Below are 57,671 nucleotides of genomic sequence, written 5' to 3'. Positions count from 1 at the left end.
AAGTAGAAGCAGCTCCTTTTCCTCCATCATCTCAGTTTTGGTTTGGAAGTGACAGTAAAGGAAGAGATTTATTTCAATTAATAATAGAAGGGGCAAAATGGACAATTGGTGCGAGTTTAATTGTTGCGATTTTGCGGGTTATCATTGGAGGAGGGCTAGGTTTACTTCTTGGTATGTATAGTAAACGTTCTTTTCCAGCTATTTCTGCATTTTTTGATCCATTTAGTATTGTTCCCATGATTATGATTTCGTATTTTATGTTAAGAGAAGTTTTATTCTTTGAAAATGGTACGCTTCCAGTTCCTTTCGCAATGCGAGTTCTGTTTCAAATTAGTATTCTCACATGTTTGGCTGTGCCGACTGTTATGCTGTATACAGCGCAAGAGGTACAGCGTGTAAAAAGAGAAGAGTTTATGATGGCAGCAACTGTTCTTGGAGGCAGTAAGTGGCATCGATTATGTCGCCATGTTTGGCCTCATCTTGTACCATCTTTTTTCTTACTTGTTGCCCAGCAATTTGTTAGCATGTTGCTGTTACTTATGCATCTTGGCTTACTCCAGTTATTCTTTGGAGGAACTATATTATTTAGCGGTGAAGCAGATAGTGTGACGAAGGAATGGACAGGATTAATTGGACAAAATTTCCGCCATTTGACCACACATACTTGGATCGTTCTTATACCGATGTTTTTCTATAGCTTGACTATTTTGGCAGGAAATCTTATTAGTAATAGTCTGCAAGGGTCGATTGGAATAGGAAATCTGAGAAGAAGGAAAGTAGGAAAGAAAGAAGAGAAAGTCGAGAAACAGGTGAAAAGTGAAAGAGAAGATTTTTCTTTCCATCAAGAAGTATCAAAATAAAAAAGATAGATGAGAACAATCTGTTTTCATCTATCTTTTTTCGATTTTACAAAGGTGGTAAATCAATTTTTCCTTCTTCAAATAACTCTTTTAACATATGTTTCGTATAGCCTGCTGCTTGCCCAAATGTAATTTTAGCAGGCATGGGTGCTTCATTTACATCTACTACTACATCAATAATGCATGGTTTATCTTGCTTAACAGCACTTTCAAAAGCAGGAAGCAATTCACCGATATGTTCAACACGGTAACCAACTCCGCCGCATATTTCTGCATATTTTGCAAAATTAGGGTTTGTTAAGTCTGTACCAAATTCAACATTTCCCATTACTTCTTGTTCGAATTTAATCATAGCGATTTTATGGTTATTTAATACAACAACGATAATTGGTAGTTTATACTTAACGGCGGTGACAAAATCATTCATCGTCATTCCAAATCCACCATCACCGCAAATTGCAAAGACTTGTTTATCTGGATAAGTAAGTTGCCCAGCAATTGCTCCAGGAAGGCCACATCCAAGTGTTGCGAGCCAACTAGAGATGATGAATTGTTGATTCGTCATCCGAAAATGGCGGGCAGCCCATACTGTGACATTCCCAACATCTACTGATAAAATTGCATCATCATGAGCGACACGTTGCAAAGCGTGCATCACTCTTTGTGGTTTAATTGGAGTAGAAGAATCTTCTTCTTGGTTATGCAATTTCTCTTCCCATTTTTTCATCAGTTCTTGATGATGTTCTAGGAATGAATGATCCGTATGCTTCTCTACATTTTCTAAAAACCATTTCAATGTTTTATCTGCATCACCAGCTAATCCAATATCTGTCGCATAACGTTTCCCAATTTGCGCAGGGTCCGTATCAATGTGAAGCGTTTTGGCTTTTTCAGGTAAAAAGCCAGTAAAAGGATAAGAAGTACCAACCATAATTAATGTATCCGCATTCTTCATTGCTTCGTAAGACGGTTTTGTCCCAATTAATCCTAATCCACCTATACAAAGAGGATGTTCATCAGGAATAATCCCTTTTGCTGGAAGTGTTAAAACGATTGGGGCACCAATATGTTCTGCAAATGCAAGTAAAGATTCCTTCGCATATTTTGCTCCTTTTCCGGCTAAAATAACAGGTTTTTTCGCTTCATTTAGTGCTAGTTTTGCCAATTTTAGATCCTCTTCTTGCGGAAAAAGTTCAGGCAATGTAAAAGAAGAACTTGTTATACGTGCACCAGCTTCCACCTCAAACTTCGGAACATCATCTGGTATGGTAAGAACAGATACACCTTTCTTTGTATATGCCATACGAATCGCTTGGTTTACAACTGCAGGGAGTTGTTCAGCTGACATAATTCGTTGATTATAAACAGCCACATCATCAAACATTCTTTCTAAGTTTACTTCTTGGAAAAACCCAGTTCCAAGTAAATCTGATTCAACTTGCCCTGTAATTGCGAGTACCGGTGCTTGGTCTAGTTTCGCGTCATATAATCCATTTAATAAATGAATCGCCCCAGGTCCAGCAATCGCCATACAAACGCCGAGTTTACCAGTTAATTTTGCATAGGAAGCGGCCGCCAAAGCACCTGCTTCTTCATGACGAACTTGAATGAATTTAATTTTGTCCTGTTTTTTTCGAAGCGGTTCAATAATTGAATTGATTGAATCCCCAGGCATACCATAAATGTGGTCAACGCCCCATTCGATAAGCAAATCAACAAGTGCTTCACCCGCTGTTTTACGAAACATAATAGATCCTCCTTGTGCATTGAGATACTATTATATTTTGGATAAATAGGTAAAATATACAAAATATGAGTCCTTTTTTTAATGATGGTCAGCGAAAAGAGTAAAAACAGTTATGAGTAAAAATCCACTAATAGCCCAAGTAAGGAAGGGAAAAGGAGAAAGGTGTTTCTTAGCTTTCCATAACATCTCATGCATTGTGACATATCCTAAAGAACCAATGGCACTCCCCATTATCAGTCCTTGTAAGTGAATTGCTTTCCCGTTCATCATAATCCCAAAGAGTGTACCAGTGCCGAGGATAATTGATAATAGCAGAATTGTTAATAAAAATGAGAGATATTTATGCTGCGTGAATAGAAAAGGAATGATTAAAGCTAATCCTTCTGGAATATGGTGTATGACAATCGCAAATAAGAATGGAATTGCCGTTTCATTATGGTTTGTAAAAGCAGTCCCTAATGCAAACCCACTCGGCATATTGTGAATAAAAATAGCGAAGGAGAGAAATAAAAAAGTTTGCCATGCTTGCTGGTCTTTTTTATGTATCATAGGGTGATGGCAATAATTATCTAGTAAACTCATAATTAATATACCAAGGGTAATCCCGAGCATAGGACCGATGATTTCAAAGTTTGAAAAAGTTTCTGGAATGATTTCTAGCGATAATAATCCAAATAATATGCCGCCACATAGCGCATATAAACGGTGCATTTTCTCTTCAATCAGTTGCCGCGTTGCAAGTCCAACAGCTCCCCCTAATAGTAATCCTCCAAAAGAAAAAAGCGTAACGATCATCGGAAGCCATAACCGTTCCATAGCATCACACTCCATTATTGTAACCTTCATTTTCAGCTTACTGTGTGAAAGGATAGATTAGTCCAAATTATTTGGAAGTAATTCTAGAGAAAGTGAAAAGATATCTGTTTATTTGTTATAATCTGTATATTAGCTTTAGTTGAAAAAAGAAAAGAGGTATTAGTTTGCAAGCGAAGTGGAATTTATCAGAATATGAAAATCCGAAACGATATGATGTAGAAAATACAAGTTTGTCAGATTTTCCGCTTTTATTATCTTGGTCCAAAAAACTTGGAATCCAAAATGAATGGATTTTAGATATAGCATGTGGTACGGGAAGAGTAACCATCCCTTTAGCAGAAGACAGAAATATTTTAAGAAATTCATCCAATAATGGTGAATATAAAGTATATACATTTAATATGAACTCGTGATAAAAATGCTTATTGAAACAGTGTATTTTTTGTTTAAGGTTAACGTATATCGTATAGTAGGTAATAGAGATTATGGCTCTAATACTTACAGATTTTATTTTTAACAAATCTTTATGAAGAGGTGAATGATTTGGTGAAAACAAGAGAATTAGCCTTCTAAAATACAAAACATAATTTTAGGAGGCTAATAAAATGAGGTTTCATGTAATTAATAGAGAAAATTGGAATAGAAACCAGTATTTTGAGCATTATTTAAAACTAAAATGTACATTTAGCATGACAGCAAATATAGACATCACGGAATTATTGGAACAATTTCACAATAAAGGAATTAAATTATATCCTACTTTTATTTATATGGTCAGTAGAACAGTCAATGCCCATAAAGAATTTCGGACTTGTTTTAATGATGAAGGTGTTTTAGGATACTGGGATAAAATGATACCAAGTTATACAATATTTCATAATGATAACAAATCTTTTTCGAGTATATGGACTGAGTTCTCTAACGAATTCAGTGTTTTTTATAAAAACTATCAAGATGATATAAAACAATACGCTAATATTCATGGTTTATTCACAAAAGAAAATATACCCCAAAATTCTTTTCCTATATCTAGTATTCCTTGGGCTAGTTTTACAGGATTTAACCTAAATATAAATAATGATGACAACTTTTTATTACCTATCATTACAGGGGGAAGATATTTTAATCAGGGAGATAAAATATTGTTACCTATTTCGTTACAAGTGCATCATGCTGTTTGTGATGGATATCATGCAAGTAAATTTATAGTAGAGTTACAAGAGCTATCTAATAATTTCCATGAGTGGCTTGGATAAAATTATAAGTTATTTAAATATGTAATACCGGAAAAAACGGACTCACCCCTTTATATATATAGGGCATTGAGTCCGTTTTTTTGTTAATTGTAAACATACTTTTCCGAATATATATTTCGCAAAGTTGTGAACAACTCCTTCTTATAAGTTTGGCAGAACCGGAAAATTTCTAAAAATAAAAGTACATACTTGAAAATAGATACTCACTTTTATGACAATTTTGTAATCTTCTTGTAAGGAAAATAGATATTTAGAATCTTCTGTTTATTGTAGAGTGAAAGAGCACGGAGTTAAATTTATTGTTGTGCACAATTAAATTTATAAAGGAGAATGTTTATATATTAAAAGAAAGGTTTGATGTTGAATGTACTAATTATTATATTGACGATTGTTGTAACAATGATAAAGGTCATAACGGCAAATGCGGAACATAAGAATTTATTTCTGTGGGCAGCTAAAATAGACCGAGAAAAAACATATTATTGTCAGCACACCTACCTGAATATACGTATGTTGTCATTAGGATTGTGGCAGGTATATAAATTGATAATAAATTGTTTAATTATTACATATGAAAATAAAAAATTATAGTGTTAGAAATCATCGATGCTCCGACATACGGCAATCTGATTTTCGTAGATGCTACTTAGGTAACAGTAGAATCATGAGAGATATATGAAACACCTTGACATCAGGATCTATTGAGGATTTTCAAAATTTCTATCAAGTTCTTCTATATATTACCTTATATTAGTTGGACCTTTGCTAAGCGAAGTTTTGAAGATGTAAGAAAAAAACATTTGAGATTGTATTACAAAATTAAAGGAGAAGACGTTGTTGATGAATACGAACAGAAGAATTATCGAGAATGTGTATAAAAAAGTATGCGGGATCCTGATCATCATAATTGTAATTACAAGTAATTTTATAGGGACAGAAGTTAAAGCTGAAACAACTTTTGATGTGAAGAAAGTTGATCAATTTATGGATACTGCAATGAAACGATTCAAAATTCCTGGTGCTTCGTTAGGGATTGTAAAGGGAGATAAAATTGTTTATCTTAACGGCTATGGAATAGCAGGACCGAACCATCAACCGGTTACTCCGCAGACTCCATTTGTCCTTGGTTCTACCAGCAAATCTTTTACAGCACTGGCTATCATGCAGTTAGTCGACAAAGGAATGATTGATCTTGAGGCTCCAGTACAGCGTTATTTACCATGGTTTCGGGTAGCTGATGAAGAAGCGTCTAAGAAAATTTTAGTCAAAGATTTATTACATCAAACAAGTGGGCTTTCTACTTATGATGGTCGTGTTAGCCTGACTCACGGTAATAAGTCTATAGAAGAACATATACGAAGCCTAAAAAATACAGCACTTACCAAACCTGTAGGATCCGTGTTCCAATATTCGAATTTAAACTATGATATCCTTAGTGGGATCGTTCAAGCAGTATCTCAGGAATCTTATACACAATATGTGAGAAATCACATATTCGAGCCAATTAACATGAACCACAGTTACGGTAATTCGAAAGAGGCTAAAAACGATGGTTTGGCAACTGGTTATCAACCTTTGTTTGGATTTATGGTACCGACAAAGCAATTAAACCACGAGGCCACGGTTGCGTCAGGTTATTTAATTTCCACTGCAGAAGATATGTCAAATTATTTAATTACACAAATGAACCGCGGCCGTTTTAAAAACAGTGTTATATTGTCCGAAGAAAGTACCAAGCGAATGCATAAGCCTTCCTCATCAATGAGAGGTGGTCCATCTTACGCTATGGGATGGAGTGTTAACAAGAACGTGATTTTTCATGATGGTTTAACTGAAAATACGTATTCGTTTATGGCGATGGAAGGGGAATACGGATTCATTCTTCTTACAAATGCACAGGATCCCCTCATATCCTATGATAGCATCATTGCAGGGATTAACGGGATTGTCCACGGTCAAGATCGTTCGCAAGCTGACATGCCAGATTATACTAAGATATACTTGATTGTTGATTTGGTCGCATTAGTAGTTCTCGCATTAGTCACTCGTTCCATCTATAGTTTATTTAAATGGAGAAAAAAACATAAGACTACACCAGCACGTACTGTCATAAATGTCTTGTTTATCTTGATTTTTAATATTTTATCCTCTTTGGCGGTGCTGTTCCTTTTACCTAAAATAACTTCGGTTCCATGGTCGGCTATAACTTTATTTATGCCGGGGGTGGGACATCTTCTCTATTACCTATCCATATTATTGCTTTGTGTAGGTGTGTTAAAAATGGTTCTGATAATTCGGGTCCATATAACAAAAAATAAAACAAAAGGACTTATACATATGGAGTGAGAGGTATAATGAATTGGTTTGATTATAGAAACCATTAGATGGTAATAGCATTTTGATAAAGAGATAAAGTAAAGAATTAAATAATATTAGTAAATTTCTTTTCGTTATGGATGAATATCTAGAGGATTAGGTTTGAGCTTAATATTTTTAGGAAAGTGAATTTCTAATGACTGAGAGAGGGAAGTATAAACATATTTTTTACTGGAAAGCATTAGAAGAAATTAAAATCTAAATTTATATCCATTGTTTTCAAAAGAGCGAATTTTGAATTTACCTAACAGTCTTGAGCGCATAGTGGAAAATAAATTATAAGATTAGTAATGTTATGCTTCTATATTCACAATACAAAAGAGAAAAATAAATAAAACGTGTTGTTTTAATATTCTTTATTTTATAATTATTTATAAATATAGTAACTACTATAATTTTTTATTTAGGAGGGGATTTGTAGTGAATATAGTACCAATACAGAAAGATGAAACTTTAGTTAAAAATATAGCAAAACTGTACTGCATGGTGTATGAAGGAAAAGACTTTGATGAAATGGTAGAAAGAATTACGAGACATATGGATTATAAAAAATTCAAGGGTATAGTAGCTATAAGTGATGCAAAGGAAATAATCGGTTTCGCTTATGGATATCAATCTTTAGAAGGACAGTACTATAATCATGTATTGAGAGAAGCATTAAGTTCGGAACAAGCAAATCAATGGTTACAGGATTGTTTTGAATTTGTTGAATTAGCGGTCCATTCCAATTATCGAAAAAACGGATTAGGAACTGTATTACATAATCATTTATTAGATGGAATATTCAATAAAACTAGCGTTTTAACGACTCAAGTAAGTAACCATAATGCGCGTTCATTATATGAGAAGTTAGAATGGATTAATATAATGGAACCATTTCATCCAAGTAAAGATGATGTCCCTTATGTGATAATGGGAAAAGATTTAAGTACTATATAATTGTTAGTATCTCATATTTCTAAGAAACTAAACAACAAAAAAGAAGACCTTATTAAAAGGTCTTCTTTTTTGTTGGAATCCTAAAGATTTAGTCTAAATGCACCGTGCAATTATATAATTCTGAATCCCATCCATTCTCTAATTTTATAATTTTAGTTATTGATGTATTTTTAGGGGATTCTAACATACTTAAATGGGGTACTAATTCTTTAAGAAGATGCTTAATGAATGACCCATGACTAACGATAAGTATATTTTTGTTAGGATGTTTATATGTAATTTCTTCAATAAACGGTATGGCTCTTGCTTTAACACTATCAGCGCTTTCAATTCCTAAATCAAGTTTTCTCCAATTATTTCCCCATTTCGAAATTCGTTCTTCTTCAGTCGTTCCTTCAATTTGTCCACCGCTTACTTCACGAAGTCTAGGTTCTAAATGGATTTCTATATTTTCAATGCTTTTTCCTATTGCTTCAGCAGTTTGCTTTGCTCTTAGCAAATCGCTAGAATAGATCAAATCCCAATTTTCTGTAGCTAACCGTTTTGCTAGTTTATAAGCATCAGATAATCCGTCTTGATCAAGTGGAATATTTGAATTACCTTGAGCTCTTCCTTCTTTATTCCAGTGTGTACTGCCGTGGCGGATAATACCGAGTGTTGTCATACTAAAACCTCCAAACTATAGTATTTTAGAGAAATTATTCCATTATTATATAATAATTCAAAAAATGAGAAAAAGAAACTTTAAATTTGTTATACGAACATTTTTGAAAAATGTTGTCATTCAATCGAATGAATTGTTTGGATGTTAAATATAAAATAAATTCAAGTAGGAGTTTTGTGTAGTATAAAGAATCTATATTGTATTAGTTGGAAAGGAGGTAATGTAATGGAAGTTACGATTCGTGCAGTAGAAATACAAGATGCTAGAGCGATTCATCGTATATGCATACAAAATGATGTTTTACCTTATATGGTTTTCTTGCCTAGTATAAGAGTAGATGCAATGGAAAATAGAATTCGAAACTTAGCACCTAATCAATTTGGATTTGTTGCGGAGTATGACGGGAAAGTAGTTGGGTTTGTTGGTTTAACGCAAGGGCAAGGAAGAAGGTCACATTCAGGAGATTTATTTATTGGTGTAGATAGTGAATATCATAATAAAGGGATTGGAAAAGCTTTGCTTACAAAAATGTTAGATCTTGCAGACAATTGGTTAATGCTGGAGAGAGTAGAACTAGGTGTTTTGGAAATAAATCCTCGCGCAAAAGCACTATATGAAAAATTTGGATTCAGGGAAGAAGGTATTAAAAAAGGGAATTTAAAAGCGCGCGGTAAGTTCATTGATGAAATCATGATGAGTCGTTTTCGCCCAAACGGACTTCTTGTAGATACGTGACTATTGTAAGAAATATACATAATGCAATTTGAACTTAAACCAACAAATAGACTAATATGTTATTAGTCTATTTGTTGGTTTATTAATGTTTTATTTACAAGTTCCAAATCGGATACTGTGTACGTTTTAACTTACTATATATATGCCTCTATATCATATTTTTTTAATAGATGTAAGATTGACTTAAAAATGACGCTTTTACTTATTATGTAAATACTTTATACTAGAGTACATACATTTTAAATTGGAGCGATTAAATACGGTATGGAGCTGAGAAAATTAGAGCAAATCATTGAAGCGAAAAAAGAAGAATTATTCACACTAGTTTCAAATTATGGATTTCAACATGAAAAAGTGCTTGCAGTAAGCCAGGAACTAGACAAATTAATTAATTGCATAATGTTATTAAAATAAGATGCTTTTCACCATTTGTAGAAAATGTCATTTTTCTCATATTAACATCAACGTTATGAACCTCATGTTATCATATATTAAAGTGTATTCACCTCATAATACGAAAATATGAAGAAAGTATGGATTGATACAATTTATTAAATTCTTGTCTTTCATAAGGATAATATTCACTCAAACAGTTATTTAAAAAGATTGAGGATCTTCTTACTATTTCTTATGAAATGATTGCCTATATAAAAGTAAATGTTAAAATCGAAAAACTGATTCAAACATTCAAAGAATATTATTAGGTCTAATAAAAGTTGTTTGAATCTATGTAATGAAATTAAAAATGACACTCTTAAGCTTAAAACTGAAAGTATAGTTAGAAATAGTGCTCTTTACACACAAGGCGAATCTGTACTGTTGAATATGGCCTGAAATTCATATTGCTGCGATTCCTTTTTCGAATCATTTAGTCCATAATGATCAACCTGAAATGTATTTACGTACATTGTATACCTTTGAAAGAACTTTGTAATCTGCTAGTCGGGAAAGCTGACTTTTGGGTATAATAATAAAGGAATTTATTAATTTATAGTATCGGTTAGGAGCGCAGTAGATATGAAAACAGTTGTTGTCATAGGTGGAGGAATCACCGGACTTTCTACTATGTATTATTTAGAAAGATTAAAAAAGGATTATGAAATAGATTTGGAATTAATCCTTGTAGAAAAAAATGAATATTTAGGCGGGAAAATTCACAGTGTGAAAGAAAATGATTTTATTATGGAAACAGGAGCCGATTCAATCGTTGCTCGAAATGAAAATGTTTTGCCACTTGTAAAAGAACTGAATATAGAGGATGAAATGGTATACAACGAAACTGGTATTTCTTATATTTACTCAAACGACACGTTACATCCGATTCCTGCTGACACAGTATTTGGTATACCAATGAGTGTAGAGTCGTTATTTAGTAGTACGTTAGTTTCAACGAAGGGGAAAATTATTGCGCTAAAAGACTTCATTACAAAAAATAAAGGTTTTACGAAAGATACATCGCTCGCTGTCTTTTTAGAAAGTTTTTTAGGAGAAGAGTTAGTTGAAAAACAAATTTCTCCCGTTCTTTCAGGGGTGTACTCTGGTAAATTGAATGAGCTTACAATGGCGTCTACACTACCGTATTTACTTGATTACAAAAATACATATGGCAGTATTATTAAAGGATTTGAAGTGAATAAAAAGCAATTTCAAGCTGCTGGGAATAAAAAGTTTTTATCGTTTAAAGGTGGACTTTCCACTATTATCAATCGATTAGAAGAGGAATTAGCTGGGACGGTGATACGAAAAGGGTTAGAAACGACAAGGGTAAGTAAAGACGGTGATAGATATGACGTTTCTTTTTCGACTCATGAAACATTAAAAGCTGATTACGTTATTTTAGCTACCCCTCATGATGTTGCACAAACATTATTACATTCTAATGAATTAGATGATGATTTCAACAAGCTAAAAAATTCCTCTCTTATTAGCATTTACTTAGGGTTTGAAATACCGGATGAGCAATTACCAGCAGATGGAACTGGTTTTATTGTTTCGGAAAATAGCGATTTACTTTGTGATGCATGTACATGGACAAGTAGGAAATGGAAGCATACATCAGATAAGCAAAATTTATTGGTGAGAATGTTTTATAAGAGTTCGAATCCTGCTTATGAAAAAATGAAACATAAAAATAAGGAAGAATTGATTCAAGTTGCCTTATCTGACATTGAGAAAAGCCTTGGAATTAAGGGAGAACCGCAAACTGTTGAAGTTACGGACTGGAAAGATTTAATGCCAAATTATCATTTAGAACATAATCACGCAGTTCAATCATTAAATGAGAAATTATCAGCTGCGTTTCCAAATATTTATCTAGCTGGAGCTTCATACTATGGTGTAGGGATTGGGGCTTGTATAGGAAATGGAAAGAAAACGGCAGAGAAGATTAAAAAAGCGTTGAATAATCACTTTGAATAATGTAATCTTTGTATTTTTGACGAAATCCCTCTCTAGTATAAGAGTGGGATTTCGTTCGTTGTTACTAAAAATTGTACCTATCGTTTATTATTTAACTTTGATTAGAGTTTCTGCACGTATAGTTTAACATAAATATCCAATTGAATATTGTGTATAAACCGAATAAATTAAGAAAACTATTGAGGAGGTCTGTTTCGCGTATTATGAAAACAAACTTTTATTTATGAGGAATCCTCCAATACGAGAAGGTATTTCTGATATAATAAACCAGTAGAAAGAAAAGGAGGATTTTAATGGCATTTCCTGTTTTAGAAACAGAACGCTTACGTTTAGTTGAAATTGATCAATCTTATTGTCAAAAAATATATGAAATCTTTTCGCTTGAGGAAGTAACGTGTTATTATGGAATGAATTCTTTTACAGAATTTGGTCAGGCTTCGCGTATGATTGAATCTTTTTCAAAAAAATATTTTGAAAAACGTGCAATTCGATGGGGAATTGCATTGAAGGAAACAGGTGCGTTAATTGGCACAATTGGATTAAATAATTTACAACTTTGGAGTAAACGTTCTGAGATTGGTTATGATTTACATCCTTCTTACTGGAGAAAGGGTTATGCAACGGAAGCTGCGCAACAAATTATCACGTATAGTTTTCAAGAGTTAGGGATATTCAGAATTGGTGCAATTACATATCCTGAAAATGTAGCATCTTGTAAGATGTTGTCCAAAATAGGATTTCAGAAAGAAGGATTATTAAGAGGATATATTCATCAAGGAGATCGACAACGAGATGTATATATATATTCTATTATACGAACAGATTTAGAAAAGAACCATGAGATATAACATCCATGGTTTTTCTTTTTTAGACTTGGAATGTTAGCGCAATAGTAATGAAAATAAAGACCCCCTCTTGCCAAAAGACAAGAGGGGGAATGCAAGCATTAACCTAATTTAGGTAATAAACGTTCTCCGCTTTTCATGTTACTTTTACATAAAGGGCATTTTGGCTCTTCTTCAAATGAAAAGTTCTTTCTCATCCATCCTAAACAATCCTCTGATTCACATTCCCAAACAGGGGTTTGTTCTGGTGGTACTTCTGCTACATCGTTCTTTCGATTGCGATACATATGACCACTCCTTTTATGTAAAAATTTTTTAATTATATATTAAAAAGGTTGTTAACCGTGCGATGGTAACAACCTTTTTATTGTTTAAATTATAGCTTTACAACGTTTTTAGCTTGAGGTCCACGGTTGCCTTCTTCAACTTCGAAGCTAACTTCTTGACCTTCGTCAAGAGATTTGAAACCTTCGCCAGTGATAGCTGAGAAGTGAACGAATACATCGTTACCGTCTTCAACTTCGATGAAACCGAAACCTTTTTCGCTGTTAAACCATTTTACTTTACCTGTTAATGTCATGGTAAGTGCCTCCTAAAAATAAGAAAAATAAATTACAATATGATCCGTCTTATTTCAACGAAAATAAAAATTCACATATTATCAAAAACCCATTAGGAACACTTAGTATTCGTAATAGATGCTTGATAATATGTAAAGTGAAACTTTTATGAATTTGACCTTAAGACCTATCTTACAACAAATGGTGAGAAATAGCAAGTGTTGGAAAAATTAGGTTTTTTGACATGGTTGATTCTTTAAGAAAATAATCCAAATGCAGGTTGAAAATTATATTTAGTTAGTTGAACTTTATATACGTATTCAGTAATTGGAAATTTTTTTTGTAAAAACTTATCCTGAATAAAAAGCAATCGTTAAAGTAGGAGGGGAATTATAAATGTTGAATATGTCGTATTAATATGAGTGTTAGTTTATGGTGAAAATAATATGAGCAATTTTGAATTTTCTATAGTAGAGAATACTGTTTAAAGATGTAAATTGAGTCTGTTACTAATCATTATTTTAAGTAAGGAGAGCTGATATGTAGAAGATAGCGGTGGCAATTATACATGGAATTGGAAATCAAGATCATGATTTTGCAAAAGAAATGGAAAGAGCATTACGGGAGAATTTCGTAGAGAAGATACGAGGTAAGACAATAGATCCTTCTGTACAATTAGTTATTGCTCCAGTTTATTGGACGGATGTATTTGAAGAACGAGAAGAGAGGTTAATCGAGTGTCTTGTATTAAATGAGGAGCTTCGATATAAAAAAATTCTATTTCAGATGGAATTGTAAGAGTTTGGAGAAATGTAAATGAAGTGTAAAATAAGAAATGAATGACTTAGGAGGAAGGATTTGAATAATAATCGATTTGAAACAATAGAAGCTGCACGAAAAGGGAAAAGAAAAGTACACCCTATATTAGCTGTTATATTAGCTATATTATTTTTGTCACTTAGTGAGGTTTTTAGTTTATTCATGTTGTTATTGCCAAAAGCAGAAACGACATTTATGAAAGGCATTTATGATAACTTAAGGATGTTATTAACATTTGGTGGAGCAATTTTATTTGTATTTTTATGGATTCGTTTTGTAGAAAAACGTTTATTTTCAACAATTGGTTTTTGGAAAGATAATGCTTTGAAAAAATACTTACACGGAGCATTCATTGGGCTTATATTTATAACAATACCAGTTTTCATTTTAGTTTTAAGTGGTTTTGTTACATTACATATACAACAGATTTCAAGTACAGTCATATTGGGGATATTAGGTTCTTTAATAGCGTTTTTAGTACAAGGTGCCACAGAAGAAATTGTTGTGCGTGGTTGGTTATTTCCAGTTATTTCAGCTAGAAGTCGGATATGGATTGGGGTTGTTGTTACCTCATTTTTATTCGGATTGCTCCATCTATTTAACCCAGGTATTACAATTCTTTCTATGTCAAATATCATATTAGTTGGTGTATTTGCCGCGTTTTATGTGTTAAAAGAAAATAGTCTTTGGGGTATATGTGCTTGGCATTCTATATGGAACTGGGCTCAATATAATATATATGGTTTTGCGGTAAGTGGTATAACAATTTACTCTACACCTTTGTTTAAATCAACAACAAGCGGTCCAAAATCATTACATGGAGGAGCTTTTGGAATTGAAGGAAGTGTAATTACGACAATTATGCTTGCAGTTGCCTCAATTGTATTATGGAGACAACTGTGGGGAAGACGGTCGAAACAGCATAATATTGGATAATTTATGAGGGGAGTTACATCATGGCTATAATTTGTTTAGAAGGGCCAAGCGCGGTTGGGAAAACTACAACATGCCAGCAGTTAGAAAAAGAGTATGATGCGTATATTATTCCTGAAGTTAATCTTTTATTTGAACGTCCTAAAAATGAACACAAAACGTGGTATTTAGAGAGACAAGTAGAACGATGGCATATAGCAGTGCAACAATCAAAGAATTATGAATTCGTTGTACTTGATGGAGATGTTTTTCAACCGCTTAGTTATAATTGGTGTTTTCATTTTGAAGTATTTGATCAGTCGTTATCTTTTCTAGAAGAATTTTATAAAAACAGCATACGGAAACGAGAAATTGGGTTTCCAGACCAATATTTTTATTTGTATACGTCGGAATGTGAATTAAGAAAACGAAAAGGTTTTGATTATACAAGAAAAAGAAGGAATTTCGAAAAACATATACATATTGCTAAACCTCATAAAAGGTATTATCAACATTTAAATAATATTATACAAGAATATTGTAAGTTAATTGAAGCAAAAAGTGTGGAAAACAATGTGAAAGAAATAATGGAACATGTATTTATTAGGAAAACAAATACAGCACAAAGATACGATGTCACTAATTTGGGAGATGTCGCGAATTGGCTAAAACTAAATCGTGCATAAATATAAAAAGCGAGTGCTAACCTAGTCGGTGCACTCGCTTTTATGTTTGTTTTTATATATGACTGTACTGTTTGGGGATTTGTAAAATGCTCTCTAAGATTTGGATATTTGCTGTTTTATTTTTTGTAATGGCTTCTTGATATTCTGGTAAAAACATTTCAGTTGGTGAGGATGAAATTTCACCGCAAATATCGATGCCGTGAACGGATTTTTTGTTTTTTATTGAACGAACATACTGTAATAATTTTGATAAATCCATATGTCCTTGATCCCAATTTGTAATAGCGTCACGAGGTTCTAATATATCTTTATCGATGCTCATATAAACTGTATTTGTTTCTATATGTGACAAAATTGTATTCACAGAGACTGCATGTGTAGATTTTATTGGGAACACCTTCACTTTTGATGATATCAAAGAATGTATTTGAAAAGAAGGTGGTCCAATGATAATTGCTTTTTGCAGCATAGGATTGTTTCGAAGGGCAAACGATACCCATGATCCGCAAGAAATCATTGTTCTTCTTTGGGAGGATGATAACTCCATATCAGAGTGATGATCGAAAAGAATAAGTTTTATGTAATAAACTCATATTCAGTCATCTCCCTTACATACTAACCTAGCACAAATTTAAATGATTTTAAAATAAAAGACTTTCTTCATTTAACTAATTTCAAAGTGTATAGTTTTGAATAAAGCTAATCACATTTTGCCGAAAAGAGATGGAGTGTGGAAAAATTCTTATTTGAATGTTAGAAAATCATAATCTTTTGACAGAATAATCTTGCAATATAAAGCTGAATAGAAATAAAATAAAAGGAAACATAGGAAAGGGACTAATAAAATAATACTTTTGGGGGAGAATTTTTATGAAAAAAGCATCTTCAATGAATCACTTATAACGAGTTGTTAAAAAACGAAATAAGTAGAAAGAAAATGAGTGATGGAATGTTGGGGGGGAAATGTGTTCAATGAAAACATTATTAAAAATATTAGGGATAATTGTTGGTATGGCAGTAATCGGTGTGGCACTTACTTATGGAATCTTATATTATCTTAATTCTAGTAAACCCACCGCTAAAAAAACACCAACTGCAGCTCCGGCAGTAGAAGTGTTAGCTGATAGCAAAGTAAAAGCAGAGAATGCGAAGCTGTTAGAGAATGGAAATTATTCATTGCCAAATAGTGATTTTAATAAAGGCTTTAAGTGGACTGATGAAAAAGTACAAATTGCATTACATGAAATGGCACATCAAAAAGTGAAAGCAGATCAAAAATGGGGTTATATTTTTATAACACAAGAACGAATTGAAAGTTTAATAGAGATTGTTAAGAATGGTGATTTAAATCAAAAAGGTGCATATATAGATATTCTAGAAAGATGGAAACAAGGGGAATACAAGAAAGTTGATGCAGATCATAATACGATTTGGAAATTACAAAGCGGTAATCTTGGGGAAGGTAAGGGTGTAATGTCACAAGATGAGCAGAAAGAGTTGGTTAACAAACTCTTCATGCAAAAAGAGACATTTTCAGGAAGCACGTTAATAGCAAGTGGTGAACAAGCTAAAAAATAACTTATAGAATATACATAATCATGTTAAAAAGTTTAGATTGTTGTTGACCTTGTCTTGGTGGATAGATGAGAAAAAATCCCATTGAGACAAGGTTATTTTATTTGACATATGAAATAAATGGAAATAAGATTCATATATGAAATAAAAAAGGAAGGCTTTTTCGAATGGATATGAAAAAAAGAGGGTTATATGGAAATATTCGAGATGTCTATCATCAGTTGCAAAGAAATTTGGATAAAGCGATAGAAGAGCACGATATAAGTTATGTCCAATTTGGTGTGATACAAGTACTTGCGAAATCCGGAAAGGTATCGATGTCTAAGTTGATTGAAAACATGGGGTGTGTTCCAAGCAATATGACCACCATGATTCAACGGATGAAGAGGGACGGATATGTTGCAACGGAAAAAAATCCAAACGATCAACGTGAAACGCTTGTGTTTTTAACTGAAAAAGGAGAAATAGCTTGGGAAAAAGTCGATGTAAAATATGCAGGTTTTTTACAAGAAAATTGTAGCTGTTTTACTGATGAAGAAGAACAGAAACTGCAAGAGCTATTATTAAAATGGAAGCATCATTTAATTTAATTGTGATATATAAGAAAAAGTGTAACATTCTGTTACATTTTTCTTATATAAATAATTCATATATGAAATAAAAAGAGAGGAATGCAAGATGCAACCAAAATCAATGTTACCTATTTATCTTCAGACTTTTTTCAAGAATTGGTTACAGTAATTGACTTTGTTCTGCACATTTTTTAATGTAGTTACCTAGAAGATCAATGTTATCTATGGGCGAAAGTGAATGAGCGTAAGTCATACATATAGCAAAAAACATCAAGAATAAAAAATATTCATTTGATATGCTTTAGATAGGTGGAATTACAAGGGGGCTATCAAATTGTATACAGTAAAGGGATATTTTGCATCGCTAAGTGGAAATCATTATGAAATCGGGAGAAAGCAGGGTGAATTTGTTCGAAATAATTTACATCTTTTATCTCAATTTATTCAGCAAGAAAAATTTATAGCGGACGAGCAGTGGAAAGAATCTAGAAATATTTTGGAACAGTATTGTCCAGGGATAAACGAAGAAATTGAAGGTTTTTGTGATGTGTTAAAAATATTTCCTAGACAAATCATGTATTATTATAAAACGTTATTAAAAGCAGGGTGTAGTCACTGTGCATTATTACCTCATAAGACAGATTTAAAACATACGTATGTTTTAAGAAACTATGATCTATCACCACAAATTGATGATATGCGCTTTTGTTCGACTCATGTAACAGGTTCATATTATCATAGCGGGTTTTCTACTCAATTTTTCGGGAGAACTGAAGGTATGAATGAACATGGATTATCTATTACCTTTTCTGCATGTGGTCAACCTGTTGGGGATATTGAAGGAATGAAGAAGCCAAGGGTAAATGGTTTGCAGTGTTTTGCTGTAATTCGTGTTTTATTAGAAAAATGTAAAAGTGTGCAGGAAGCAATTTTGTTGATAGAAGAAATGCCAATTGCGGCTAATATAAACGTAATTATATCTGATTGTTTTGAGGCAGCACAGATTGAAATATTTGATGGTCATAAATATGTAACAAGAATAGAAGAAGATACCCAAGATTTTATCGTATCAACCAATCACGCAGCTAGTTCTACAATTAAAAAGATAAATAACAGAAAATTAGAACATTCTTCCAATCGATTTCATGTTTTGCATGATTGCTTGGTTCAAAATGAATACATAAGTATGGAAGCGTTAAAAAAATTAGTAGAGCGTGAATATCCTGCTGGCTTAACAGTTCATAACTATCAAGAATGGTTTGGAACCTTACACTCATTACTATTTGATTTACACGAACGAACAATTGATGTTTGTTTCGGGTCGCCACTTTTAAATAAATGGTACTCATTGAAAGTGGGGGAAGAGCTTCCGTTTTCTGAAGTCGATGTGAATTTTGTAAATCAACTATACGCTGATTTTTGGAGAGTAGAAGATAATTGAGCAATAAAAAATATAATGAATCAATATGTTTTGAAATCAAATAAATTTAAACAATTATTAAATGAAATGATTCTGCAGCTTAAACTTTAACTATTAGGATAAAGATTACTGTGAAGTAATTGAAGAGATAGCAAAGAAGTTAGGTGGGAGGTCAACAAGCCCGATTGGTGAAGGCTAATATTGGTGTACGGGTTTAATTTTGTAGGGATGTTCACTTGGCTATCGTCAATGATTTTACTGTTAGTTGGTGCTTATTTTACAAAATATATTCCTAAATTTAAGAAAGTCCATTAATAAAAGTAGAAAAAGTTATGCATAAAAAGGCCGCTCTAAAAATTGTCATGTAACGATTTTTTAGAGCGGCCTCTTTTTACTTAATTGATTAAATGACGTTTTTGTAAGTTTCATTCCTAAATTGTAAGGGAAATCGATGTGAAAAAATGAAAATGAACTTTAAAATTCAGGTAGAAGATGTAGGAAGTTGAGGTGAAATGAGTGAATCAAATAAATTTTTCAACCAATTCCATTATTCTTTTTGATGGAGTTTGTAATTTATGTAACTCTTGGGTGCAGTTTGTTATTCAAAGAGATCCGGAAGCAGTATTTAAGTTTGCTTCGTTACAATCAGAAATAGCAAAAAGTTTAATCATGAAATATGAAAGGGAATATAAAGGAGGCGACTCTATCATTTTATTTGAGGAAGGAAACCTCTATACAAAATCCACAGCAGTTTTAAAAATTCTTCGGAAATTGAGAGGACCAATCAAAATATTAACCATCTTGATTTTTATTCCTAAATTTGCGCGAGATAAAATATATGATATGGTTGCTCGAAATAGGTATCGTTGGTTTGGGAAACAAACTTCTTGTATGATTCCAACAAAGGATGTACGAGATAGATTTTTGGAAGAGGGTATCTAAAAGAAAGAAGGGATTTTAATGAAAAAAAGGATTATAAGAATAAAGCTGAAAAAGAGTGTGATTACATCTTTTAGGTGTTTTTTAGCGATTATGTTTATCATATATGGCGTAGCAAAAATTTATCCAGGTCAATTCTCAACTGGAGATTTTATTTTTGATTCAACAAAAGATTCACCGATGAAATTAGCATGGTATTTTTTCGGTTACTCTGATTTTTATAATCTGTTTATTGCTTTTGGTGAGTTGACAGCTGCAATATTATTACTTATCCCGCGTACAGCAACAGTAGGGAATATTATATACTTACCGATTACTGTCAATATTACAGTTTTAGATTACTGTTTTGATATTCCAGCACTTCCTATTAGTATTCTGTTAACGACATTAAGTGTTTTTTTACTTTTACTGGAGTATTCAAAATTGAAAAGAGTGTTTTTTGAAAATGGAGTTATAGATAAGCAGAGAGATACAGAAGAAAGGTGGATGAATGTAAAGTGACTATCTTTAATATCATTCTTTTACTTATTATTTTTGCTATTTCTTGCTGTTATTATTTTTTTATAGATAAGAAAAGTGAATAATAAAAAAATAAAGAGAGTTATAAATATACTCTCTTTATTTTTTTCAGGCTGTGGAGAAAGTTTGCTCCACAGCCTATTTTTGTGTCTGAACCCTTTTTTATCTGTCAACAATGATAAAAAGAGGAAAAGGAGCGATTTATTATGATGGGTGCATTGAAAAATCATCGCGATGAGCGTGTATCAGTTTCTGTTGAAGAGTTAGTTCCACAAGATCATTTTCTTCGTGCAATTGAAGCGACTATTAATTTTGATTTTATCGAGGAAAAGTTACGTCCTTATTATTGTGAAAACAATGGTCGCCCTTCTATTCATCCTATCGTCTTATTCAAAATGATGTTTATTGGCTATTTTTATGGTATTCGATCTGAACGTCAATTAGAAAAAGAGATTAAAACTAATATTGCGTATCGTTGGTTTTTAGGGTTTTCTTTATCGGATTCAGTACCAGACCACTCCACAATCAGTTGGAACCGTCGTACTCGTTTTATTCATACAAATATTTTTGAAGAAATCTTTAATGAAATTGTACGTCAAGCGATGGAACATCGTATGGTGGGTGGGCGCGCATTGATGACAGATTCAACTCATGTGAAAGCAAACGCAAATAAAAATAAATTTGTACACAAAGTAAAAAAAGAGCGCCCTAAATTATATATGGAAGAATTAGAAGCGGCAGTTATAAAAGATAGGGAAAAACACGGAAAAAAGAATTAAAACCAAGAAAGGAACGTGATACCCCAATCAAAAAAACACGTGTAAGTACAACAGATCCAGATAGTGGCTTTTTAATGCGAGATGGAAAACCGAACGGTTTTCATTTCTTAGATCATCGTACAACGGATGCGAAATATAATGTGATTACAGATACATTTATTACGGCTGGAAATGTAGCGGATTCCGAGCCGTATTTAGAGCGACTTCAAGCACAAGTTGATAAGTTTGGATTTCAAATAGAAGCAGTGGCACTTGATGCTGGCTACTTTACAGGTTATATCTGCAAAAAATTATCGGAACAGAATATATTTATGGTGATGGGGTATCGCCGGTTTGGAAAAAGAAATAAAGACGTACCAAAAAGCCAATTTAAATACGAAAAAGAAACAGATGTATTTGCCTGTCCAATGGGATGTATTTTAGAATATGCGACAACCGATCGAGAAGGATATCGCCAATATAAGTCTAATCCAACAGATTGCGCAGTTTGTCCGTTGCGTAACAAATGTTTCTCAGAGAAACAAAAACAGAAGGTCATTACACATCACATTTGGGAAGAGTATAAAGATATTGCACGAAAAAACAAATTAACAAGTACAGGTAAAAAACTATATAAGGTACGCTGTTCTACTATTGAACGAAGCTTCGCGGATGCCAAAGAGCTACATGGCTATCGATACGCTCGGTTCCGGGGGCTGAAGTCTGTCCAAATGCAGGCTTATCTCACCGCAGCTTGCCAAAACATGAAAAAAATAGCCCTTCACCTGACCAAAAAGGGTCAGGTGAAGGGCTATTTTTCTAGCTTCTATCACTTTTTATTGTTTTCATTCACTAAAATATTAAAAAAATTCCAGAGTGTCGGAAACCCTAAAGGGTTTCCCAACACTCTGAAAAAAATAAAGAGAGTTATAAATATACTCTCTTTATTTTTTTATTTAAATCTTTATTATTGAAAAGAATCTACAATGTTTTTAACTACTCAATAAACACTCTTGTAGCAGCGTAGATATATTTATCCTTTCTATAAATAACCCCAATTTCTATTGTTGAGATAGGATTTTTAATTGAAATCACTTGAATAGAGTTACTCTGTAGAAATTTCATATATGGTTTAGGTATAAAGTTAAAGTCCTCGCAATGCAAAGTAATAAGCTGTGTTAAAAAGAAATTTTGGGGTAGGAGGATAACAAGATACTACTGCAATGTTAAAATATAAATATTAAGTACCTCCTATGCATCTACCAGAGCGGATTCGTGCAAAATATATCCGTAGTGAAAAATTTTTGGATAAATATAGATTGTCCAAATGAAGAAAGATAAACAATGGATTAGCGAATCTCACTTAAGTATTTTTAGGAGGAATTAAAAATGAAAATAGGATTAATCGGTTTAGGGAAAATGGGATTAAATTTAGGGCAAAATTTAATGGACAAGAATCATGAAATAGTGGCGTATGATGTAAATACAGATGCTGTAAAGGAAATAAAAAGCTATGGGGCTATTGGTACAGCTAGTCTAGCTGAACTTATTCAATCTCTCGAAAAACCAAGAATTCTATGGATTATGGTGCCGCATGCTGTTGTTGATAGTGTTATTAAAGAAATTACACCGCTTTTAAGTGGGGGAGATATTGTGATTGAAGCGGGTAATTCTTATTATAAGGACTCCATTCGTCGTTATGCTGAGCTTAAAAAAGCTGGTGTACATTTTATGGATGCAGGAACATCTGGTGGAACAGAAGGTGCTCGTAATGGTGCTTGTTATATGATTGGAGGAGATCCAGAAGCGTGGGGCATTGTAGAGACTGTATTTCGAGATACGGCTGTAGAAAATGGATATTTATATGCAGGAAGAGCAGGAAGTGGTCATTTTTTAAAAATGGTTCATAATGGAATTGAATACGGTATGATGGCTGCTATTGGTGAAGGTTTTGAAGTGTTAGAGAAAAGCGAGTTTGATTATGACTATGAACAAGTAGCAAGAGTATGGAATAATGGTTCAGTTATTCGTTCGTGGCTCATGGATTTAACGGAACGTGCATTTTCAAAGGATGCAAAGTTAGATGACATTAAAGGAATTATGCATTCTTCAGGAGAAGGAAAATGGACAGTTGAAACGGCTCTTGATTTACAAACAGCGACACCTGTTATTGCGCTGTCCTTATTAATGCGGTATCGTTCATTAGAAAATGATACATTTACAGGTAAAGTAGTAGCAGCACTACGTAATGAATTCGGCGGACATGCAGTAGAGAAAAGCGACAAAAAATGAGTCATTTTCATAATGTAATCGGAAAGTTTTATTACATAAAAACAATCCTGTTCTCAAAAGAACGGGGTTGTTTTTTATTTATCCCGTATTAACGGACTGTAAGCACCCCAGCCTTAAGATTCAGGAGAAGCAAGGAAGATAGGCAGGGGATAACTAACTGCCCGTAAAAGCTCGATTGGTGAGGACTTTCCATCAGTGTAGGATGAAAAAACCCCTCTACTGATGGAAGTTTCACTTTACATATCTTTAAAAAGAAGAACGCGTGCTGGAGAGGCGTCAGTTCCAACTAATTTTAATGGTGCTGCTACCATAAAATACTGATCTGCCGGTACATCTTTTAAACGTAACCCTTCAATGACAATAATATTTGCACCGAATAATGCCTTATGGGTTGGGTGTCCTGGTTGGCTACGTTCCACGCCGAGGGCATCAATACCAACCCCTCTAATCTTGCGCTCTGCTAGATAATTGGCACCGTCTTCTTTTAAAAAAATAAATTCATAATTAAACTCGTCTTCAAAAGAATTACGAGTTTTAAATAAGATAAAGTCATTCTCTTGAATATCGAGTTGTTGTAAATCAGTTTTTGTAATTCCGTTTTCAACTGCTGTTAAATCAAAAATTTTAATAGGTCCCACTAGTTTTTCTAATGGAATACTTTCAAAAGTTGCTCCTTCGTTAATCATATGTAATGGTGCGTCAATATGCGTACCTGTATGGACGTCTAATGTGATACGTGACTCGGTGACATGTGCATTTGTTGTTCTTGAAAACTGTGGTTGTTTTTCAGACTTATTTTTGTAAACGGTCATCCCTTCAAATATAGGTGCTGTAATATCATATATTTTCATTGTAACTTTCTCCTTTCAAATGAGTGGTTATCGTTGGCCACCAATGGAAACCATCTTTTTCTAATAAAGCATCAGATTCTTTAGGGCCCATTGAACCGGACTCGTAGTTAGGAAAATATTCAGCTGGCTTATTACTCCAAACATTTGAGATTGTATCAACGAATTTCCAAGAAAGGGATACTTCGTCCCAATGAGTAAAGTTAGTTGAATCACCACGCATACAATCGTATAGAAGAACCTCATATGCTTCTGGTGTATTCATTTTATCCATACAGTTATTACAATAGCTTAATTGTATAGGTGTCGAAGTAGTACCGCTATCAGTTTTTTGTGCATTTAAATGAAGTGTAATTCCTTCTTCTGGCTGAATATGAATGACCAACAAATTAGGATGAACCTTTTTTTCGTTATTAAAATATAGATTCATTGGTAAGTTTTTAAATTGTATGACAATCTCGGTTGATTTTTCTTGCATACGTTTCCCAGTTCGAATATAGAAAGGAACTCCTGACCACCTGAAATTTTCAATCATTAGCTTACCAGAAACAAACGTTTCTGTATTTGATTCTGAATCAACTGCGTTCTCTTCACGGTAGCTAATTACTTTTTGCTCGTCAATCATACCTGATCCGTATTGTCCTCGTACAAAATCATGCTCTACTGTTTCTTCTGAAAGTGGTCGTAAAGCACGGAGTACTTTCACTTTTTCACTTCGAATTTCATTTGCAGTTAGCTTGATTGGTGGTTCCATTGCAAGGAGTGCCACCATTTGTAACATATGATTTTGAACCATATCACGAAGTGCACCGGAATCTTCATAATAGCGACCGCGCTCTTCTACTCCTAAAGTTTCGCTTGAAGTAATTTGGATGTTAGCTATATATTGATTATTCCAAAGAGGTTCGAAAATTGCATTCGCAAATCGAATGACTTTAATGTTTTGAACCATTTCTTTACCTAAATAGTGGTCAATACGATAAATTTGATCTTCTGTGAAGGCATGACGAATTTGATCATTTAATGCTTGTGCTGATTCATAATCATGTCCAAACGGTTTTTCAATTACTAAACGAATCCAGCCTTCCGTTGAAGTTAATCCTTCCGATTTTAAATTCGTAGCAATTGTGCCGAAAAAATCAGGGGCCATTGCTAAATAAAACATACGATTCCCTTCAGTAAAATACTTTCCATCTAGAGTGGTTAGCAAACTTCTTAGCTCCTGATAAGAAGATAAATTTGTTACATCAAAAGGGTGATAATAGAAATGGGAAGCGAATGTATCTTGAGTCATGTTTTCTTCTTGTAAATTGTGAATAGATTGTTTAACATTTTCACGAAATTCTTCATTAGATAATGGTCTTCTTGCCACGCCAACAACAGCAAAGTTTTCAGAGATTTTCCCTTGTCGAAAGAGCCTGAAAAGAGATGGGAATAATTTGCGCTTTGCTAAATCACCTGTTGCACCAAAAATAACGATAATACATTTAGGAGTAGTATAATTTTTCATGGTTAAATAGCCCTCACTTTAAACGAAATTAGTTCCCACTTAGTATGTTGATTATTGAACAATACATGTAAGAGCAATATAAAATAATTTTCTCTGCCATATATAATTTAGCTGTTAAGTATAAAATTTATAAAAGTGCTGTAGTAAGAAAATAATTTCTTTTAGTTTTACTGGTAGTTGTATAAATCATAAAAAGAAGGGAAGTAGTATTCTTAGTTATCTTGAAAACTTTAGCTTATTTTGGTATATTTTGTGAGGGTATGTTGGTTTGAAAGAAGATTTACTTGATTTAAGCACAATAGAAAACGATTACATTAATAGGAATGAACTTATGGAGGAACAATATGGGGAATTTTATTCTTTCTGAAAACTTTTTTGTGAAAGAACCGAAAAAGGAATTGTTGTTTCAATTATTTGAAGAGGTGTTTCGTATTCCTGCTCAAACGTTACAAAATTTTGAGTCCAATGGATTTTGGGACACTACATACAAACCTTTTTCATATTTACAAGAAGGTCAAGTAATAGCAAATGTGTCAATGTTTTCGCTACCAATGTTTGTAAACGGAGAGCAGATTCATGCAGCTGGCATTCAATCTGTCATGACACATCCAGAATATCGTAGAAAAGGATTGATGAAACAGCTGTTTTGTAAAGTATTACAAGAAATAGATACACAATATGAATGTACGGTTTTATTCACAGAGAAACCGGAATTATACGAACCATTTGGTTTTCGAGTTGTACAAGAACATCTGATGACATTATCCTATGAGAACGAACAACCTCGTTTATCTTCACTTCGAAAATTAAACTTTTATGATGAAAAAGATATGGAACTTATAAAGGAAATAATGGAGGATTCCCAACAGCTTTCAATGGAATTTTCAACATTAAACTATCAATCTTCTTTTTATTTTAATATGTACGATGCGAAATGGAATGAAAAATTATATTATTCAGAGAAGTTGGATGCGCTTATTGTATTTGAAGTGAGAGATCAAGTCTTAAAATTATTTGGAGTGTTTGCACCAATTCTTCCAATTTTAGATGAAATATGCGCTGAAATCTCTGAATCATTTACAGAAATTGAGTTCTACTTTTATCCTGATGAGTTAGGGCTTGAAGATTTGAGGTATAAAGAATTTCAGTCTAATAATTATTTAATGGTTCGAAGTAGTAATAAGATTATTTTTAATGGGTATAAGTTTCCGATTTTGACTGAGTTTTAATGTGTAGCCTAAAAAGTTTTTTATGGAGGGACTTATGAAAACATCTTACATACCAAATCATATAGAAAAACTTACATTAATGAACGAACCAAAATATTACGAAATAAGAGATGATTCAGTTATTGTTCATTCAAAAGAAGAAACGGATTTTTGGTTAAAAACGCATTATGGTTTTGAAGTAATGAATGGTCATGTATTTTATGAAGAGGTGTCTACAAACTTTCAAGCTGAAGTTTCATTACACATGAATCCGAAATCAATATATGACCAAGCGGGACTTTTTGTTATGTTATCTGAGGACTGCTGGTTAAAAACATCACTTGAATATATCCCTGAGGGACCATCACATTTAGGAGCCGTTGTAACGAACGGTGGATACTCTGATTGGTCGACGCAAAATTATCCTAATATACAGGTGGATCAAAATCTTTCATTTCGTATTGTTCGAAAGAATGGAGATTATACAATTTATGTAAAGATCGCACAACTAAACCATGAGTGGGAACAAATCCGAATAGCGCATCTTATTGAAGATCAAGGTAATAGTCCTATAAAAATAGGATTCTATGCTTGTAGCCCGTCAAAAAATGACGGGTTTGAAACACAATTTTTTGATTTTACAATTGAACATATGTAATTGAAATTAACCGCATTCTAGTATGAAAGAATGCGGTTTTATTTTTGCCTAGAAGTTTTAAATTTTTAGAGTTCAGCAAATGGAAGCATAAAGTTGGGTGATTGAAATACATCTTTTATAACAGCAAGACACATTTGTTGACGAATACATGATTAATATTTATCATTTAATAATGTTAAATATTAATCTGTATAATATAATCCTCATGAATGAATAAAAGGAAGGTGGTATTTGAATTATAATATGACAATTTTATAAGAAAAGGAGACAATGTATGAAATCATTCCGCAAATTGTTACAGTATTTAAAACCATACATGTTCTTCGCCATTATTGGACCACTGTTTATGGTACTTGAGGTTGCGATGGACTTAATTCAGCCGACGATTATGCAACATATTATTGATGTTGGAATTGCTAATCAAGATTTTCATTATGTAATTAAAATGGGAATTCTTATGATAGGAGCAGCAACACTTGGATTAATTGGTGGGCTTGGATGTATGATGTATTCTACGAAAGCTGCTGTTAACTTCGCGACGGATATAAGAAAAGATGTCTTTACAAAAATCGAGACGTTTTCTAGTGAAAATCGGGACTCATTTGGAACTGGAAAATTATTAACAATCGTGACAAATGATGTTACATCTATTCAAGCCGCTATGACGATGACATTACGTGTTCTTGTTCGTGGCCCATTATTATTTATAGGCAGTATTATCATTGTTTTTGTAACAGCAAAAGATTTATTTTCAATTTTACTTGTTGTTGTACCTATTCTTTTAGTTGCAATTATTTTCATCGCTGGGAATGCAAGTGGGTCCTTTAGAAGAGTACAAGAAGCTCTAGATAAAGTGAATACAAAACTACAAGAAAATTTATCTGGTGTCCGCGTTGTAAAGGCTTATGTAAGACAGAATCATGAAGTTTCTCAGTTTGAAAAAGTAAATAAAAACTTAACAGGCATTAATATTCGTGCGGTACAAATTATTTCATTAATGATGCCTATTATCATGCTTGTTGTAAATGGTGGTATTGTAGCTACGCTATGGATAGGTGGCGAAAAAGTGTTTAACGGTACACTACAAGTGGGAGCGATATTAGCATTTATTAACTATTTAAACATTATATTAATGTCACTTATGTCAATCAGTATGGTATTTATTCAAATTGCTCGTGCTTTTCCATCTGCTGACCGTGTACAACAAGTGCTAGAGACTAATGTTGATATTGAAAATGAAAAAAATGCGTATCAACCGGAGGAAGTAAAGGGAAATATTGAATTTAAGCATGTAAGCTATAGTTACAGCAAAAATGATGAATATGTTTTAAAAGATATTTCATTTACCGTAAGAAAAGGTGAAAAAGTAGGGATTATCGGTCCTACGGGAAGTGGGAAATCTACTTTAGTTAAATTACTTCCACGTTTATATGATGTTGATCAAGGAGAAATTTTTGTTGATGGTATCAATGTCAAAGAGTACGATTTACAGGTACTTCGTTCTTCAATTGGATTTGTTCCGCAAAAGGCATTGCTGTTTTCAGGAAGTATTGAAGAAAATATGCGATATGGTAAAGAAGAAGCTACGCAAAGCGAAATAGAATCTGCATCAGAAGCAGCATGTGCGACGGAGTTTATTCATAAGCTTGAAAATACATATCAGTATAACTTAACACAAGGTGCAACGAACCTTTCTGGTGGTCAAAAACAGCGTCTTTCTATCGCAAGGGCACTTGTCCGAAAGCCATCTATCCTTGTGTTAGATGATTCTACATCGGCTGTTGATGCAAAGTCAGAAGGGATTATACAAGAAGCATTGAAAGAAGAACACACAGAAACAACAACATTTTTAATTGCCTCAAAAATATCATCTGTTATAGATGCTGATCAAATTCTCGTTTTAGATCATGGCGAGTTAGTTGGAAGTGGGACACACAAATATCTAATAGAAACATGTGAAGTGTATCAAGATATATATCTTTCCCAAGGTGGTAGTTTACATCAAGAAGGAGGGAAAGAACATGCGTAATTTTCAAGGGCAGTTCGGAAATAAAGGTGGGCGTAGCAATTCCAAATCAGGAAAACCGAAAAATACAAAAGGAACTGTAATGAGAATTTGGAACTATATGGGTTATCAAAAAGCAGCTCTTATGTTCGTTATTGTTCTTGTATTTGTTACAACGTTACTTGGTTTACTAGGCCCATATTATATGGGAGTTATTATTGATGAATATATTGTGCCAAGAGATTTAAATGGAACAGCGAGAATGTGTATACTGCTCATTGGAATCTATGGCGTTACAGTATTATTAACGTGGCTTCAAACATTCTTAATGGTCAATGTTGCATTAAAAACGATACAAAAAATACGGCAAGATATTTTTGAAAAAATCCAAACGCTTTCACTTCGTTTCTTTGATGTACGTTCACAAGGAGACTTAATGAGTCGTGTTACAAATGATATCGATAGTTTAAACCAAGCGTTAACACAAAGCGTCGTTCAAATCATTTCGTCTGCTTTAACATTTATTGGTGTGACGATCGCAATGTTTTCACTAGATTGGATTTTAGCAATTGTGACACTCATTACAGTACCAATTATGTTTTTCGTAACAAAAAAATTGGTAGCGTATAGTGGTAAAAACTTTGCGAAGCGCCAAAAAGATTTAGGAGAATTGAATGGTTTTATTGAAGAAGCTATTACAGGTGCAGATGTTATTACGTTATACGGAAAAGAAAAAGAAACAGTAAACAAATTTCATGCAATCAATGAACAGCTTAGAATTTCTGCTACAAAAGCTGATACATTTTCAGCGTTTATATTCCCAAGTATGAACTTTATTAATAACTTAGGTATGGGACTTGTTATCTTAGCAGGTGCTATTATGGTTTTAAATGGTATGACAACAGTTGGTGTCATCGCAGCATTTATTAACTATTCTCGTCAATTCTCAAGACCGCTCAGTCAGTTTGCAACGCTTATGAATACAATTCAAGCTGCAGTTGCTGGGGGAGAGCGAGTTTTTGAAATTATGGATGAAGTACCAGAAATTCAAAATAAAAAAGATGCAATTGTTGTTAATAATCTAAAAGGAAATGTTGCTTTCGAACATGTATCATTTGGATATACGAAAGAAAAAGAAATTTTAAAAGATGTAAACTTACATGCGCATCCAGGAGAAACAATTGCACTTGTTGGACCAACGGGATCAGGAAAAACAACAGTTATTAATTTATTAACGCGCTTTTATGATATCCATAAAGGCCAAATTAAGATTGATGGAAAAGATATAAAAGATTACGATATTAGTTCCTTACGGAGTAAAATAGGAGTCGTCTTGCAAGATACATATCTTTTTGCTGGGACAATTATGGATAATATTCGTTATGGACGACTAAATGCAAGTGATGAAGAAGTTATTGCTGCAGCAAAAGCAGCCTCTGCACATTCCTTTATTAAACATTTACCAAAGCAATATGAAACAGAGATTGCTTCAGAAGGATCGAATTTAAGTCAAGGACAAAAGCAATTGCTTGCAATTGCAAGAGCAATCTTAGCAGATGCAGATATTTTAATTCTTGATGAAGCTACATCTAATATCGATACAAGAACAGAGCTGCAAATTCAATCTGGATTAAATAATCTGATGAAGGGACGTACAAGCTTTGTCATTGCCCATCGATTAAAAACGATTGAAAAAGCAGATCAAATTCTTGTTATTCAAGATGGAGAAATTATCGAGAGAGGTAATCATGAATCTTTAATTGAAAATCAAGGGTTCTACCATGGATTGTATACGAGTCAGTTTAAGATTTAACTATAAATGTTCTTTCATAATTAATAACCATTTACCTATTTTATAAAAAAGAGTATCCATATCGGATGCTCTTTTTTTGATGCGTATATATTCCACAATAAATTTAATCTTAAACAAAGTGAACTTCCTATTTGTTTTTACCGCAATTACAGCCTTTTTTCTTTACATATCCTTGGCGATATAAATTTTGTGATGATTGATAATTGGAAGATTGTGAAGATGGAGTGCGGATATCTTTATTGTTGGAAGAATAGCTGTTTGAGTTAGAATCTTTATTCATGATATCATCACCTCCAGTGTAATATATATATATTATATGTGTAAACTCTAGTAAAAGTTACGATAACAATGAGATAAAGGCTAGAAGATACTCAAAAGGAAGAAATGTCTACTCACAACAAGAAACTGACAAATTTAAAAGAGAGATTATAAATAACCTCTCTTTCTTTCCATGTAGCTAAATATTGAATTATTAGTTCGTATAAGTTTAAAGCATAAAAAATTGAATTTATTCAGCGTTATTGGAAAGTAAAAGCCTCAATGGTTGATTTATGGGTGTGATAAGATATAGAAATTCTAGCAACTAGCCATTTAAATTGCAATACATCACTTTGAATTGTCTGTTTTATTTATCTTTTTTGTATGCTTGAAATCCGGGTGTTCTTCCGAAAATTCTGTCGCATATCTGTTTTGATTAATTGTTTGAAACCTTGTTTTCTTGACGGAATGATTTAAAACGATTTTCTTCATATAGATATGGAAAAGTATTTCTAAAACTCCTATAATTGCTGCTGAAAAAAATGCAGTTGCAGCAATGTTACGATTTGTGTCTATAAGCAAATAGCTTAAAAGCCAAATCCCTAAAAAACTCATGCCAAAGTCAGCGATTGTTGCAATGGTATTTCCATAACGAGGCAAGATAAATAAATCTCCAACTATATACGCTGCGCCTGTAATGAACAATGAAATTAATAATATTGTTGGAATGCTTACACCCACAAAAATACCCAAAATAAAAAGTAATACGCCACTAATTGCAGTGTACTTAATTAGTAGTGCGACAAGATGGTTCATTCATGTTCCTCCGTTTTTATACATGTTTTAATTCCTTATTAGATTGTCTGAATGTTTTTAAAGGATACAGGTAATTTTATCCAATAATATAGTGGTTAACTTTTTAAAATTTATCATGAAGTTTAATCATAATGGAATGGGCTCTTACTTTGAAATCTTTGGAAGTTTCACTTTAATCAATGATAAAGTGAAACTTCCATCAGTGGTGGGGGGGCTTCATCCCCCACCTATCTTCCTCGTTTCTCTCTGAATCTTGAGGTGGGGTCTTACTGCCCGTTAATGCGGGATAAATCAATGTGTATAGGAAATATCAAACGATTTTCGTAAATACATTCATACTTTTGTGTAATGTAACTTTTAATGAAAAGAGGTATCTTAATGTTACATTCAAATAATGAAGGAGTGAATGTTATGTCATTTAGCGAAATGATTAGAAAAGAAGTTTTAAGCTGGGAAGGTGTAACTGAAAAACCTCATCGATTTGGTGGGATCGAATTAAATTATAAAAATAAAGAATTAGGCCATCTTCATGGAGACAAATTAGCTGACCTTCCATTTCCAAAATCAAAACGGGATGAATTAATAAATCAAGGATTAGCACGCCCGCATCATGTATTACCTGAATCAGGATGGATTAGTTATCACATAAAAAGCGAAGAGGATCTTCCGTTTGTCATTGAACTTTTTCGGATGCAGTATGATAGATTCGTAAAAAATTAGAGAAAAGCTGAAGTTGGGACTTCATAAAAAAATAACTAGGCATAAATACCTAGTTATTTTTTTAATGACAGAGGAATTCAGATTGTTTTTTGATTCTAGAGTGAAAGAATAAGTATGATACGTAAATAGTTGAGATAAAAGGAAAAAACATTAGATTTATTACAATTCAAGTTTGAATTGTATGTAAGAATTCAGTTAATATATGAAAAAATAGTATATTTACTAGGGGGATGGGTTGTTTATGAAAGAAGATATTAAGATTAGAGATGCTAAAATTAGTGATTTATCTAGTGTTGTGGATATATATAATTCAACTATTTCAAGTAGAATGGTAACTGCTGATACAGAACTTGTTACTGTTACGAGTAAGGAACAATGGTTTAATGAACATTCACCTTCTTTTAGACCTTTATGGGTAATAGAATCTCAAGGAGAGATATGCGGCTGGGTTAGTTTCCAATCCTTTTACGGTCGACCTGCTTATAATGGGACAGCTGAAATAAGTATATACATTCATCAATTTTATAGAGGTAGGGGGATAGGTAAACATATACTACATAAAGTGTTAGATACTTGTCCGAAGCTCAAGATTAAAACATTGTTAGCATTTATATTTGCTCATAATAAAGTTAGTCTTCAATTATTTTCTTGTTTTGATTTTGAAAAGTGGGCGCATTTGCCTAATGTTGCAGAATTAGATGGGGTTGAAAGGGATTTAATTATTCTTGGTAAAAGGGTTTCTTGATATTTTAGTGAAATATTATAAAAGCAGTGTAACAAGTTCAGTAAAATGAGAAATGATATTTTTATATAAAAGTGAATAATCTGTAGTCGAATTTTAAAATAAACAAGTTAATTAATCTAGCTTGTTTATTTTAGTTTAATAATATGCAATGTTTCATGCAAACGATTGCACCTTTTGTCTTATAATGAAAACGGATACACAAAAAAATTCTAAATTAAAGAGGAGAGAAGCGATGAAAAATCAGTTTCAATATTGTTGTATTGTTGTTTTGTCTATCGTGATGTTATTTGTATCATTATTAATTCCACAAACTAGTTTTGCAGCTGTAAATGGAAAAGGAATGAATCCGGATTACAAAGCATATTTAATGGCACCATTAAAAAAGATTCCGGAAGTAACAAATTGGGAGACATTTGAAAATGATTTAAGGTGGGCAAAACAAAATGGTTTTTATGCGATTACCGTTGATTTTTGGTGGGGAGATATGGAAAAGAACGGAGATCAGCAATTTGATTTTTCATACGCACAGCGTTTTGCTCAATCGGTAAGAAATGCAGGTATGAAAATGATTCCTATTATTTCTACACATCAGTGTGGTGGAAATGTTGGAGATGATTGCAATGCACCAATTCCTTTATGGGTTTGGAATCAAAAGAATGATGATAGTCTTTACTTTAAATCTGAAACCGGAACCGTTAATAAAGAAACATTGAATCCACTTGCTTCAGATGTAATTCAAAAGGAATATGGTGAACTATATACAGCATTCGCAGAAGCTATGAAACCCTATAAGGATGTAATCGTAAAAATATATTTATCTGGGGGACCAGCTGGAGAGCTGAGATATCCTTCATACACATCTGCTGATGGAAGCGGTTATCCATCACGTGGAAAATTTCAAGCGTATACAGAATCTGCAAAATCAAAATTCCGTTCCTGGGTAATAAACAAATATGATTCCTTAAATGAAGTGAATAAAGCGTGGAGTACAAAACTTACTTCTTTTTCAGAAATTTTACCACCAAGTGATGGGGAACTGTTTCTTAAGAAGGGATATAATTCTTCGTATGGAAAAGATTATTTAGATTGGTATCAAGGTGTTTTAGAAAGTCATACAAAATTAATAGGCGAATTGGCACACAATGCTTTTGATCCAAGTTTCCAAGTACCAATCGGCGCAAAGATTGCAGGAGTACATTGGCAATATAATAATCCAGTTATACCACACGGAGCAGAAAGGCCAGCGGGATATAATGATTATAGCTATTTACTTGATGCTTTCAAAAGCGCAAAGTTAGATGTAACATTTACTTGTTTAGAAATGACTGACAAGGGTAGTTATCCAGAATATTCAATGCCTAGAACATTAGTACAAGAAATTGCGACATTGGCTAATCAAAAAGGGGTTGTATTAAATGGTGAAAATGCTTTAAGTATAGGAAATGAGACAGAGTATAACAGAGTTGCAGAAATGGCCTTTAATTATAATTTTGCTGGATTTACTTTACTTCGTTATCAAGATGTCATATATAATAATTCATTGATGGAGAAATTTAAAAACTTATTAGGTGTGACCCCAGTCATGCAAACGATTGTAGTAAAAAATGTTCCTACAACATTAGGAGATACTGTTTATATTACTGGGAATCGTGCGGAATTAGGACAATGGGACACGAAACAGTATCCAATTCAATTGTATTATGATTCTCATAATAATGATTGGAGGGGCAATGTTGTGTTGCCAGCTGAGAGAAATATAGAATTTAAAGCGTTTATTAAAAGTAAAGATGGAAGGCTCAAATCATGGCAAACAATACAACAAAGTTGGAACCCCGTCCCAATGAAGACTACCTCTCATGTAAGTTGGTGGTAATAATATTATGTAAACAAAAGACCCTTAAATATGAAATAAAGGGTCTTTTTCTGTTTATCAAAAAATAATTCTCTAACAATGTCACATTCCCCCTCTGTCATTCGTCTTGTGTGTAGAACAATAAGGAGGGAATTTATATGGAGAATTTTAATGTTGCAATTATTGGCGGGGGACTTGCTGGATTAACAGCCTCGATTTATTTATCTAGGGAAGGAAAAAAAGTTGTTGTATTAGAAAAAGCAAATTGCTTTGGCGGAAGAGCGATAACAACGAATAAAAACGGCATCCTTATGAATCTTGGGGCACACGCTTTATATCGCGGGGGAGAAGCACTATCAATTTTTGAGGAACTTGGAATTAATATTCCAGGAGGAATACCTTCAACTAGCACGCATGGTATATGGAAAAATGATGTGTATGCAGTGCCGACAGATCTTCGGTCAATCTTATCTACACCATTACTTTCATGGTCTGCTAAAATACAATTTTCTCATTTGATGTTAAGGCTAGGGAAATTAGATTTGAATACAATTCCTAAAATGAGTCTGAGTGTATGGGCAGAAAAAGAAATTAAAGATCCCATGGTAAGAAATATGTTTTATGCATTATGCCGAACAACAACCTACACATATGCTCCGACAATACAGCTAGCATCTTCTGTACTAAAACAAATACAAAGATCAATGAAAGAAGGAGTCTTTTATGTAGATGGTGGGTGGGAAACAATTATAACAAAACTAAGAGACGAAGCTACAAATGCTGGAGTTCAATTTATGGCTAGTAAAAATGTAGTTGAAATCGAACACTGTGATGATTTTCAAAGAATTCGCTGTTCTGGTGATGAAATATTTGAAGTCTCTACGGTGGTCATTACTATACCACCAAAAGAGTCTTATAAAATTGTAAAGGGTGCAAAAGATACAGCGCTGCATATATGGAAAGAACAATCAGTGCCAGTAACAGTTGCTTCGTTAGATCTAGGTTTAAGAAAATTGCCCAATCCATCACATCAATTTGCTTTAGGATTAGATCAACCTGTATTTTTTACGAATCAATCGAGAGCCGCTAAGTTAAGTGATGATGGAGCGGTAGTCGTGGGATTGATAAAATATCATAATCCTACATTACAGGTTAGTGATTCTAATGACGATAAAATTTTGTTAGAACATACAATGGATTTATTACATCCAGAGTGGCAACGGGAGTTAGTTGTAAAGCAATATTTACCTAAAATAACAGTTGTATATGATCTCCCTCATATTGGTCGTACTGAAAATCCAGGTCCTATTGTTCCTGAAATGCCTGGGATATATGTTGCAGGAGATTGGGCTGGACATAATGAATTATTAGCTGATGCTGCGGTTTCTAGCGGTAAACGAGCAGCACTACAAATTCTAGAACGAGGTAAAGTCACAAATTGAAAGAAGGTTATGTGAGTGTGGAAACTGAACAATTGTATCAAGCATATAAACCTTTATTATTTTCGTTAGCCTACCGTATGCTTGGGAGTGTTATGGATGCTGAAGATATTGTTCATGATACATTTCTTTCCTTAAGTCAAATAGAAAATCTAGATTCAGTTGATAATATAAAAGCGTATTTATGCAAGATGGTCACGAATCGTACAATCGATAAATTGCGTTCAGCAGCTCATAAACGAGATGTTTATGTTGGCACGTGGTTACCTGAACCACTTGTTGAAGAAAATGATGATCCTTCAATGACATATATAATGAAGGAGTCTATTTCTACAGCGTATCTTTTGCTTTTGCAACAACTTTCTGAAGTTGAACGTGCCGTCTTCATATTAAGAGAGGTTTTTTGCTACGGGTATGATGAAATTGCTTCAATTATTGATAAAAGCAGTACAAATTGTCGACAAATTTATCATCGGGCAAGGAAGAGTTTAATAGATAAACCGAAAGCTTCAAAATTAAGTACAAAGCAGATGGTGGCATATGTTGAACAATTCGTTGCATCTTTGCAGCAAGGAGATGTGCAAGCAATGCTAGAAATCTTAAAAACAGATGCGATATTTAAATCGGACGGCGGAGGGAAGGTTACAACGGCTCTTAAACCAATTTACACTTCGGAACGAATTGCACGCTTATTCTTAGGAATTACTAAGAAGTTATCAGAAGAACATTCCATCAAATTTAAAATGGTAAATGGTGTTCCGGGTATTATTGTTAGTATAAATAATCGCGCTGTGTATGTAATTTCATTTGAATTTAAAGAGGGAAAAATATCATCTATTTACATGATGGCGAATCCAGATAAGCTTATGCATTTAAATCAGAATGCATAGAATGAAAAGGACGCATTTCCACAGAAATGCGTCCTTAATTTGGGATTATATGATTTATTTCTCTAACATTTCAAGAGGAACATCCTTTTCACCTAATACCTCGAACTTGATTTCTCCGTCCTCTTCGTAAATACGTTTAATAATCGGTATAGTTATCATTCGCTTTTTATGCTGCTTACGTTTTCTAGCAGCTTCTAAATTAATCACGTTCATGTTTAAAGCATCCTTTCTTACTTACAGTAATAAACAAAAGAAAATGCGTCCCAAAAGGGCGCTTTTTTAATGTGAAATACCGATTAAAAATGATTTTATAATTGCATTTTGATTGTAAAATAATGTGAATGGAATGATTACACGTAGAAATTAACTTTATCAAAAAACAAAACAATATGCTACAAAAAAATTCAATTCTTTGTCTTATAACAGGAAAAACTTATTCGTTTAGCATATAATGAAAAGTAGACAAACATAATCAAGTTTCTCATCAATTTTGATCATGTAGTAAATTTGCTTGGAAAGGCGATGAATAAAATGCATCATATAGAATCATTGTTGTTAGAACTTGAAAAATACGGAAAAGACCATGATCGTACAAAAGAAAAACGAGAAGAAAGATTAAGAAATATTTCTCGAGAAATGGGACAATTTTTATCCATTTTGTTGAAAGGATGTAGCGCTCAAAGAATATTAGAAATCGGGACATCGAATGGATACTCCACAATATGGCTTGCGAATGCTGCGCAAGAAACAAAAGGAATCGTTACAACCGTGGAACTTTCTTCGGAACGTGTTGCGGACGCGCTTGTGAATTTCGAAAAAGCAAGTCTTAGACATCGTATTGATATTCATAACCAGGAAGCTGGTGCATTTTTAGATGCACAAGTTAATCGTTCGTTTGACTTTATTTTCTTAGATTCAGAGCGTACGCAATACATGTGGTGGTGGGAAAATATAAAACGAATATTAGAGCCTAAAGGATTTCTAGTAATTGATAATGCAATTTCACATGCAGAAGAGTTAGCAGAATTTATTCAGATGATTGAAGAAGAAGAGATGTTTGAAACTGTGTTACTAGCTTTTCAAAAAGGAGCGTTTGTAGCACGAAAAAAACGAAGAGATACAGTCATACTCAACAAGGAGATTTAATAAAAAATGCGTATACATTCTTATTTCTATGAACAGGCGCAAAAATATCCTGACCGCGTCGCGCTTTCGGAACAACATAATAGATGGACTTACAAAGCATTGGCGAAATGTGTTTCAAATCGTGCATCAGCTCTTATACAAGACGGAGCGCTGCCAGGGCATATTTTTATTATTAAGTTAGAAAATTGTATGGAATGGATTCAAGATGCGCTTGCAGTTTCAAAAATTGGTGGAATAATAATGCCGGTTCATCCAGACGTTACAGAAATTGAATGGCAAGGAATTATAAGTAATACGGAGCCTAATTGGATTATCACATCCAAAGAGACTTTATGTCAAACAATTGAGCATAATACCATCTCATTTCCTTTTAAACATGTGAGTAGTAAGGATGAGTTATACTTCTTTGGTTATACTTCAGGTTCAACGGGTACACCTAAAGGTTTTGTAAAAAGTCATTGATCATGGACTTGTAGTTTTGAAGGATGGAGTAAGGCATTTGCACTAACTGAAAACGATCGTGTAGTAGTTCCGTTACATTTATCTTATTCAGCCCAGCTATATCCAGCACTGCACGCATTAGCTATAGAGGCTGAGATTGTTTTATTATCTAAATTCACACCAGAGACCTTTTTAAAAGCAAACGGATCATGTGCTTCTATCACACCAGCTTTAATTGAGCCTTTAATTCGCCATGCAAAGCAAAAACGAAGTGTACAGGAAATGATGCCTGGGTGTATGATTTCAGTTGGGACAAAATTATCGCCTATACAAAGACAAAAATTTGAGGAATGTTTTTCTAAATCATTTTTGTATGAATATTATGGATCATCGGAAATGGGATATGTCTCACTATTAACATCAGAAGATGCAAGAACTGCACCTGAAACAGTCGGAGTACCACTCTCAGATGTTGAGATTGCTTTCTTTAATGAGAAAAAAGAACGAGTAGTAACTAATAAAGAAAACTTTGGGAAATTATTTGTTCGATCCGGTCAGGCTTTTGAAGGATATATTGAAAATGAAGAGCAAACAAAAGCTACTTTCATAGAAGATTGGGTAACATCACATGATATTGGTTTCCAAAGAGAAGATGGGAAAATTGTTTTAGTAGGTAGAGACCGAGACGTTATAAAAGCTGCTGGGAGCTTTGTGTACGCTGGCGAAATAGAGGATGTATTACTTGGAATCACCGGGGTTATAGAAGCAGTAGTGTTTTCGGAAAAGGATGAGAATCGTGGGGAAATTATACAGGCTGTTATCGTTAAGGAGTTTTCTCGAGAATTAGTAGATATTCAGAAAGAGTGCCGTCAAAAATTAATATCATATAAGCAACCAAGAAATTGGACTGTACTATCATATTTACCAAAGAAGCCGAACGGGAAGGTAGACAAAATGAAATTGAGGGCCGAATTATTAAGCGATTAACTATGTAACATGTGAAGAATCCGCCTTCAGCACGTAGCCTTCTAGGTCTTAAGTCTGAGGAAAATAATGCACGAAACAGGTATACTTATGGTAAGAAACAGGGAATGACTGCATAAGCAGGGATTCATTGTTTGGTTATTTTGAATATGATATTTTAACTGGAAAATACATGGGGTATCAAATGTAGTGCAAGTAAATTCGCACATATAAATAAAGGAGCGATTTTGTTGACTGAATTAGAGAAAAAAGAACCTGTATCAGTAGTAAAAGATAATGTAGAAGTGGTTGTTGATACAGTTATTAAAGATGAAGAACTTGTTGAACTGAATAAAGAAGCTGATTTATATGTACAAAAGTTAAATAGTGAACAAAATACAGATCTTTCAAAAGTATTATCCCAGCTTGGGGATTTAGGAGATAAAGAGCAGCAAGCCGCAGGACAAACACTATCAGCACTTAAACGCCCTGTAACAGCGATGATGAATGGAAAGAATGAAGAAATTCCAAATACACTGTTAGAGTTACGTAAAGTGGTATCAGAGCTCGATCCTAATTCACTAAAAGCATCGGGTATGAAGAAATTTATGTTTAAAGTTTTTAAGAAAAATCCACTTGAGACATATGTTCATAAATATCAATCCATAGATAAACAAATTGAAGAAATAATACGAGCATTACTTATTGGTCGTGACAACCTTCAAGAAGATACAGTTGGTTTAGAAATGTTAAAAGAGCAATCACATGATAAAATTCATGCCCTAGATAAACAGGTGTATTTAGGACGAAAGCTTGCTGGCATGCTTGAAGCGGAAAAACAAAATCCAGATCGTCAAAAGGATATTCCATTAATTAATGATGCATTAGAAAAAATTCTTGTACGTACACGAAATATGCAGCAAGCAAAAAGTGTATTATTGCAATCTATCGCATCTGTAGACATCATTAAGAAAAATAATGAAAAGTTAACAGAAGCAATTCGTAACGCAATTACAATGACGCAAAACGTTGTTACTGTTTCGGCAGCGATTCAGCTAGCATTAACAAATCAACGTAAGACGATTGATGCAGTTAATGCGACTAATGAAGCAATTGAATCGATGGTATTAAGTAACTCACAGGCTTTAAAACAAAACACAGAAGAAACGACGCAGCTGCTTGAAAATCCAGCAATTAGCATGGATAAATTGCGCGAATCATTCCAAAATGTATTTGCGGCTATTGAAGCGTCTGAGAAATCATCAGAGCGCATTATTGAATCTAGTAAGAAGTTTGTTATTGAACTTGACACATTTAATGATGAAATGAAGCAGAAGCTCATTCAGCGTCCAAAGAAATAAAGAAGCGTTAGAGGAGGTGAAAAAATGGGTTTCTTCGAATTTGTTTTAATGATTGGTGGGATTTTGCTTTTACTAGGATTTACAGTTGTCGTTTTACTTGTTTATTTTGGTCGAAAATTTTACTTGTCATGGGCGAAGCCGTATAAACGAGCACATGAATCGATTGAAAAGTTATCAAATAAATCAACGCCATTTTTACAAGAGTTTACGCAACATCCACTTTTTTATCGTTGGATTCGTACTGAGGGGAAAAAGGAACAAAAAGCATTTAATACCCTTTTCTGTACAGCAAATCAACGTACAAGAGAACAAGTCTTCTCTATGTTACCGAAGGATAAACAGAAGAAAGTACACGCTATGGCAAAAACGACGAAAAAAGTGACAAATGAAGATATCGATGTAGCAGTGATGAAAGTAAAAGATTTCTTAAGACAGGAATCACAACAATCATCTAAGCCAACGGATCTATCGTTTTATAAATTGTATTTTTATGACCGTTATCCAGATGCATTAAATACAATTCAAGCATATAAACGCTCAGTTAATCCGTCACTACAAAAAACAGTGGATGAAATTACAATTTCCGTATTAAACGCACTACCATATTACCAAGAACATCGCATGTTTGAACAACAACACAAACTTGAAACGTTCTTAATGAAAGACTTAATCGATATGTTGTCACTAGTGGCACAGTTGCCACCATCACAACGTCCTGAAAAAGAAGAAGAATTACAGGTTTACTTACAAAACTTCCAAAAAGAAATGGAAGCAGTAGAGCGTGATATTCGTGACTCCATTGATCATGATTTGAATGTGAAAATGAGGGCGGCGAAGGAGAAGTTTAAGAATAAGTAAAAGAAATCCTCTTGAGTAATGTACTCAAGAGGATTTTGTAGTTTAAACATAGATTTAATTTGAATTGTATCCAAACTTAATTGGGGATTTAATCAAAGTGGTCACTTTGCTAAAGGAAGAACTACATAACAAAGAATTTACTATTATATTGACCAAGAAAGGAAGTACAGAGTCTGAAGGAAGGATTTCATCTGAAAGTATGCAAAGCAGAAATAGTATTGAAGACTATATGAAAGAATATTTTATTGGAAAATAATTACAAATAATCTGTTTACTTCAAGCGTTGATTCAGAAATTACAAGAGATTACGAATGAATTAGTCATTACAATGGAGTATTAAGCTAATAATGAGAAAAAGTTAAATGAAGTTGAGGAGAAAAATAATGAGTTAGAAGTTTTCATAGAGGAAAAGTTAGAGAAATGAAACCAGTTATTGCTTAAAAACGAAAAGATTTTTTCAGTTTGTTTAAAGACTAATTGATTGATTATTTGAAAGAAAAGCTCGTTTCTTATTAAAAAAAGCTAAGAAGTGAGCTTTTTAGTCTACTTCTGATAATGTGTAGATAAGTTATCGTTATTAATTTTCTTTATTAGGTTCTTGGATTTGAAGCAGTTCAACAAAAACACTTAGCATGTCCTGTATTTGAATTCGATTGTCAACAAAATGTTGCAAATTAAATCCATTAAAAAGAGCCATTCCTGCTGTTGCTAAAGTTCTAGCATCTAAGGGACTCCCGATTATATTTTCGTCCTTCATTCTCTGAAAAAAATGTGTAAGGAATGATCTCCATTCCTCCATCTGGAGAATAAGCCTTTTTTTTATCTGAGGTAATTCATTAGAAATCATACATCCTTGGAGAAGCATGGGAGAAGACCCTTTTTCATAAGCTTCATTCACCAAACGCATAGAGTGTTCTTTAAATTTATTTAGCAAATCACACTCTTTTTGAGCAAGAGCTTCCTTTAAATCCTCAAAGTAAAAATCAATACCTTCTTTTATCAGCTTCAACAAAAACTCCTCTTTATTGGAAAAATGAGCATAGAAAGCACCCTTAGAGTAACCAGCATGTTTTACAATTTGATCAACGCTTGTACTAGAATAGCCTTGTTTAGAAAACAAATTAATTCCTGATTGCATTAATTTATTGATGGTGTTTTCTGATTGTTTTTGATGATAATTTACCATAGTAACCTCCTTTTTTAAAACTGAATATTTTATTAATTGTAACACATTCCTCATCATATAATAAATTATTTAATACCGACTAGTTGGTATTAAAAAATAACACTTATAAAGGAGTGGATTAAATGACATTATCTCAAGGAATTATAAAGAAATGGCTGTTAGTATTTGTTTTATGTTTTTCAATGTTTTTTGTATTTTTCCCACAGTCTGAAACTTCTGCTGCAACTCGGATAGATTCCGATTCAACACGACTTTATCCTCGATCAAAGCAATCATATACTGAATATGTGTACGTATATGCAGGAGGACAAGTAGGAGTATATATAGATTCCTATAATGACTATGATGTTGAATGGCTTATACGTAAATCTAATGGTTCAGTTTTTAAAGGACCAGGCGTTATTTATAACAATACAAAATCAGGAGAGATAAATACTAGATATACTGTTCCATCATCGGGATTGTATCGACTCGAACTCAAACAAAGGTATGTTAGTTTAGCTAGTGCTTCTGGAACAATAAGTTCATGGAGATAATGAAAATTTCATAACTGAATAAAACATAATTTTTTATATACTGCAGTAAAATTCCCTTTATAGTTACAACACAATTTTATAATGGGAATAGACTATGATCTGAAATTACATGTATCTTGGTCGAGTTCCTAAAAGAATAGCTCACTTCTTATTATAAAAAAGCTAAGAAGTGAGTTTTTTTGTTTATTGTTGATAGTTTTTAGATATTTTATTAAATATTATATATAAAAAGTATCTCTATTTTTGTAAGTGCTTCCTATAATGAAATTACAAATATTCACTAAATCTTAATGTAATAATAAAAAGGAAAATGATATGGCAATCGCAATGGCAGTTTTAAAATTTGTAGGTGGAGCAATTCCATTAGTACAAGAACTTTTAAAAGCAGTAATGTAAGCTCATTATTTCGCAATTATTTGTAAAAATTATCATACAAATGGTTTGTATATCAAAGATGAATTGATGTGCAGATCATTTGTGTGAGCAAACTTTAAAAATACAAAAGAATCCAAGAAATTATAAGGAATTTTTCCAGATCTAAATCGTAAAAAGTCACGAAAAATAAAGGATGTCACATAATAGCTATGACTAATATGTGACATCCTTTTACGTATTGGTTCCGTTAAATATTGATGTTGATATTTAATCAAACCACAAAAGAACCCATTTAGATTCTAAAATGTTTTCTTCAACTAATGCAACCGTTAGCTTAATAACTGACTTGAGCTTCAAGAAATGTAAATACATCAATTCCGTTGTTCCCTTGTAATGTCCATCCCTCAAAGTAACAGCTAGCGTGAAATAATTCAAGGATCAGATTATCTTCGAATTCAATAATAAATATTAGCTGTTCATAAGATGAAATGTTTCATATTTTCTTAGAAACAAGTAGTTTTTTACATTTTCATGTGAGAATTTGTGTATAGCAAAAAACATAATGAAAGGATGCGATTGATGAGAAAGGTTATAAGTTGGAATGAAGTTATGGAAAAACAACATGTAGTTGGTATTACTCTGCAGAATGCACTTTTACATCAGCAAATTAGTCATGCGTATTTATTTGGCGGTGCTAAAAGTACTTTGAAAGGGAGACAGCAGTCTTATTTCATAAAACTATCTTTTGTGAAATGAACCAGGTTTTAATTGTATGAATTGTAAACGTATTGATAGCAACAATCATCCCGATGTAATTATCATTTCGTCAGAAGAAGATGGTGGGGAGATAAAGCAAGAACGGATTCAAAACCTACACGAAGAAATAACATATTTTATTACAAACGGTTAAGCGTTGCTTTAAAGATACAAAAACTAGTTTTTCATGATGAAATTGAAAGTTTAAAGGGAGATGTTCTATATTTTCTATTTCGAAAATGGTAAAATATAGAATGCTATATTGGTATTCTATTTACAAGTATAAATTATACAAAACGAGGTACTTAAAATGAAAAATCATTTTGAGGAAAACAGTGATAAAGAGAAAGATGGTCTTGAGAAAACAATAATTGTTATTATATTAGTTGTTGTAGAAATAACAATTCTTTGCACAATGATTTATTATACAAGTGGAGATTATGACGAGAAAAGTACTAAGCATATAACATATGAAGAACAGAATACGCAAGAAAATTCTAGTGGAATACAAGATAATAACAATGAAATTAATGAAAAACAGATAGAAAAAAATAAAGATGAAAACGAAACGAATAATAGTGTGATTGATAATGAAAATATAGATGATAATACGATAAAAGTACAGACGACTGGATCAAACCTAACTTTTATTGGGAGGGATCTTTTCGATAAGTATGTATCGAAAATGTCTAGCGAAGAAAATGGAAATGAAAAATGGAAAGGTTCAGCTCAAGTAGTGGATCAAATGTTGGTAAGAGAAGAAGAAAACTATTATTCTGTAGCAATTAAATTTAATGTTGATTCTTTACAAGAAAAGAATAAGTACCATGCGGAGTGGGATGCAACTGACAATGAAGGGAAAATTGTAGATAATCAATGGATTATAAATTTTAATAAAGTAAATCCGTATACTTACACATTTTTGAGTAAAGAAAAGGCACCAAAAAATTTAAAATGGGAGAACGGTCTAGATGATAGTCAAATAGAAAATATAAAGGTAAAGAAACATAATAAAGATTATGTGATTGAGAATTCGAATCTAAAAGTGACGTATGACGGAAAGAACACGTTTAGAAAAGTTCCTGTTGGTATTGATCAATTTATGCGTGAAGATGGACGAGTAAATGAAGATGAATTGCAAGAAGGGAGCTATTATATTACAAAGGCAAAGACTGCTTTTGTGCATGGTGGTCATCATAGTCCAGTAAAAGTTACTATGTCTGATGATGAAGGAAAGACATGGGAGACTGTAACAGTTGGGAATGATATTGATAACCGAAGACTTAGTTTTATTGGGTTCACCTCAAAAGAGAATGGTTATATTGTTATAACTGGTGATAGGACGATGAGCTTTGAAACGAATATTGTATATCAAACAACTAATGGTGGGAAATCATGGACGAAAATGGGAAGTACATATGATCTTACACAATTTCTTGCGACGGGAGTAAGTTTTGCTACTGATCAAATTGGATTTATTACATTTAAGGATTCAGGTGGAGATCCTGATGTTTATCGTACAGAAGATGGTGGGAAAACATGGGCTAAGTTAGATATTAAATTGCCAAATAAATATCATAATGTTTTTACATCTGTAATGCCTCCTATTTTTGCTGGAGCAAAAGGTACGTTACTAGTATCACAAGAAGAAGGGGGAATGGATCGGGAAGGAAAGATGGCAAGATTTGTATCAGAAGATTTTGGAGCTACATGGACATTTGAAAAAGTAGTAAATATTTCTTATGAAAAATAGATCAAGATAAGGAGAGCATCGTATTGTGTTAATGATTATTTTTATGTTTCTCGCATTATTGTTTATTATCCCAATTGAAAGGATTTGGAAAAGTTTTTTACAAGAAGGAGAGATTACTTCAAGTGTATTACCAGTTAAGAAATTGGAATTTATATCTATTTGTATAAGCTATTTTATATTATGGCTAGGCATAATGGGAAATCTAAGTGACGTACAAGCAGGACAGCCTTTACACAAATATGAATATAATAACCTTATGCAAGATCAATATGCTTCTTTAGCTCCAGATCATATTTTTATTGTTGTTTTGTTGTTCATTTTAGGTGGTTTTTCATATTGGAAATTAAGTTCAGATATAGAAAAGCTTTCGCCTGTTATGTATATTGTTTATAGTTCGTTATTAATCTTAGATGTTATATTTACAGTGGTTTATATAACACATACGGGTTTTGCTGTTTTTGCAGAACTTCCAAGGTTCAGATATATTTCAGTTTTGTTTATTCAAGCGAGTGCTCTCTCAATCAGTTTATTATTTGTATCTAAATTAAAATATTCCTTGAGCTATTTTATTCAGTGTCAGAAGAACAGAGATTATAAACAGGAAAACAAGTTTATGAAGTTTTTATATCGTATTTCTTTTGGATATCAAAAGATGTCGAGAATGTGGATCGTTTATTTAGATGCATAAAGTAAAATCCCTCACATTTAGAGTGAGGGATTTTATTATTACTTCGCTTTTATAATAGTTTTGCCAGAAGGAATACTTTCATTATGCAAGCGATCTATAGCAGTCACCACATACGTATACGTCTCACCAGATACTGCCGTCTTATCTACATAAATTTCCCCAGGTTTTGTTTTTCGTACAGTAGTAAGTAAGTTTTCTGCTTTTTGAATATCAATTTCATTTTTTCCGTTCACTCGATAGATAGCATAATACGTAGAGTCATTATTTCTATCATCGATAATTCCTAAGGCAACACCATCATTGCTTGCAATGGCACCTTTTAATGTAGGGTGTTTAGGTGGATCGTGATCTAACCAAGGCATTGACGGAATTAATGCAGGGTGTTTGTAAATATCATTTTTTAATCGATCTTTTATCCCTAATGGATTGTTATTTATATCTTTTAGACTAAAGTGCATACTGCCTTTTATTTGTGAATATTGATGGTTTAATGCAATTTGTCTTGGGTATTCTTCAGGGTCTGACCATGCGGGAACAGAGTTATTATTAATTTTATATGCAGCTTGTCCAATATATAGGTGTATTGGTTTGTTTTCTGTTTCTGTTACCCACCAATCTAGTAAAACGTCATATGCTGCAGGTGTAAAACCGATATTCCAATAAATTTGAGGAGTAATATAGTCAATATATCCTTTTTGGATCCATTCTCGTGTATCAGCATATAGGTCATCATAATTTCTTTGTCCAGCAGTTGTATTTGAACCGGTTGGATCATCAGCTATATTCCGCCATACACCAAATGGACTAATTCCAAATTTGACATAAGATTTTTCTTGTTTAATGGCAGTATTTAATCCGCTTACAAGTTGGTTCACATTGTCACGACGCCAGTCTTCAATGTTAGAGAATCGCCCATTATTATATGTTTCATATGTGCTTTGATCAGGAAATTCTTCTCCAGCAACTTTGTAGGGATAAAAATAATCATCCATATGAACAGCATCGATATCGTAATTTTGTACAACCTCTAGTACACCATCAGTTATAAAATTTTTCACTTCTGGAATACCAGGATTATAGTATAGTTTTCCGCCGTAGGATACCACCCAATCGGGATGTTGCTTAGCGGGATGATTTTCTGCTAATCGATTTAAATCAGTGTGGTTCATGGTTATTCGATAAGGATTAAACCATGCATGAAATTCAAGATTTCTTTTATGTGCTTCTTCAACCATGAATGCGAGTGGATCATAGCCAGGATCTTTGCCTTGGGTGCCTGTAAGATATTCGGACCAAGGACCATATTGGGAAGGATAAAAAGCGTCGGCGGTTGGTTTAATTTGAACAACAACTGCGTTCATACCTATGTTTTTTACATCATCTAGTAGTTTAATAAATTCTTGTTTCTGCTTTTCGATAGGTAAACCAGTTTTAGATGGCCAATCAATATTGAGAACAGATGCAATCCATGCGGCACGTAATTCTTGTTTTTGATAAGTAGTGGGTACTTCAGCAAGTGTAGTCTTTAGGGGCATGAACAGGAAAGGAATAAACAAGATGACGCTACAACAACTCATCAATAATCTTCTAAAAATCATCGTACGCCTCCTTACATATTCTATTATAGAGACTACTATATCACGTGAATGTAAGATTCACAATTGAGAAAGTTAGATATTGAAACTTCTATTTAATATAAAAAATATTTTTGCTGAAATTTCATTTCGCCAGAACTAATTTGTCTATATTCCTCATATGATTTTTAATAACGTGGAACTTCCTTTTAGTGGTGGTTTGACAGTCCTTGAAAAAGGATGAAAATTACTTAAAGTATATAGGAGGATTATGAAATGAAGGTTCTGTTTGTATGTTCTGGAGGAATGTCTAGTTCAATTGTTGTAAACGCTTTAAAAAAAGAAGCCGAGAAGAAAGGAATCAGTATGGACGTACACGCAATTGGTACGAGTGAAGTGGAAGAAGAGGTCAAAAATGGCTGGGATGTTGTAATGGTTGCTCCGCAAGTAAGGCATAGATTTGATGCAGTGAAAAAAAGAGCAGATGAGCAGTCTATTCCATGTGGTATAATCCCGCCGCAGGCTTATACACCACTCGGTGGACCGACGCTATTAAAAGCTGTGAATGAATTAATTCGCTAAGGAGGGAGATGTATGAATAAGTTTGTCTCGTTTCTTGAGAATAACTTATCTGGCCCAATGGCAAGGCTTTCCGAGCAAAGGCATTTACAAGCAATTCGTGATGGTGTTATTTCAGCATTACCTTTTATTATCGTCGGGAGTTTCTTTTTAATAGTAGCGTTTCCACCGCTCCCAAAGGATAGCTTTATTTCATTATGGGCAGCAAAGCATCAAGCGAGCATTTTAATTCCATATCGGTTAACGATGTTTATTATGTCCCTCTATATCGCCTTTGGTATTGGATATAATTTAGCGAAAAGTTATAAATTAGATGCCTTATCAGGAGCACAACTTGCAGTCTGTTCCTTACTTCTTACATTGACACCTGAACTAATTGATAAGAAAGGATTTATGCTTCCAATGACAAACCTTGGAGGGCATGGACTATTTGTTACCATGATTGTTTCTATTTTATCAGTTGAAATTTTAAGGTTTTGCAAGTCAAAAAATGTAATGATTAAGATGCCAGAACAAGTACCACCGTCTGTATCTCGTTCTTTTGAAGCACTTATACCTGCTGCTTTCGTAATTATTATTATGAGTATTATTACTGTTGTTTTTAGTATTGATTTACATCATGTCGTTGATAAGTTAGCTGCACCACTCGTAAAAGCTGGTGATAGTTATTTTGGAGTTATTTTACCAGTGTTTCTAATTACATTTTTCTGGTCTTTTGGAATTCACGGTGTTTCCGTTGTTGGGACAGTTGCGCGTCCATTATGGGAAGTTTATATCGGGAAAAATGCCGAGGCAGTAGCTGGTGGAGCAAGCAACATTCCTTTCATTGCACCAGAACCATTATACCAATGGTTTATATGGATTGGTGGCTCCGGTGCGACGTTAGGGCTTGTATTAGCCATGATTGTCTTCGGTAAATCAAAATATTCCAAAGCGCTGTCAAGAACGTGTATTGTACCTGGTATTTTTAATATTAATGAGCCGGTTATATTTGGACTTCCAATCGTATTAAATCCAATCTTAATTATTCCTTTTATTATTACACCGCTTGTGACCGCAACGATTGCTTATACCGCAACTGCGATGGGGCTTGTGACGGCGACTTATATTATGCCGCCGTGGACATTACCAGCCCCAATTGGTGCATATTTAGCGACAGGTGGAGACTGGAGAGCTGTTGTATTAGTTTTCATTAATATAGCCATCTCATTCCTTATTTATCTGCCATTCTTTAAAATGTACGATAAAAATATGCTTGAAGTGGAAAAAAGCGGTGATGGTGATCAGGGTACAGTAAATGTGTAACTAAAAAAGTGGGGTCATTTCGATGATCTCACTTTTTTCATAATAAAAAATTAGAAGGTGAAATCTATGAGTATAAAGTTTAGCTATAAAGGTGTGTTTTTATTTCTAATTGGGGTGATTTGTTCAAACCTTTTGTTTACCCCTTTTTTAAGAATGCTAGACATATCACAAATGCATAGTATATGGATTGTGACGAGTATTTCTGCAAGTATTATGCTGACAATCGTTTTATCTTTTATAGATGGTACATATTCGTCAAAAATTCAATTGTTTTTTAGATTTGTATTATTTCTAGTAGCTTGTACATTGTTTACTTATATAATTATTTTCTAGTAAAACCTAGATAGAGGTGCTGTTATGTATATTGTTGGTTTAATGTCTGTCTGGTACATCTTTAGATGGCATAGATGTTTCGGGGAGCATATTAATAAAATAAATTTTATCAAAAGTGAAATCTCATCATCTCTATTTTAAATGAATTCACTATAGTAGTCTCGTTTAAAAAGTGAATATTTGGTATTATTTACAAAAAGGAGGTGTTGTATGGGTTTAGGGATTAAAATGGGGATTTTCCTATTTAGAATTCTATTTCCGAGTTTCTTATTTCTAGTACTTATAAATATTATATCTATTATAGAAATCGATAAGATTCCATGGTATAAACCACAAGTTATAGTACTCGTAAGCGTATTTGTAGCCTTTTTAACAGGATATATTCTGCAATATTATAAATCCTTACGTGTAATGGGATGGAAACTGATAGGAATTACAACGGTAGTGAGTTTTATATTTTATTTTATCGCTTATTTATATGCATCGTACACTTGGAGGCTTTATTGAAAATAGTAAAATATTTTACTTAGAAAGTGAATGATTATATGATCAGCATGAACCAGTTTCTGTATATAGTAGGCGCTTATATGGTTGGGAACATATTAACAGCATATATGATTACAAAATGGAAATACGGGATGGATATTCGAGAAGCTGGTAGTGGAAACCCTGGTGCACGGAATATGGGGCGTTTATACGGAAAAGGATATTTTATTGCTACATTTTTAGGAGACGCGTTTAAAGGTGCAGTTGTTGTGTATATAGCAAGACTTTTATTTGAAGATTCTATTTTTCTATTAGTTTCGTTACTAGCAGTAATTATAGGGCATATATATCCAATTTTCTTTAAATGCGAAGGTGGAAAAGGTATTTCGACATTTATTGGTGGCTTACTTGTATTTGATTATTTGTTGGCATGTACTCTTGTTTGTATATTCATTTTGTTTTATATGATTTTTAAGAACTTTACAAAGACTGGTTTATTCACAATTGCCTGTTTACCACTTTGTATGATTGTATATGCTTACTCTATTGTAGCAATTGCATTAATTATTTTCATTATTATATTGATTTTGTACGCACATAGAAAATAAAGGAGATTAAAACATGGGGTTAATTTATAAAATCGCCGATCAAACTTGGGAATTTGAAAGTATACATAAACTAAACTATAAAACATTTGTAGAAGAAATCCCGCAGCATGATCAAGCAGAAGAACGCATTCGTATTGATTCGTTTCATGAAGAGAATACGTATTTAATTTGTTTAGATGGTAAAAAACTAGCTGGAATGGTTGCGATACGAGAAAAGCGACCATTTTCTTTAGATAATAAAATTCCTAATCTAGATGACTATTTACCAGAGGTGGGCAATAAGATATATGAAATTCGATTATTAGCTATAGAGAAAGAATATCGAAATGGAAGGGCTTTATTAGGGTTAATTCGATTTTTACATCGCTATTTGCTTCTAAATGGATATGATTTAGCACTCATTTCAGCAACAACACGCGAACTTGCGTTATATAAGCAAATGGGGTTTCTTCCGTTTTATGAATTAGTCGGAACAGAACAAGCAGCATTCCAGCCGATGTATGTTACACCGACTATGTTTGAGCAATCTAGTATTGCAAGTCTTGTGACGAAAGAATATACATTTTTACCTGGACCTGTAGAAATCGCAGAGAATGTACAGAAGGCATTTTTTACAAATCCAATTTCACATCGTTCCAATCAATTTAAGGTCACGATGGAAAATGTCAAAAAACGATTAATGCAAATGACAAAAGCAAAGAACGTGCAAATTATGCTTGGAACAGGGACATTAGCAAATGATACGATCGCCATGCAACTGAGTCTGTTAAAGGGGAGAGGATTGGTTTTAACAAATGGGGAGTTTGGAAATCGCTTAGTCCAGCAGGCAATTCGAGCGAATTTATCATTTGATACATATGAAAGAGAAATAGGAAAGGCATTTTTGTATAACGAAGTAGAAGAATTAGTGAAACATCGAGCGTATGAATGGCTATGGTTTGTCCATCATGAAACATCGACTGGTATGTTAAATGATTTAGAGAAATTAATTGGAGTTAGTAAACAATATGGTATCAAATTATGCGTTGATTGCATTAGTTCAATCGGTGCAATATCTTTATCCTTAGAAGATGTGTACTTTGCGAGTGGTGTCAGCGGAAAAGCAATTGGAGCATATACCGGCTTATCTTTTGTATTTTACAATCATATTGTGATGCCGAATAAAATTTTACCTGTGTATATGGATGTTGGAATATATGAAGAAAACGGGAGTGTACCATATTCTCAATCATGGAATTTAATTCATGCATTGCAAGAAGCATTAAAGAAATTTGAAGACGAGCAGGAATATAAGAGAATATATCAAACGTACGCATTCATTGAACAAGCTATTACTGATATGGGATTGCGACTTGTTTCACCTAAGGAACATGCTTCATCAATTATTCTTACAATCGCAATAGATAAAGAATCCTCTTCTAAAGAAATAGGAGACGCGTTAGCATTGCAAGGATTCATCGTCCATTACGAGTCATCCTATTTACAACAAAATAACTGGATGCAAATCGCTTGCTTAAATCATTATAAAGAACGTGAAATGAAAAGAATGTTGAATTATTTACAGGAGTATGTGGAACAAGTACATGCATAGTGAAAAGACGGTATAATCCGTAAAACTAAATAAGTGTTTTTAATCATAGTAGATATAAAAACAATATATTCATACAATGTTACACATTATATGAATAAGAGATACATCACTATTTGATAGTGGTGTGTTTTTATTTTAGAAGACCTCTATATAACCTCATATACTGCCACAACAAAAAAATAGATTTACTACAACAATCATTTTCTGTATAATCGAATTAGGATATTTTGGAAAAACTTTTGTAACGTACAAACAAAAATTACATGCTAACAAGCCTATTCAAAAGAGTACTATTGAAGTTAATCCTATCGATTATCGACGTATTAGTATGGAACGTAATATAAAGAATGCAAAAACAAGATACATGAAGTTATCTAAAAAAGAACTCGTACAACTATTAATTCAAACAGGACAATATATCGCTAAAAATAACAAAATATGGATGTATAAATATTATGAATCATTTAAATGAAAAATAATTATCTAAATATATAAATAATATACTATTTAGCGCAAGGGGAAACGGAAATGTTTTACAATATAGGGGTTACGTTTGGAAATGCGGATTTACAACGTTAAGATCTTTTTCCTGACGTTAGTTGTCAGGAAAGTTTTATTATACTAGGCTATATCAATTGTGATTGGAGTGTTATTAGATGCAAACAAAAAAAGTTTATCTTTATGTATTTAATACAATGTCAGACTGGGAATATGGATATTTAATTGCTGAACTAAACTCAGGAAGATATTTCAAAAAAGATTTAGCACCTTTAAAAGTAGTTACAGTAGGAGCTAATAAAGAAATTATTACTACGATGGGAGGACTGAGCATAAAACCAGATATTTCCCTTGATGAATGTACTCTTGAGAGTAAAGACCTTTTAGTTTTACCTGGAGGGAATACTTGGAGAGAAGATATTCATCAACCTATCTTGAAAAAAATTGGCGAAGCTTTAAAGCTTGGCACTATTGTTGCTGCAATTTGTGGTGCAACTGAGGGCCTCGCGAATATGGGATACCTAGATTCCAGAAAGCATACAAGTAATAACTTAGAGTATATTAAAATGGTCTGTCCTAATTATAAAGGAGAAAAATTTTATGAGATGGAACCTGCGGTATCTGGTGAGAATTTGGTTACTGCATCAGGAGTAGCTCCTCTGGAATTTGCGATGGAAGTACTGAAAAAATTAGATGTATTTGCACCAGACACATTACATTCATGGTATAACCTAAATAAGACTCATAAACCTGAATACTTCTTCCAGTTAATGAATTCAATAAATAGATGAGCTGAAAAAATCAACTGAGCAGTTTTATATTAGTTTAATTCAAGTTAATTGTTAGCCAGAAATGCATTGCAGTAAATTTCATATGTTGTAGTAGTAAATGAGGTCATTTGTAGTCCAAAAAGGATAGATAATACAGAGTAAATCTGTATTATCTATCCTTTTTGTCTCTATATAATGTGTAACGTTATATTTAATCCCTTTACAAACCAAGGTATAATAGCTTATTTTTTGCTTTCAATAAAATATGAAGACCGTCTTTTTTATTTTGTGTATCATGCATGTGCTGAGCCAAATAAGGATTCCATTTTCACTTTTCCTTTTTCTCGAATTTCGGCATCTGTATGTACCATGATATATCTGTGTGCCCAGGCAATTGCTATAACATCATCTAACAAGCCAATTCCAATAATAGCCGCTAAATCCGGAATGAAATCTATTGACCATACGTAATAGGATAGCGCAATTAATATAATCAACTTGGCTTTAGCAGGCAGTCCGTTCTTTTTTAAGGTGTAATATAAAATAATGCTCTCATATACACCGGACTTACCTAACTTTGTTGCACCGTTCTTTAATTTTTTCCATAGTTTCTGCTTCTCCATACAAGCACTCCTCATGTCGTCTTTTTTTCGTTAATTTTGTACAAGCGTATTCAGCATTATGTGAAAAATATTTAAAAGGATAGAGTTTTTAAAAGGATAGACAAATAATCGATAATATAAACTTATTTACCATTTATTTCTTGTTGTTAATTTTCCATAAGAATAAAAAAGGAAGAGGATAGGAGGGGGAATATGTGGGGATTGTTTGATGTAGTAGCAGATATTATATTGCTTTATCCAAGGGCTGATGTGAAGTTAAAGCATCATATTGCGAAGCTAAGCGAACAAGAATGGTTTCGGAAATTACATGAAGATTCAAGGTATACAAGTTTGATTTGGAACAATCGAAAACTCAAGAAATTTATCCCGCTTTAACGGGCAGTAATACTCCCACCTCAAAATTCTGCGAAAGCATTGTCCAGCTCTAGCGGCTAGAATCTCCGGTCGTTTCGCCCCCTCGGACCAGGCAAAAAGCGCCTCTCTGTCGGGTGCTCCAACGTCCTGCGATTCTGAGCGAGCCGCTTCCGTTTTTCTAAAGAAGTTAGTCGGGAGATAAACTGCCCGTAAAAGCCCGATTGGTGAGGGCTAATAATCAGTGGGGGATGGAGAAAACCCCCACTGATTAAAGTTTTACTTTATTTTGTCGCCTGCTAATATGAAATTGCTACCAAAATCAATAGAGAAACAAAAAGAACTGATCCAATTCATTCATAGCGAGTATGAAAAAAGGAGATAAGAATTATCTTATTTTTCATATTTAGTGAAACAAAT

The 57,671-nt window shown here is 33.2% G+C and carries 58 protein-coding genes and 5 pseudogenes (1 of these 63 only partly in view); 48 read left to right on the top strand and 15 right to left on the bottom strand.

Going from position 1 to position 57,671, the window contains the following annotated elements:
• Positions 1-860, top strand: partial view of an ABC transporter permease subunit gene (locus Y7E_RS0101610; RefSeq protein ID WP_017149571.1) — the 3' portion only. It extends 142 nt beyond the left edge of the window; 860 of the gene's 1,002 nt are visible here — the last part of the coding sequence; its start codon lies off the left edge, out of view; the stop codon is at positions 858-860.
• Between the two features lie 46 nt (positions 861-906).
• Here Y7E_RS0101610 and Y7E_RS0101605 read toward each other — a convergent pair whose 3' ends face one another.
• Both Y7E_RS0101605 and Y7E_RS0101600 read right to left on the bottom strand, forming a co-directional pair.
• Positions 907-2,607 (bottom strand): pyruvate oxidase, encoded by a 1,701-nt coding sequence (locus Y7E_RS0101605; RefSeq protein WP_017149570.1) that lies wholly within the window; start codon positions 2,605-2,607, stop codon positions 907-909.
• Between the two features lie 78 nt (positions 2,608-2,685).
• Positions 2,686-3,423, bottom strand: a complete 738-nt coding sequence (locus Y7E_RS0101600) for a ZIP family metal transporter (RefSeq protein ID WP_026049047.1) — start codon at positions 3,421-3,423, stop codon at positions 2,686-2,688.
• A 164-nt stretch (positions 3,424-3,587) separates the two neighbouring features.
• Between Y7E_RS0101600 and Y7E_RS0101595 the strand changes: the two are divergent.
• The 4 genes and pseudogenes from Y7E_RS0101595 to Y7E_RS0101575 form a co-directional block, all read left to right on the top strand.
• Positions 3,588-3,767: pseudogene (locus Y7E_RS0101595) on the top strand (SAM-dependent methyltransferase); the annotation flags it as partial.
• 261 nt (positions 3,768-4,028) lie between these two features.
• Positions 4,029-4,679: a type A chloramphenicol O-acetyltransferase gene (gene catA / locus Y7E_RS0101590; protein ID WP_017149567.1), complete on the top strand. Its 651-nt coding sequence runs from the start codon at positions 4,029-4,031 to the stop codon at positions 4,677-4,679.
• Between the two features lie 840 nt (positions 4,680-5,519).
• Complete coding sequence (locus tag Y7E_RS0101580) at positions 5,520-7,025, top strand: serine hydrolase domain-containing protein (protein WP_017149565.1); 1,506 nt, start codon at positions 5,520-5,522, stop codon at positions 7,023-7,025.
• 450 nt (positions 7,026-7,475) lie between these two features.
• Positions 7,476-7,994 carry a GNAT family N-acetyltransferase gene (locus Y7E_RS0101575; protein ID WP_017149564.1) on the top strand — a complete coding sequence of 173 codons (519 nt, stop codon included), beginning with the start codon at positions 7,476-7,478 and terminating at the stop codon, positions 7,992-7,994.
• 88 nt (positions 7,995-8,082) lie between these two features.
• Here Y7E_RS0101575 and Y7E_RS0101570 read toward each other — a convergent pair whose 3' ends face one another.
• On the bottom strand, positions 8,083-8,658 hold the full coding sequence (locus tag Y7E_RS0101570) for a histidine phosphatase family protein (RefSeq protein ID WP_017149563.1): 576 nt from the start codon (positions 8,656-8,658) through the stop codon (positions 8,083-8,085).
• A 225-nt stretch (positions 8,659-8,883) separates the two neighbouring features.
• On the opposite strand from Y7E_RS0101570, the gene Y7E_RS0101565 reads away from it, so the two are divergent.
• The 4 genes from Y7E_RS0101565 (at position 8,884) to Y7E_RS0101550 (ending at position 12,659) form a co-directional block, all read left to right on the top strand.
• Complete coding sequence (locus Y7E_RS0101565) at positions 8,884-9,393, top strand: GNAT family N-acetyltransferase (RefSeq protein WP_017149562.1); 510 nt, start codon at positions 8,884-8,886, stop codon at positions 9,391-9,393.
• Positions 9,394-9,657: 264 nt separating this feature from the next.
• Entirely contained in the window at positions 9,658-9,807 is a 150-nt protein-coding gene (locus Y7E_RS0101560) for an aspartyl-phosphate phosphatase Spo0E family protein (RefSeq protein ID WP_017149561.1), read from the top strand.
• A 603-nt stretch (positions 9,808-10,410) separates the two neighbouring features.
• A complete protein-coding gene (locus Y7E_RS0101555) occupies positions 10,411-11,811 on the top strand; it encodes a protoporphyrinogen oxidase (RefSeq protein ID WP_017149560.1) in 1,401 nt (466 codons plus the stop codon).
• Positions 11,812-12,104: 293 nt separating this feature from the next.
• Complete coding sequence (locus Y7E_RS0101550; RefSeq protein WP_017149559.1) at positions 12,105-12,659, top strand: GNAT family N-acetyltransferase; 555 nt, start codon at positions 12,105-12,107, stop codon at positions 12,657-12,659.
• 98 nt (positions 12,660-12,757) lie between these two features.
• Here the strand turns inward: Y7E_RS0101550 and Y7E_RS0101545 are convergent, their stop codons facing one another.
• Together Y7E_RS0101545 and cspD are read right to left on the bottom strand one after the other, a co-directional pair.
• Positions 12,758-12,943 (bottom strand): cold-shock protein, encoded by a 186-nt coding sequence (locus Y7E_RS0101545; RefSeq protein WP_000286200.1) that lies wholly within the window; start codon positions 12,941-12,943, stop codon positions 12,758-12,760.
• Between the two features lie 89 nt (positions 12,944-13,032).
• Positions 13,033-13,236, bottom strand: coding sequence for a cold-shock protein CspD (gene cspD / locus Y7E_RS0101540; RefSeq protein WP_017149558.1), 204 nt, complete (start codon positions 13,234-13,236; stop codon positions 13,033-13,035).
• A 535-nt stretch (positions 13,237-13,771) separates the two neighbouring features.
• Here cspD and Y7E_RS0101535 point away from each other — a divergent pair.
• The 3 genes from Y7E_RS0101535 to Y7E_RS0101525 are packed head-to-tail and all read left to right on the top strand — an operon-like array spanning position 13,772 to position 15,633.
• Complete coding sequence (locus Y7E_RS0101535) at positions 13,772-14,014, top strand: hypothetical protein (RefSeq protein WP_017149557.1); 243 nt, start codon at positions 13,772-13,774, stop codon at positions 14,012-14,014.
• Positions 14,015-14,074: 60 nt separating this feature from the next.
• On the top strand, positions 14,075-14,971 hold the full coding sequence (locus tag Y7E_RS0101530; RefSeq protein WP_017149556.1) for a CPBP family intramembrane glutamic endopeptidase: 897 nt from the start codon (positions 14,075-14,077) through the stop codon (positions 14,969-14,971).
• A 20-nt stretch (positions 14,972-14,991) separates the two neighbouring features.
• Complete coding sequence (locus Y7E_RS0101525) at positions 14,992-15,633, top strand: nucleoside/nucleotide kinase family protein (protein WP_017149555.1); 642 nt, start codon at positions 14,992-14,994, stop codon at positions 15,631-15,633.
• A gap of 52 nt (positions 15,634-15,685) precedes the next feature.
• Here Y7E_RS0101525 and Y7E_RS28930 read toward each other — a convergent pair whose 3' ends face one another.
• On the bottom strand, positions 15,686-16,204 hold the full coding sequence (locus Y7E_RS28930) for an arginase family protein (RefSeq protein WP_272942940.1): 519 nt from the start codon (positions 16,202-16,204) through the stop codon (positions 15,686-15,688).
• A 401-nt stretch (positions 16,205-16,605) separates the two neighbouring features.
• Here Y7E_RS28930 and Y7E_RS0101515 point away from each other — a divergent pair, with 401 nt between their 5' ends.
• The 6 genes and pseudogenes from Y7E_RS0101515 to Y7E_RS31235 form a co-directional block, all read left to right on the top strand.
• Positions 16,606-17,211: a PRK06770 family protein gene (locus Y7E_RS0101515; protein WP_017149553.1), complete on the top strand. Its 606-nt coding sequence runs from the start codon at positions 16,606-16,608 to the stop codon at positions 17,209-17,211.
• Between the two features lie 164 nt (positions 17,212-17,375).
• Positions 17,376-17,798 carry a MarR family winged helix-turn-helix transcriptional regulator gene (locus tag Y7E_RS0101510; RefSeq protein WP_017149552.1) on the top strand — a complete coding sequence of 141 codons (423 nt, stop codon included), beginning with the start codon at positions 17,376-17,378 and terminating at the stop codon, positions 17,796-17,798.
• 316 nt (positions 17,799-18,114) lie between these two features.
• Positions 18,115-19,221, top strand: coding sequence for a C45 family autoproteolytic acyltransferase/hydrolase (locus Y7E_RS0101505; RefSeq protein WP_017149551.1), 1,107 nt, complete (start codon positions 18,115-18,117; stop codon positions 19,219-19,221).
• Positions 19,222-19,716: 495 nt separating this feature from the next.
• Positions 19,717-20,142, top strand: coding sequence for a thiol-disulfide oxidoreductase DCC family protein (locus tag Y7E_RS0101500; protein WP_017149550.1), 426 nt, complete (start codon positions 19,717-19,719; stop codon positions 20,140-20,142).
• A gap of 18 nt (positions 20,143-20,160) precedes the next feature.
• Positions 20,161-20,640, top strand: coding sequence for a hypothetical protein (locus Y7E_RS0101495; protein ID WP_017149549.1), 480 nt, complete (start codon positions 20,161-20,163; stop codon positions 20,638-20,640).
• A gap of 224 nt (positions 20,641-20,864) precedes the next feature.
• Positions 20,865-22,234 (top strand): annotated as a pseudogene (locus Y7E_RS31235) (IS1182 family transposase); the annotation flags it as partial.
• 178 nt (positions 22,235-22,412) lie between these two features.
• Here Y7E_RS31235 and Y7E_RS34055 read toward each other — a convergent pair.
• A pseudogene (locus tag Y7E_RS34055) lies at positions 22,413-22,631 on the bottom strand (LysR family transcriptional regulator); the annotation flags it as partial.
• A gap of 174 nt (positions 22,632-22,805) precedes the next feature.
• Here Y7E_RS34055 and gnd point away from each other — a divergent pair.
• Positions 22,806-23,708 (top strand): phosphogluconate dehydrogenase (NAD(+)-dependent, decarboxylating), encoded by a 903-nt coding sequence (gene gnd / locus Y7E_RS0101480; protein ID WP_017149546.1) that lies wholly within the window; start codon positions 22,806-22,808, stop codon positions 23,706-23,708.
• Positions 23,709-23,944: 236 nt separating this feature from the next.
• On the opposite strand, the gene Y7E_RS0101475 is transcribed toward gnd, so the two are convergent.
• A complete protein-coding gene (locus Y7E_RS0101475; protein ID WP_017149545.1) occupies positions 23,945-24,559 on the bottom strand; it encodes a cyclase family protein in 615 nt (204 codons plus the stop codon).
• Complete coding sequence (zwf, locus tag Y7E_RS0101470; RefSeq protein ID WP_017149544.1) at positions 24,546-26,066, bottom strand: glucose-6-phosphate dehydrogenase; 1,521 nt, start codon at positions 26,064-26,066, stop codon at positions 24,546-24,548. The genes Y7E_RS0101475 and zwf overlap by 14 nt, the downstream gene beginning before the upstream one ends.
• Before the next feature lie 344 nt (positions 26,067-26,410).
• Between zwf and Y7E_RS0101465 the strand changes: the two genes are divergently transcribed.
• From Y7E_RS0101465 to Y7E_RS0101450, 4 genes are all read left to right on the top strand, one after another.
• On the top strand, positions 26,411-27,295 hold the full coding sequence (locus Y7E_RS0101465; RefSeq protein ID WP_017149543.1) for a GNAT family N-acetyltransferase: 885 nt from the start codon (positions 26,411-26,413) through the stop codon (positions 27,293-27,295).
• A gap of 34 nt (positions 27,296-27,329) precedes the next feature.
• Entirely contained in the window at positions 27,330-27,932 is a 603-nt protein-coding gene (locus Y7E_RS0101460) for a DUF1349 domain-containing protein (RefSeq protein ID WP_017149542.1), read from the top strand.
• A gap of 274 nt (positions 27,933-28,206) precedes the next feature.
• A complete protein-coding gene (locus Y7E_RS0101455; protein ID WP_017149541.1) occupies positions 28,207-29,961 on the top strand; it encodes an ABC transporter ATP-binding protein in 1,755 nt (584 codons plus the stop codon).
• Positions 29,954-31,750 carry an ABC transporter ATP-binding protein gene (locus tag Y7E_RS0101450; RefSeq protein WP_017149540.1) on the top strand — a complete coding sequence of 599 codons (1,797 nt, stop codon included), beginning with the start codon at positions 29,954-29,956 and terminating at the stop codon, positions 31,748-31,750. The genes Y7E_RS0101455 and Y7E_RS0101450 overlap by 8 nt, the downstream gene beginning before the upstream one ends.
• Before the next feature lie 127 nt (positions 31,751-31,877).
• On the opposite strand, the gene Y7E_RS33485 is transcribed toward Y7E_RS0101450, so the two are convergent.
• On the bottom strand, positions 31,878-32,030 hold the full coding sequence (locus Y7E_RS33485) for a hypothetical protein (RefSeq protein ID WP_167321101.1): 153 nt from the start codon (positions 32,028-32,030) through the stop codon (positions 31,878-31,880).
• A 326-nt stretch (positions 32,031-32,356) separates the two neighbouring features.
• Complete coding sequence (locus Y7E_RS0101440; RefSeq protein WP_017149538.1) at positions 32,357-32,824, bottom strand: YndM family protein; 468 nt, start codon at positions 32,822-32,824, stop codon at positions 32,357-32,359.
• A 411-nt stretch (positions 32,825-33,235) separates the two neighbouring features.
• Between Y7E_RS0101440 and Y7E_RS0101435 the strand changes: the two genes are divergently transcribed.
• The 5 genes from Y7E_RS0101435 (at position 33,236) to Y7E_RS0101415 (ending at position 38,470) form a co-directional block, all read left to right on the top strand.
• A complete protein-coding gene (locus Y7E_RS0101435; RefSeq protein WP_026049045.1) occupies positions 33,236-33,544 on the top strand; it encodes a luciferase domain-containing protein in 309 nt (102 codons plus the stop codon).
• A 241-nt stretch (positions 33,545-33,785) separates the two neighbouring features.
• Positions 33,786-34,289 (top strand): GNAT family N-acetyltransferase, encoded by a 504-nt coding sequence (locus Y7E_RS0101430; protein ID WP_017149536.1) that lies wholly within the window; start codon positions 33,786-33,788, stop codon positions 34,287-34,289.
• Between the two features lie 232 nt (positions 34,290-34,521).
• Positions 34,522-36,162: a family 14 glycosylhydrolase gene (locus Y7E_RS0101425; protein WP_017149535.1), complete on the top strand. Its 1,641-nt coding sequence runs from the start codon at positions 34,522-34,524 to the stop codon at positions 36,160-36,162.
• Between the two features lie 137 nt (positions 36,163-36,299).
• A complete protein-coding gene (locus Y7E_RS0101420) occupies positions 36,300-37,583 on the top strand; it encodes a phytoene desaturase family protein (RefSeq protein WP_017149534.1) in 1,284 nt (427 codons plus the stop codon).
• Positions 37,584-37,600: 17 nt separating this feature from the next.
• Positions 37,601-38,470, top strand: a complete 870-nt coding sequence (locus Y7E_RS0101415; protein WP_026049044.1) for an RNA polymerase sigma-70 factor — start codon at positions 37,601-37,603, stop codon at positions 38,468-38,470.
• Positions 38,471-38,524: 54 nt separating this feature from the next.
• Here Y7E_RS0101415 and Y7E_RS33480 read toward each other — a convergent pair whose 3' ends face one another.
• Positions 38,525-38,683 (bottom strand): hypothetical protein, encoded by a 159-nt coding sequence (locus tag Y7E_RS33480; protein ID WP_017149532.1) that lies wholly within the window; start codon positions 38,681-38,683, stop codon positions 38,525-38,527.
• Between the two features lie 318 nt (positions 38,684-39,001).
• Here Y7E_RS33480 and Y7E_RS0101405 point away from each other — a divergent pair, with 318 nt between their 5' ends.
• The 5 genes and pseudogenes from Y7E_RS0101405 to Y7E_RS0101385 all read left to right on the top strand — a co-directional run bounded on the left by Y7E_RS0101405 (position 39,002) and on the right by Y7E_RS0101385 (position 43,239).
• Positions 39,002-39,616, top strand: a complete 615-nt coding sequence (locus tag Y7E_RS0101405) for an O-methyltransferase (RefSeq protein WP_017149531.1) — start codon at positions 39,002-39,004, stop codon at positions 39,614-39,616.
• Between the two features lie 6 nt (positions 39,617-39,622).
• Positions 39,623-40,570, top strand: a pseudogene (locus Y7E_RS31230) (class I adenylate-forming enzyme family protein); the annotation flags it as partial.
• A gap of 198 nt (positions 40,571-40,768) precedes the next feature.
• Positions 40,769-41,044: an AMP-binding enzyme gene (locus Y7E_RS34050; RefSeq protein ID WP_237741336.1), complete on the top strand. Its 276-nt coding sequence runs from the start codon at positions 40,769-40,771 to the stop codon at positions 41,042-41,044.
• A gap of 227 nt (positions 41,045-41,271) precedes the next feature.
• Complete coding sequence (locus Y7E_RS0101390; protein ID WP_017149528.1) at positions 41,272-42,381, top strand: toxic anion resistance protein; 1,110 nt, start codon at positions 41,272-41,274, stop codon at positions 42,379-42,381.
• 24 nt (positions 42,382-42,405) lie between these two features.
• Positions 42,406-43,239 carry a DUF3974 domain-containing protein gene (locus Y7E_RS0101385; protein ID WP_017149527.1) on the top strand — a complete coding sequence of 278 codons (834 nt, stop codon included), beginning with the start codon at positions 42,406-42,408 and terminating at the stop codon, positions 43,237-43,239.
• A 577-nt stretch (positions 43,240-43,816) separates the two neighbouring features.
• On the opposite strand, the gene Y7E_RS31225 is transcribed toward Y7E_RS0101385, so the two are convergent.
• Complete coding sequence (locus Y7E_RS31225) at positions 43,817-44,425, bottom strand: TetR/AcrR family transcriptional regulator (protein WP_017149525.1); 609 nt, start codon at positions 44,423-44,425, stop codon at positions 43,817-43,819.
• Between the two features lie 122 nt (positions 44,426-44,547).
• Here Y7E_RS31225 and Y7E_RS0101370 point away from each other — a divergent pair, with 122 nt between their 5' ends.
• The 6 genes and pseudogenes from Y7E_RS0101370 to Y7E_RS28905 all read left to right on the top strand — a co-directional run bounded on the left by Y7E_RS0101370 (position 44,548) and on the right by Y7E_RS28905 (position 48,533).
• A complete protein-coding gene (locus tag Y7E_RS0101370) occupies positions 44,548-44,961 on the top strand; it encodes a hypothetical protein (protein ID WP_017149524.1) in 414 nt (137 codons plus the stop codon).
• A gap of 215 nt (positions 44,962-45,176) precedes the next feature.
• A pseudogene (locus Y7E_RS34945) lies at positions 45,177-45,357 on the top strand (hypothetical protein).
• A gap of 558 nt (positions 45,358-45,915) precedes the next feature.
• Positions 45,916-46,092 carry a hypothetical protein gene (locus Y7E_RS33085; protein ID WP_017149522.1) on the top strand — a complete coding sequence of 59 codons (177 nt, stop codon included), beginning with the start codon at positions 45,916-45,918 and terminating at the stop codon, positions 46,090-46,092.
• 16 nt (positions 46,093-46,108) lie between these two features.
• Complete coding sequence (locus tag Y7E_RS31220) at positions 46,109-46,246, top strand: hypothetical protein (RefSeq protein ID WP_081584519.1); 138 nt, start codon at positions 46,109-46,111, stop codon at positions 46,244-46,246.
• Positions 46,247-46,402: 156 nt separating this feature from the next.
• A complete protein-coding gene (locus Y7E_RS0101355) occupies positions 46,403-47,845 on the top strand; it encodes a WD40/YVTN/BNR-like repeat-containing protein (protein ID WP_017149521.1) in 1,443 nt (480 codons plus the stop codon).
• 31 nt (positions 47,846-47,876) lie between these two features.
• Positions 47,877-48,533, top strand: coding sequence for a DUF6688 domain-containing protein (locus Y7E_RS28905; RefSeq protein ID WP_337460015.1), 657 nt, complete (start codon positions 47,877-47,879; stop codon positions 48,531-48,533).
• Positions 48,534-48,571: 38 nt separating this feature from the next.
• Here the strand turns inward: Y7E_RS28905 and Y7E_RS0101345 are convergent, their stop codons facing one another.
• On the bottom strand, positions 48,572-50,131 hold the full coding sequence (locus tag Y7E_RS0101345) for a glycoside hydrolase family 10-like protein (RefSeq protein ID WP_017149519.1): 1,560 nt from the start codon (positions 50,129-50,131) through the stop codon (positions 48,572-48,574).
• Positions 50,132-50,383: 252 nt separating this feature from the next.
• On the opposite strand from Y7E_RS0101345, the gene Y7E_RS0101340 reads away from it, so the two are divergent.
• The 8 genes from Y7E_RS0101340 to Y7E_RS0101310 all read left to right on the top strand — a co-directional run bounded on the left by Y7E_RS0101340 (position 50,384) and on the right by Y7E_RS0101310 (position 56,298).
• Positions 50,384-50,689: a PTS sugar transporter subunit IIB gene (locus Y7E_RS0101340; protein ID WP_017149518.1), complete on the top strand. Its 306-nt coding sequence runs from the start codon at positions 50,384-50,386 to the stop codon at positions 50,687-50,689.
• Between the two features lie 12 nt (positions 50,690-50,701).
• Entirely contained in the window at positions 50,702-51,991 is a 1,290-nt protein-coding gene (locus Y7E_RS0101335; RefSeq protein ID WP_017149517.1) for a PTS sugar transporter subunit IIC, read from the top strand.
• A 66-nt stretch (positions 51,992-52,057) separates the two neighbouring features.
• Entirely contained in the window at positions 52,058-52,324 is a 267-nt protein-coding gene (locus Y7E_RS31215; protein ID WP_017149516.1) for a hypothetical protein, read from the top strand.
• A 210-nt stretch (positions 52,325-52,534) separates the two neighbouring features.
• Positions 52,535-52,831, top strand: a complete 297-nt coding sequence (locus Y7E_RS0101325) for a hypothetical protein (protein ID WP_017149515.1) — start codon at positions 52,535-52,537, stop codon at positions 52,829-52,831.
• 38 nt (positions 52,832-52,869) lie between these two features.
• Positions 52,870-53,418, top strand: a complete 549-nt coding sequence (gene plsY, locus Y7E_RS0101320) for a glycerol-3-phosphate 1-O-acyltransferase PlsY (protein WP_026049042.1) — start codon at positions 52,870-52,872, stop codon at positions 53,416-53,418.
• 13 nt (positions 53,419-53,431) lie between these two features.
• A complete protein-coding gene (locus tag Y7E_RS0101315; RefSeq protein ID WP_017149513.1) occupies positions 53,432-55,009 on the top strand; it encodes an aminotransferase class V-fold PLP-dependent enzyme in 1,578 nt (525 codons plus the stop codon).
• A 328-nt stretch (positions 55,010-55,337) separates the two neighbouring features.
• Positions 55,338-55,481, top strand: a complete 144-nt coding sequence (locus tag Y7E_RS34040) for a hypothetical protein (protein ID WP_237741328.1) — start codon at positions 55,338-55,340, stop codon at positions 55,479-55,481.
• Between the two features lie 184 nt (positions 55,482-55,665).
• Positions 55,666-56,298 carry a type 1 glutamine amidotransferase family protein gene (locus tag Y7E_RS0101310; RefSeq protein ID WP_017149512.1) on the top strand — a complete coding sequence of 211 codons (633 nt, stop codon included), beginning with the start codon at positions 55,666-55,668 and terminating at the stop codon, positions 56,296-56,298.
• Between the two features lie 272 nt (positions 56,299-56,570).
• Here Y7E_RS0101310 and Y7E_RS0101305 read toward each other — a convergent pair whose 3' ends face one another.
• The gene (locus tag Y7E_RS0101305; RefSeq protein ID WP_017149511.1) at positions 56,571-56,900 is read right to left on the bottom strand and encodes a YkvA family protein; all 330 of its coding nucleotides are present in this window, start codon (positions 56,898-56,900) and stop codon (positions 56,571-56,573) included.
• Positions 56,901-57,092: 192 nt separating this feature from the next.
• Between Y7E_RS0101305 and Y7E_RS33475 the strand changes: the two genes are divergently transcribed.
• Positions 57,093-57,275: a hypothetical protein gene (locus Y7E_RS33475; RefSeq protein ID WP_017149510.1), complete on the top strand. Its 183-nt coding sequence runs from the start codon at positions 57,093-57,095 to the stop codon at positions 57,273-57,275.
• Positions 57,276-57,671 lie beyond the last annotated feature (396 nt).

The organism is Bacillus bingmayongensis, from assembly GCF_000299035.1.
Classification (GTDB): domain Bacteria; phylum Bacillota; class Bacilli; order Bacillales; family Bacillaceae_G; genus Bacillus_A; species Bacillus_A bingmayongensis.
The sequence above is the reverse complement of the archived record's forward strand: the minus strand, read 5'-3'. Positions and strand labels throughout refer to the sequence as shown.

Coding starts and splice junctions, on each gene's coding strand:
- Y7E_RS0101455 (WP_017149541.1), top strand. CDS start 28,207: ATGAAATCATTCCGCAAATTGTTACAGTATTTAAAACCATACATGTTC.
- Y7E_RS0101495 (WP_017149549.1), top strand. CDS start 20,161: ATGAAAAAAAGGATTATAAGAATAAAGCTGAAAAAGAGTGTGATTACA.
- zwf (WP_017149544.1), bottom strand. CDS start 26,066: ATGAAAAATTATACTACTCCTAAATGTATTATCGTTATTTTTGGTGCA.
- Y7E_RS0101515 (WP_017149553.1), top strand. CDS start 16,606: ATGAAAACATTATTAAAAATATTAGGGATAATTGTTGGTATGGCAGTA.
- Y7E_RS0101510 (WP_017149552.1), top strand. CDS start 17,376: ATGGATATGAAAAAAAGAGGGTTATATGGAAATATTCGAGATGTCTAT.
- Y7E_RS0101310 (WP_017149512.1), top strand. CDS start 55,666: ATGCAAACAAAAAAAGTTTATCTTTATGTATTTAATACAATGTCAGAC.
- Y7E_RS0101545 (WP_000286200.1), bottom strand. CDS start 12,943: ATGTATCGCAATCGAAAGAACGATGTAGCAGAAGTACCACCAGAACAA.
- Y7E_RS31225 (WP_017149525.1), bottom strand. CDS start 44,425: ATGGTAAATTATCATCAAAAACAATCAGAAAACACCATCAATAAATTA.
- Y7E_RS0101460 (WP_017149542.1), top strand. CDS start 27,330: ATGAAAACATCTTACATACCAAATCATATAGAAAAACTTACATTAATG.
- Y7E_RS0101555 (WP_017149560.1), top strand. CDS start 10,411: ATGAAAACAGTTGTTGTCATAGGTGGAGGAATCACCGGACTTTCTACT.
- Y7E_RS0101305 (WP_017149511.1), bottom strand. CDS start 56,900: ATGGAGAAGCAGAAACTATGGAAAAAATTAAAGAACGGTGCAACAAAG.
- Y7E_RS0101435 (WP_026049045.1), top strand. CDS start 33,236: ATGTCATTTAGCGAAATGATTAGAAAAGAAGTTTTAAGCTGGGAAGGT.
- Y7E_RS0101355 (WP_017149521.1), top strand. CDS start 46,403: ATGAAAAATCATTTTGAGGAAAACAGTGATAAAGAGAAAGATGGTCTT.
- gnd (WP_017149546.1), top strand. CDS start 22,806: ATGAAAATAGGATTAATCGGTTTAGGGAAAATGGGATTAAATTTAGGG.
- Y7E_RS0101430 (WP_017149536.1), top strand. CDS start 33,786: ATGAAAGAAGATATTAAGATTAGAGATGCTAAAATTAGTGATTTATCT.
- Y7E_RS33475 (WP_017149510.1), top strand. CDS start 57,093: ATGTGGGGATTGTTTGATGTAGTAGCAGATATTATATTGCTTTATCCA.
- Y7E_RS0101385 (WP_017149527.1), top strand. CDS start 42,406: ATGGGTTTCTTCGAATTTGTTTTAATGATTGGTGGGATTTTGCTTTTA.
- Y7E_RS0101570 (WP_017149563.1), bottom strand. CDS start 8,658: ATGACAACACTCGGTATTATCCGCCACGGCAGTACACACTGGAATAAA.
- Y7E_RS33085 (WP_017149522.1), top strand. CDS start 45,916: ATGAGAAAGGTTATAAGTTGGAATGAAGTTATGGAAAAACAACATGTA.
- Y7E_RS0101325 (WP_017149515.1), top strand. CDS start 52,535: ATGGGTTTAGGGATTAAAATGGGGATTTTCCTATTTAGAATTCTATTT.
- Y7E_RS0101580 (WP_017149565.1), top strand. CDS start 5,520: ATGAATACGAACAGAAGAATTATCGAGAATGTGTATAAAAAAGTATGC.
- Y7E_RS0101450 (WP_017149540.1), top strand. CDS start 29,954: ATGCGTAATTTTCAAGGGCAGTTCGGAAATAAAGGTGGGCGTAGCAAT.
- plsY (WP_026049042.1), top strand. CDS start 52,870: ATGATCAGCATGAACCAGTTTCTGTATATAGTAGGCGCTTATATGGTT.
- Y7E_RS0101465 (WP_017149543.1), top strand. CDS start 26,411: ATGGGGAATTTTATTCTTTCTGAAAACTTTTTTGTGAAAGAACCGAAA.
- Y7E_RS0101340 (WP_017149518.1), top strand. CDS start 50,384: ATGAAGGTTCTGTTTGTATGTTCTGGAGGAATGTCTAGTTCAATTGTT.
- Y7E_RS0101405 (WP_017149531.1), top strand. CDS start 39,002: ATGCATCATATAGAATCATTGTTGTTAGAACTTGAAAAATACGGAAAA.
- Y7E_RS0101550 (WP_017149559.1), top strand. CDS start 12,105: ATGGCATTTCCTGTTTTAGAAACAGAACGCTTACGTTTAGTTGAAATT.
- Y7E_RS0101600 (WP_026049047.1), bottom strand. CDS start 3,423: ATGGAACGGTTATGGCTTCCGATGATCGTTACGCTTTTTTCTTTTGGA.
- Y7E_RS0101345 (WP_017149519.1), bottom strand. CDS start 50,131: ATGATTTTTAGAAGATTATTGATGAGTTGTTGTAGCGTCATCTTGTTT.
- Y7E_RS0101565 (WP_017149562.1), top strand. CDS start 8,884: ATGGAAGTTACGATTCGTGCAGTAGAAATACAAGATGCTAGAGCGATT.
- Y7E_RS0101370 (WP_017149524.1), top strand. CDS start 44,548: ATGACATTATCTCAAGGAATTATAAAGAAATGGCTGTTAGTATTTGTT.
- catA (WP_017149567.1), top strand. CDS start 4,029: ATGAGGTTTCATGTAATTAATAGAGAAAATTGGAATAGAAACCAGTAT.
- Y7E_RS31215 (WP_017149516.1), top strand. CDS start 52,058: ATGAGTATAAAGTTTAGCTATAAAGGTGTGTTTTTATTTCTAATTGGG.
- Y7E_RS33485 (WP_167321101.1), bottom strand. CDS start 32,030: ATGAATAAAGATTCTAACTCAAACAGCTATTCTTCCAACAATAAAGAT.
- Y7E_RS0101425 (WP_017149535.1), top strand. CDS start 34,522: ATGAAAAATCAGTTTCAATATTGTTGTATTGTTGTTTTGTCTATCGTG.
- Y7E_RS0101525 (WP_017149555.1), top strand. CDS start 14,992: ATGGCTATAATTTGTTTAGAAGGGCCAAGCGCGGTTGGGAAAACTACA.
- Y7E_RS0101315 (WP_017149513.1), top strand. CDS start 53,432: ATGGGGTTAATTTATAAAATCGCCGATCAAACTTGGGAATTTGAAAGT.
- Y7E_RS0101440 (WP_017149538.1), bottom strand. CDS start 32,824: ATGAACCATCTTGTCGCACTACTAATTAAGTACACTGCAATTAGTGGC.
- Y7E_RS34040 (WP_237741328.1), top strand. CDS start 55,338: ATGGAACGTAATATAAAGAATGCAAAAACAAGATACATGAAGTTATCT.
- Y7E_RS33480 (WP_017149532.1), bottom strand. CDS start 38,683: ATGAACGTGATTAATTTAGAAGCTGCTAGAAAACGTAAGCAGCATAAA.
- Y7E_RS31220 (WP_081584519.1), top strand. CDS start 46,109: ATGAATTGTAAACGTATTGATAGCAACAATCATCCCGATGTAATTATC.
- Y7E_RS0101560 (WP_017149561.1), top strand. CDS start 9,658: ATGGAGCTGAGAAAATTAGAGCAAATCATTGAAGCGAAAAAAGAAGAA.
- Y7E_RS0101475 (WP_017149545.1), bottom strand. CDS start 24,559: ATGAAAATATATGATATTACAGCACCTATATTTGAAGGGATGACCGTT.
- cspD (WP_017149558.1), bottom strand. CDS start 13,236: ATGACATTAACAGGTAAAGTAAAATGGTTTAACAGCGAAAAAGGTTTC.
- Y7E_RS0101420 (WP_017149534.1), top strand. CDS start 36,300: ATGGAGAATTTTAATGTTGCAATTATTGGCGGGGGACTTGCTGGATTA.
- Y7E_RS0101605 (WP_017149570.1), bottom strand. CDS start 2,607: ATGTTTCGTAAAACAGCGGGTGAAGCACTTGTTGATTTGCTTATCGAA.
- Y7E_RS28905 (WP_337460015.1), top strand. CDS start 47,877: ATGATTATTTTTATGTTTCTCGCATTATTGTTTATTATCCCAATTGAA.
- Y7E_RS0101335 (WP_017149517.1), top strand. CDS start 50,702: ATGAATAAGTTTGTCTCGTTTCTTGAGAATAACTTATCTGGCCCAATG.